Origin of the sequence: Aequorivita sp. 609 (assembly GCF_014212065.1) — a bacterium.
Classification (GTDB): Bacteria; Bacteroidota; Bacteroidia; order Flavobacteriales; family Flavobacteriaceae; genus Aequorivita; species Aequorivita sinensis.
In genome coordinates this window covers 1-57,671 of the sequence record NZ_JACJVM010000012.1, presented here as the reverse complement: position 1 = coordinate 57,671, position 57,671 = coordinate 1, and the positions used below count along the sequence as shown (strand labels likewise).

The window sequence follows — 57,671 nt, the reverse complement described above, 5'->3', positions numbered from 1 at the left end:
CGATGCTATAATTATTGTGGGAACTTCTATGCAAGTATATCCCGCTGCAGGCTTAATACAATATGCTAAAGCTAATGCTCAAGTTTATTTTATAGACCCCAATCCTTCAATAAACCCAACTAAAAGAATCTCAGTTTATGCCGAAAAAGCCTCTACAGGTGTTCCTAAAGTTGTAGAGAAACTTGCGAGTATGTCGTAATATCATAATAAGATTTACTGATTTAATAGATGTTAAATTATTTTTTTTGTATTTTTCAACATAATTCAAACATTCTAACCTTACAGCTTAAACCCCCTAAATATTCAATAAAAACATACCTCAGAATTATTCTATTTTCATAAATTTCAGAATATAAATCTACACCCCTTGAAACAAAATATAATTTCCCCACTCCTCTTGGTATGTAATATAAAAAGCATAACATTTTCTCTGTTAGCCCTAGTATTACTATGCACTTCTAATGAAATATTTGGACAATCCAATTCACGTATTGATAGCTTGAAAACAGCTTTTGAAAATGAAACCAATGATTCTTTAAAAGTTTTGTCGGAAATTAATTTAGCTAAGGGAATTCATAGAATGCAACACGACCTAGAGTCGGAATACTTTCACGCTAAAGAAGCAGTAGACCGAGCATTGCGAATAAATGATACGGTTTTATACGCTAGAGCTTTAGACAATCTTGGATTGTTGTACCGTTATCATCAACGTTACGATCAAGCGCTATCACTTCACACTAGAGCTTTTGAATTAATAAAAGATAAAGATGTAGACCCAATTTTCAAAATGATAATGGGGAATAACGCAGGTGTTGCTGGCCGTTACAATCACAAAAACGACACTGCATTTCTCTATTATATGCAAGCCTTAAAAATTGCCGAAGACGTAGATAACTTAAAAAACATAGCTATTTCTACTAACGGAATTGGCAACACCTTAAGCAATATACCTGGACGAGAAAATGAAGCTTTACCATATTTTGAACGGTCTTTAAAAGCACAACAAGAAATAGGCAATGATTTAGGAGTTGCTATGAACTATCTTTCAATTAGCGATTATTATATTGTAAAAGGTGATTTTAAGACTGCAAATGAATATTTAAAAAAACTTTTAAAATTAAATCAAGATAGAAATGATGAATTTGGAATAGCTATTACTTATGAGTATATGGGGATTTCTAAGTTAAAAGAAGGGGAGGATTTAGATAAAGCTGTGACTTATTTTCAAATTTCAGCCGATGGGTACAAGTCACTTAAAAACATCCACAGACAAGCAGAAATTCTTACCCACTTAGGGAACACTTATTTAAAAAAAGGTGAATTAAATCGCGCCGAAGACTATTATAAAGAATCCTTACAACTCTCTAAAGGCCTAAATGCCTTAGCTATGATAAGTACAAATGTTTTAAAACTTTCTGAAGTTTCTGAACAAAAAGGAGATTACAAATCGGCATTATCAAACTTTAAACTCTCTCAAGTTTATAAGGATAGTATAAATATAAATGAACAAAATGTAAAAATTGAAGCTCTCACACAGGAGTACAATTTAGAAAAAAAGGAAAGTCACATTCAATTTTTAGAAAAGGATAAAGCTTTACAGCAAGTGCTTTTGAATACTCAGAAAGATGAACTTAAGAGAAGGCAGATTATCACCATCCTTTTAGCGATTGCACTAGGTGCGATATTAATTATCTTTTTCATGCAGTATAGAAATTACAGAATAAGAAAAACAGCGAATGAGCGTTTAAATCAAGCTGAAAAAGAAAAAATGGTTACTATTTACGAACGAAACTTAGCACAAGCGGAAATTCTTGTAACTAGACTTCAAATTAATCCTCATTTTATATTCAACAGCCTTAACGCTATTACCTATCTTATACAAAGTGAACAGAACTGTAAAGCAATTGAATACTTAGGAATATTCAGTCATTATACAAGAATGGTACTTGAAACATCAAAACAGCAAGTTATCTCCCTTCAAGAAGAATTAGAATTGGCCGAAAACTATCTTAAGCTCGAAGAGAACAGGTTCTCAAATGACTTTAAATATGTTATTTCAGGCATTGAGAACCCAGACCTTGAAGATGTCTTAATTCCGCCATTATTAATTCAGCCGTTCTTAGAAAATGCAATTTGGCATGGCCTTTTAGCCAGTCCACGTAAAAAGAAACTATTAAGCATTCATATAGAAATCGATGAAAACCAAACACAAATTATTATTGATGATAATGGCGCTGGAAGAGATAATAAAAATAAAATTAACACCATTAAAAGTCATAATAGTATGGGGATGGGAATAATCAAGGAGCGTATTGAACTTTACAATAAAACGAATGAAGGGAAAATTAATTATAAGATTATCGATAAGAAGGACGACGAAGGAAAGCCTTTAGGTACACGTATCATCCTAGAACTTTACAACACTATGGATTATTTTAGAAATCATCCAAGTAAAATGTCTGTAAGTCATGCTTAAGTCTTAAGGTTTAAATAAATTCGCTCGTGCTATCAAATATTTTAAAGCTTAAACTATCAGAAATTGACACTAGTCGAAATAAGAGAGAAGAAATTGCAGATTGGATAATTAATAACCCAAGGTATTTACCACAAACGCTTAATACATGCTTTTCTTCTAATAATTCGCTATTGGTTAAGACGGCTTACGTATTGGAAATTATATGTGAAAGGGAATTAAGCCTTTTCAGTGAATATCAAAATATTTTTTTTAAAGAGTTACCCAAAATAACAAACAGTTCTGCCTTAAGAGCGAGTGCAAAAATATGTGAGATACTCTGTAAAGAGCATTATTTACATCATTCTTCTATTTCTTTAAATATTGATGAGCAAAAAATAATGACCGAATGCTGTTTTAATTGGCTTATTACAGAACAGAAAGTAGCTTGTCAAGTACCTGCCATGACGTGTCTCGCTTTATTAGGAATGGAAAGCAATTGGATACACGAAGAATTGAAACAAATTTTAATAAAAAACATCCCAAATAAAAGCGCAGGGTATAAAGCACGAGCTAGAAAGGTTTTAAAAGAAATTACTTAGATTATTAGCGTTAAAATAAAGCTAAACCCCTCTAAAACATTGATTTCAGCATAATAGTTTCTTATTTTTGAGGAAACCTTAAAACAAAAAAATATGAGCTATTTAAATCTAGATAAAAAGAAAACTGCAACAATTGCAAAAGAACTTAATGTCCTTTTAGCAGACTACCATTTATACTATCAAAAACTACGTAATTTCCATTGGAATATCGTTGGAAGTAATTTTTTCGAACTTCACGTAAAGTTTGAAGAAATGTATGACGATGCTAAGTTAAAAGTAGATGAAATTGCAGAAAGAATTTTAACCCTTCGTTTCCAACCTACAAGTAATCTTTCAGATTATATTAAAATGAGTAACCTAGAAGAATCTTCAGAAAACACTAAAGATGTTGAAATGGTGAAAATTCTACTTGACGATCATGGGAAACTTCTAAAGCAGATGCGTAAGGTGGTTGAGAAAGCTAGCGGCGCTGATGATGAAGGAACAATCGATATGGTTGGAGGTTTTATAGGCCACATAGAAAAAATTAGCTGGATGCTAGATGCTTGGTTGATGAAAGCAACCGATAATCATCCAGAAGCTTAATAAGTACTTAAGTTATAAGTTTAGCAACCGTGTTAGAAAAAAGATATTTTTAACACGGTTTTTTTATTAGATTCATATAAATATGCTTAATAACTTTATTAAATCAATATTTAAATTTGATACCTTTATGTTTTAAAATTAATTAACTTTCTTTTCTAAACCTGAAATTTAATAAGCAAAAATGATGAATGGAATATTAGAGTTTTTGTCGAACATCCCTTGGTGGGCTTGGATACTTATAGTTTTATCAATAATCGCCATACGTGATGTTTTCTTTAATAAACGTCACACTATCAGTCACAACTTTCCTATAGTTGGTCATATTCGTTACATGCTCGAAAGTATTGGCCCTGAATTAAGGCAATATATAGTTGCCAACAACAGAGAAGAACTTCCATTTAATAGAATTGAAAGAGGTTGGATTTATGCTTCGGCAAAAAATCAAAATAACTACGAAGGTTTTGGTACAGACCGTGATATTTACGAGCCAAACTATATTTTTATAAATAATGCATTATTACCTTATAAGGTTGAAAAAGATAATCCGAATTACAAAAACCCATATTTTTTACCTTGTGCTAAGGTTATGGGAGCCTATAATAAACGTCGCAGACCTTACCGCCCTACGTCAATTATAAATGTTTCTGCAATGAGTTTTGGCTCTTTATCGGCACGTGCTGTAGAATCATTAAACAGAGGTTGTGCGCTATCCTATGCGTATCACAATACAGGTGAAGGTGGATTGTCGCCTTATCATAAAACCGGTGCCGATGTAGTGTTTCATTTCGGAACAGGATATTTTGGAGTTCGAGATGATGATGGCAATTTCTCGATGGAGAAAATGGTTAAAATGGTAAATGAAAATCCACAGGTTCGAGCTATAGAAGTAAAACTTTCTCAGGGTGCAAAACCAGGGAAAGGTGGGTTCTTCCGGGAGCTAAAATCACAGAAGAACTTGCTGAAATAAGACACGTTCCTATTGGAAAAGATGTACTGTCTCCTCCTACACATTCAGCTTTTAAAGGTGTAAAAGGTTTAGTTGATTTTGTTGAAGATATTGCTCAAGAAACTGGCTTACCTGTTGGAATTAAATCGGCTGTTGGTAGATTAAACGAATGGGAAGAGTTGGCTAAAATAATGAAGGAAACAGGTAAAGGTCCAGACTTTATTACAATTGATGGTGGTGAAGGTGGAACAGGTGCAGCACCTCCTAGCTTTGCAGACCACGTTTCGCTTCCTTGGCTTTTTGGTTTTGCTGAAGTTTATAAGATTTTTAAAAAACACGACTTATGTGATAGAGTAGTTTTTATTGGCAGCGGTAAACTAGGTTTTCCTGCAAAGGCTGCTATGGCTTTCTCGATGGGTGCAGACCTGATAAACGTTGCTCGTGAAGCTATGATGAGCGTTGGATGTATTCAAGCACAGTTATGCCACACCAATACATGCCCTACAGGGGTTGCAACACAAAATAAATGGTTACAACGCGGTATAAATATTGAAGATAAATCGGTTAGAGCGCATTTCTATTTTAAAAACTTTAGAAAAGAACTTTTAGAAATGACTCACGCCTGTGGATATGAGCATCCTGCACAATTTACAATGGACGATGTAGATCTTACCGTTGGAGATAAGAACCTTATTAAAACCCTAGCTCAATCGTTTATGTATCACAAAGTACCGGTGCCTTTTGAAAGCATGAAAGCGCTTGCACATTGTCCCTACCTAGGAGGAAATTTTCACGAAAAAGAAGCTAAAAAGGAAGTTAAGGAGATGAAGAAACAGAATAAAGTTCGCTACTAAAAATTATGAAAACTCTTGGTTAGCTTAACCCTTGTTTAAAGTCTGTATAACCTCAACTCTCTTAATTTTTGAAGTTTCAGTATAAATAAACTGTGGAACGGTATAAACCTTTTTAGGCTTTTCGTATGCAGAAAGCGATGTAAAAGCTTCTGAAAAGTCCTTAAGTTCTAAAGTGTTTTCTGCTTCAACAATCATAATTACTCGCTCCCCTAATGCCTCATCTTTTTCTGAAGCGATAAAAAATGGGGTGTCTATATGAAGTGATAATTTTTCTTCAACTTCTTCAGGATGAACTTTAACACCTCCCGAATTAATAACGTTGTCTTTTCTTCCTAGGAAAATAAATGATGTTGGTGATATTAAGTTTACTACATCATTGGTTACAACTACTTCTTCTGAAATTTTTGGAGCTGATATTCGCAAACACCCTTCCGAAGTCTGAGAAAACTTTACTGTAGGAAGCGCATTAAAAGCCTTAGACTTATCAATTCCGTTTAAAGCTCGGATTGCAATATGACTGATGGTTTCTGTCATCCCATACGTTGAAAAAGCTAGTGTATCTTGAAGTTGTAATTCTTTTTCTAGTTCTACTGAAACAGCTCCCCCACCTATAATTAACTTCTTCACTTTATACAAATCTTTCAATGAATGAAAAACTTGATAAGGCACCATAGCTGTAAAATCGAAGTCTATTTCTAAATTTTCCAAAGGGCTCTTAACAGGGGCTCTGGTATATAAATCCCAGCCTGCAATCATTCCACGGACAAGCATCATTTTTCCTGCAATATATGCTGCTGGAAGACACAATAACGCTTTACAGTTTTCTTTTAAGTCGAAGTAATTTACAGTTGCAGTGGCACTGTTAAAAACATGGTCTTTCTGAAGTTTAATAACTTTAGGAGTACCTGTAGACCCAGAAGTTTTAACAGTAATAAAATCTTTTTCATCTAGCCATTCTAAAATAAAATTCCCAATTGCTACTTCGTATTCTTCCTTGCTATTGAGTAAAAATTCGGCGTGCTTCTTCAAACCTTCTTCAGCAGAAAAAGCTTCTCCATTTAATCTAAAATTTGGATGTAGCAAACGTTTCACTAATCTATGTAAGTTGAATTAGATTCATTTTCTTCAATTACAACTATTGGCTCTTCAACTCTACCAAATAATTTTCCGCTCCAATCTGTCCATTTATAGCGCCACGCCATTAAAAGCAGGAAAATTGGGTAAATAATCAGTACCGGGGCAACTACATCAAAACCAGCAGAAGGGTCGGAAACATCTTTAAAAATTGAGTTAGTTTGAAATACCGTCCAATCTGCAGTTACTAGTAGCGCTGTAATTAAGTTGTTCCCTGCGTGAAATCCGAGGGCAAGCTCCATTCCTTCATCCATTAAGGTCATAATTCCTAGGAAAAACCCTGTCCCGATATAATATATCATTATAACATTCCCTAGTTTGTCCACCTCTGGATTTGCTAGGTGCAGCGCACCAAATATTACAGATGTTACAACCAAAGGAATCCATTTATTTTTAACAATAACACCGATTCCCTGCATTAAATAACCTCGAAAGAGATATTCTTCAAAACTTGTTTGTAAGGGTATCATTACCACTGCTATTAATGCTAAAATTAAGAATGGCACCAATTCAAATTGAAGTACATAATCTTCTGGATTGCTGTTGTAATCTAACAATGTAACTACCAAAGTCGTTATTGTAATTAGCCCAAAACCAAAGAAAACTCTTCCCCAGTCGGTCTTTTTACGCGAAGTTGTTAAGGTTACAAAAGGTTGTTTATGTAGGTATTTCACCACCAAAATAATTGCCGCTAAGCCTACAGCAAAACTTAACAACATCAGGAAAAAGGTTAAGTTCGAATCTAATACCGTCATCAAAACCCCAGGATCTTGTACCGATTCTATATCTCCACCTTCAGTCATTACCTTCAGCATTACAGCAACCAAAAATGGAATTGAACCTAATTGACTTGCTATAAAAATAATTAGAAATCCTACTAAATAACGCCACCAGTCGTGAAGAAAATTAAAAGCTTGTTTTATGTACATTTTATAAAAGTTTGATTTTTATGAAAGTGATTTGATTGTTAAAACTTAAAATTCCATTCTGCTTCTGCATCGTAATGCAAAGCTCCATCTGCAACGTTAAGAGGGCTGTCTATGTTATTTGTATACAAACTACCTGTACCTAGACCTTGAGGTAATTTACTGTTTTTTGTAAAAGTGTATTGTGAAATTGTATTTAAACCTATATTACTTTCTAAGGCAGAGGTAATCCACCAACCTGCATTGTATTTTTCAGCTAATTTAATCCAAGTATCACTTCCCTGAATCCCACCAATTAATGAAGGTTTTAGGATAATGTATTGCGGTTTTATAGTGTCAAGAAGCTTCTGTTTCTCTTCTTCTAAAAACACCCCTATTAACTCTTCATCTAAAGCAATAGAAAGCGGTGTATCTTCACAAAGACGCGCCATTTCTTGCCATTGTCCTTGTTTGATTGGTTGTTCGATAGAATGTAATTCTAAATCTGATAATACCTTCAACTTTTCTAAAGCTTCCTTAGGGGAAAATGCACCATTTGCATCTACCCTGAGTTCAACTTCTTGTGGTGAAAACTCTTTTCTTATGGATTTTAAAAGTTCTATTTCAGTTTTAAAGTCGATAGCTCCAATTTTCATTTTGATGCAAGTGAAGCCTTGCTTTAGTTTTTCTGAAATTTGTTCTTTCATAAAGCTTTTGTCCCCCATCCAAACCAAGCCATTAATGGGAATAGCTTCTTCTCCACGCGTAAATGCAGAAGGATAGATTTCAAAAGGGTTTTTGGAGTTTAAAGATTGGATAGCAGCTTCAACCCCAAACTGAATAGATGGAAATTCTGTTACAGCTTCGTAGAGATTATCTTTTCCTAAATCAATATTATCGCAAACCCATTGAAGTTTCTCTTCGTAATCTGGGCGGTCGTCAATACTTAAACCTCTTAAGATACCACACTCCCCTACTCCAAAACTGTTTTCAGTTTTCAGGATAATGAAAAAAGTTTCTTTAGTATTTAAAACGCCTCGAGAGGTTCCACTCGGGCGTTTAAAGTTTAGAATATGTTTTTTGAAATGTGCTTTAATCATTAAACAACCCCTTGCCTATGCTTAGGGAAAAGTTAAAATTATAAATCAATAGACTCCCCGATTTCGAATAACATTAAATCTTTATTAGCGTCATAAAACTTACGCTTTGCCTCCTCGTGGTCTATTTCAATATAGCCAAATGTATCGTAATGAACACCAAGAACCTTATCGCATTGAACAAAATCACTAGCAATAATAGCATCGTCTATTCCCATTGTAAAATTATCTCCAATAGGTAAAATTGCTAAGTCTAATTTAGTTCGCAGAGGAATCAATTTCATATCCATAGTTAAGGCTGTATCACCTGCTATGTAAATATTTTTATGTTCGCCCTCAATAACGAATCCGCCAGGTTGTCCACCATAGCTACCATCAGGAAAAGAACTTGTATGAATAGCTGTAACGTATTTTACATTTCCAAAATCGAATTTCCAGCTACCGCCGTGATTCATTGGGTGAACCTCGATACCCTTTTTTTCGTAATGTGTTGCAATTTCAAAATTACTTACAATTATAGCACCCGTTCTTCTAGCAATATTTGCAGCATCGAGGGTGTGATCCTGATGAGCGTGAGTAAGTAAAATGTAATCTGCCTTTAGGGAGTCAACATCTACTTTATCTTTTGCAAGTTGGTTTCCAGATATAAATGGATCTACTAAAATGTGTTTCCCTTTAATTTCAAGGGCTAAGCAATTATGTCCGTAATATGTAATTTTCATGATATGTGTTTTTTCTACATAAATATACTAAACAAGACAGCAAACAAAAAAGTGCCTAGAGCAACCTTTTTTAATTCGGCGTCTAACAATCTTGGAATTTTGTTATTAAACACGGTTTTAATGTTTAATAAAAAAGGAATAAAAGCAATAACATAAACAAATTGCAATGCTTCTCGATAATTCAATGCAGTATAAAGAATAGCGCAAGCAATTCCAAAAATCAATAAAAAGGCGTGATATCTTTTAGCTCTGTCTATACCAAGCTTTACTACTAAAGTGTTTTTTCCAACAGCAGCATCGTTATCAATATCGCGCATATTATTCAAATTTAACACTGCAGTGCTAAAACAACCTACTGCTATGGCTGGCAACAGTAATTCCCATTTTAAATTATGTGTAAACAAGAAGAAACTACCTAAAACACTTAATATTCCGAAGAAAAGAAATACAAAAATATCTCCTAAGCCCGAGTATCCATAAGCTTTTTTACCAACTGTATATTTTACCGCTGCTATAATAGACGCAATTGTGAGATTAAAAAATATAAAAGAAATTATAAAGTTTTCATTTCCGAAGGCTAAGAAAATTAAGAAAGTCGCCAACAAGAAAGTGAATGCTCCCACCACAAACATTCCAATTTTCATTTGCTTTGGTGTAATAATTCCCGAAGCAACCATTCGTTTTTCGCCTTCTCTTTTAGCATCGGTTCCGCGAACACCATCGCCATAATCATTTGCAAAATTGGACAGAACTTGAAAGCCAACAGTAACCATAATCGCTAGCCAAAAAATAGGAGAACTTAATACAGTTGAGTGAGTTAAGTATTCTACCCCTCCAAAATCGAGGTCAGCTTGAGACTGTAATACATGATTTCTCTCAATTATTCCAGCAGTTGCTCCTATGATAATTCCCGATACCGAAAGTGGAAGGGTACGTAATCTAGCGGCAGCAAACCAAGCCTTAATTTTTTTCATTCACTGTTTATTTGGCTCGCAAAAATACATTTAAAAAAGTGCTGCTCCAATTTTTTGAATTAGTGCTTTTTAGATTCAATTATTTATATTAGCATCTATAAAATCAAAAACGAATGAATAAATCTAGTTTTAACAATATTGCTTTACTGCTATTACGCTTAGGTTTTGGTGGTTTGATGCTTACTCACGGATTACCAAAGTTGCAGAAACTACTTGCTGGGGATTTAACTTTTAGAGACCCTATTGGTGTGGGAGAACCAGCTTCTTTAATTTTAGCCGTACTTAGCGAGGCAATATTCCCAATTCTAATTATTATTGGATTTAAAACTCGTCTATCTTCAATTCCCGTAATTATTACAATGGCGGTTGCAGCTTTTATCGTACACGCAAATGACCCTTTTGCAGTAAAAGAAAAAGCTATCTTATTCTTAATTGGATTTATTGCAATTGCTTTACTAGGTCCAGGAAAGTTTTCTATAGATAAGAAATAAGTTGCTCTATTTAGAATTGAACGATAAAAGTTAATTGAAAATCTTTACTAGCAATTCCTTCAGCAAGTCTCCTTGTGGAACGTTTGCTGCACCTACCCCTTTGCTTTGCATATCAACTTCACGAATGGCCGCGATAATTGCACTCACCTTTTTCATTGGGTAATTTGCTGCTGCTGTTTGATAATCTTTTACAAAAAACGGATGTACCCCTAGTACTTTCGCTGCTTCACTTTTGTTTGAAAGCGCGTGGTATTTCAATAATTTTGAGAAAAAACTATACAGTAATGCAATAGTCATTACCAGCGGATTGTTTTTCGGGTTTTGCGAGAAGTATTGAATAATTGCAAATGCCTTCTTTATATCCTTAGATCCTATTGCATTTTGAAGTTCGAAATTATTAAAGTCCTTACTTATTCCTATATTTTCTTCAATTATTTGAGGTGTAATTTGTTCTCCAGGTTTTAGAATCAACTGAAGTTTTTCTAATTCGTTATTTACTTTGCTTAAGTCGTTACCAAGAAATTCGACAAGCATTTGAGCTGCTTTGGGAGTAATGGTATACCCTTTTCCCGCTAAAACTCGTTTAATCCAATCTGGAACTTGATTGTCGTAAAGTTTTTTGCTTTCAAAAATAACTCCGGTTTTAGCGATTGTTTTTGCGAGCTTTTTACGTTTATCTAAGGTTTTATATTTATAACAAAGTACCAATATAGTAGTTGGTTGTGGATTTTCGGCGTAAGGCACAAGGTTTTCAATTGTGCGAAATAGGTCTTGCGCTTCTTTAACAATAATAACTTGTTTTTCTGCCATCATGGGAAATCGTTTGGCATTGCTGATTATTTCATCAACAGAAACATCACGACCATAAAGCACCATTTGGTTGAACCCTTTTTCCTCTTCAGATAAAACATGCTCTTCTATATATTTAGCTATCCCATCAATATAATACGGTTCTTCTCCCATCAAAAAATAGATAGGTTTTGTTTTTCTGTTTTTAATATCAGTTATAATGGACTTTACTTTGTCGAGTGGCATTGGACGATTTACGGTTAACGATTGAAGATTTTAAGTAGAAGAAATCTAATTTTGAAATTTGAATTTTAATTTTTGAATCTTTGCAAATGCAAAAGTTGAATTTTCCACAGTATTCCTTCCGCTTCAAAAGTAGCGAAAATAAAACATTGGTTTTTGATGAAATTAGAAAAAAGTTCGTGGTACTCACTCCCGAAGAATGGGTGCGTTTACACGTAGTTCAATTTCTTTTACAAGAAAAAAACTACCCAAAAAGTCTTATAAATGTTGAAAAGCAATTAAAACTGAACAAAACAACCAAGCGTTATGATATTGTGGTTTTTAACAATGACGGGAGCATTTTTCTGATTGTGGAATGTAAGGCGCCTTCTATACCAATTAGTCAAATCACTTTTGATCAGATTGCTAGATACAATCTGGCTTTAAACGCGAGTTTTTTAATGGTTTCGAATGGGTTAGAGCATTACTACTGCCAGATGGATTATGAAAACGAACGCTATATTTTCCTAAAAGACATTCCGAACTATAAATAAATTCATAATACCCCCTAAAAATCTATCTTTACAACGTGAAAGTAGCCGTAGTCATCTTAAATTGGAATGGAAAGAGTTTATTACAAAAATTTCTTCCATCAGTTGTAGCATTTTCAAAGGAAGCAACCATTTATGTAGCAGATAATGCCTCTTCTGACAACTCGATTAAATACGTTACAGAAAATTTTCCTACGGTTAAAATCATTCAGAACAGTGTAAATGGTGGCTATGCTAAAGGCTATAATGATGCTTTAAAAACACTTTCAGAGGATATTTTTGTTCTTGTTAATAGCGATGTTGAAGTAACGGAGAATTGGTTACAACCTATCGTTTCACAATTTGAAAGCAATCCTTTAGTTGTTGCTGCCCAACCTAAAATTTTAGACTATAAAAATAAAGCGTATTTTGAATATGCTGGTGCTGCCGGCGGCTTTATAGATAAGTATGCATATCCGTATTGTCGCGGACGTATTTTCAATACTTTGGAAAAAGATAACGGTCAATTCAATGATACTGCTACAATTTTTTGGGCTTCTGGGGCTTGTCTTTTTGTTAGGTCTGCTGCTTTTTGGAATGCAGGAGGTCTCGATGAAGATTACTTTGCACATCAAGAAGAAATTGATCTTTGTTGGCGTTTAAATTCTAAAGGAGGAAAGGTAGTGTACATAGGAGCATCGAAAGTATATCACGTAGGTGGTGCAACATTGGATGCTATAAATCCTAAAAAAACCTTTTATAACTTCCGAAATTCACTTTTAAACTTATTAAAGAATGTAAAAGGCACAGAAGTTATTTTAACGATTTTTGTGCGTTTTATATTAGATGGTGTTGCAGGTATACAATTTTTATTGAAAGGAAAACCCAAACATTGTATGGCAATTGTAAAAGCTCACTTTAGCTTTTATGGCTTACTTCCTAAATTTATTAAAAAACGTAGAGAATATGCTTCAAATTTTGAATATTTCGAAACAAAATCTATTGTTTATCAATACTTTATAAAAAATAGACGAAATTTCGAGAAACATTAACCTAAAGTATTGTTAATCGTTTCTTCCTAGAGCGCTATTTTAATATTTTTGTTCTTGATTAAATTTTAAAACAACAATCTAAACATAATACCTACAAACTATGAAGAAACTATTGATTTTAGCAATGTGTTCAGGTTTAGTATTCACTTCTTGTGTTTCAAAAAAGAAGTACACTGAGCTTGAAGCAAAACAAAAAAATACTCAAGATCTTTTAAACACTGCAACAGTTAAACTTAATGACTGTCTTGCTGAAAGAGCAGCTTTAAATGCTCGTGCAAAACAACTTGAAGAAAGATTGGCTGATATGAGACAAACTAATGCTGATCTTATCCAAAGTTCAAAAGAGCTTACAATGTTAACTTCAAAAGGAGCTACCAACCTTGAAAAGTCTTTAGAGAGTTTAAAAGAAAAAGATCTTAAAATTAGCCGTCTTCAAGATGCACTTAACAAGAAAGATAGTGTAACGCTTGCACTTGTTACAAGTCTTAAGAAAGAAGTTGGTATAAACGATCCAGACATTGAAGTAAATGTTGAAAAAGGAGTAGTTTATATTTCACTATCAGACAAAGTAATCTTTAGAAGTGGAAGCTACGATATTTCTGCTAGAGCTACTGAAATTTTAGGTAAAGTTGCAAAAGTAATCAACGGCAAGCCTAATTTTGAAGCTATGGTTGAAGGACATACAGACAACGTGCCTTATAGAAAAAGAGGTGATTTAATAGACAACTGGGATTTAAGTGTGAAGCGTGCTACAGCTATCGTTAGAGAGCTTCAAAAACTTGGAGTTGAACCAGGACGTTTAGTTGCTGCAGGTCGTTCAGAATACGTTCCTTTAGTTCCTAATACAACTGCTGAAAACAGAGCTACAAACAGACGTACTCGTATTTTAGTACTTCCTAAGATCGATCAATTCTACGATATGATTGAAAAAGAAATGAAAAACCTTGAGGCTTCTGGAAGTTAATCTTTCTGAAAACCTTTAAAACTAAACCCAGCCATAACAGGCTGGGTTTTTTGTTTTTTTATAATTGGAAATCCTCCTCGATATTTTGTATCTTGTATAGTGCTAATTAATTAAAGAGTAATGCTATGGAAGATTTTACCACAACTTGGACTCACGAAGAGCTTAAAGGGTATATACTACTCTACTGTGCTCATGCAGATTTTAGTGTTTCTAAAGAAGAAAAGGAATATATAAAATCTAGGGTTGGAGATAAGAAGTTTGAAAAAATTCGAAAAGAATTTGAAAACGATAACGATTACCAGCAAATCCAAAAGATACATACCACTATTGAACGTTTTAATTATTCAAAAGAGGAAATTGATGAAGCCTTTAGAAGTATTAAACAATTATTTTTAGTAGATGGTGAAATGGATATACTAGAACAAAATATTTATCGCGGGTTAAAGCAGTTGTTACAAAAATAACAAGTTTTTCAAGAAAGATAAATTATTTAAAGTTCAAGACTACCCTTCCCTTCACGAATAACTTCTGGCTCGTCACCGGTAAGATCAATTACTGTAGATGCAATATTACCACCATAACCGCCATCAATAACTAAATCGACTAAGTTACCCCATTTCTCTAATATAAGTTCAGGATCGGTTGTGTATTCTATCACCTCATCCTCATCTTTTATAGATGTAGAAATAATAGGGTTACCGAGTTCATGAACTATTGCCTGAGTAATAGCGTTATCCGGCACGCGAATTCCCACTTCCTTTTTCTTTTTAAACACGGTAGGAAGGTTGTTATTACCAGGTAAAATGAAGGTATAAGGACCAGGTAAATTTCTCTTAAGCAACTTAAATGTAGAAGTATCAATCTGTTTTACATAATCACTAAGATTACTCAAATCCTCACATACGAATGAAAAGTTAGCCTTTTCAAGTTTTACCCCTCTTAGCTGAGCCACCCTTTCCATTGCTCTGGTATTTTTTATATCGCAACCAAGCGCGTAAACAGTATCACTAGGATATATAATAACACCACCATCGCGAAGAATTTTTACAACGCGTTTAATTTCCTTAGGATTCGGATTCTCTTCGTAAATTTTAATGAATTCAGCCATAGCGCGGTATTTTAATTTAAATATAATCCAATTTTAAAGAAATAACAACTAATCGAGTGTTGACTTAACATAAAGATAAAATAATTACGTTATAGAAAACAACAAACCTAATTTTATGAATAAGAACTTTTTCTTTTTACTGTTTTCTTTACTTCTACTAGCCATTGTTTCTTGTTCTAAAGACAATGATAACAACCCTGAACTATCACAGGATGAGCAGGTTTTATTAAATGTATCTTATGGTAACAATACACAACAAAAATACGATCTTTATCTACCAGCAAATCGTTCGGAAGATAAAACAAAAGTAATTGTTTTGGTTCACGGTGGCGGTTGGGTTGAAGGAGATAAAGCAGACATGGATTTCTTGATTCCGCAGATAAAGCAACGACATCCAAATCACGCAATAGTAAATATTAATTATGTGTTGGCTGATATCAACACTCCTGCGTTTCCAAATCAGTTTTTAAACATTGATGAAGTAATAAATAAGTTAACATCAGAAAAGGAAGCATTACAAATCTTACCTGAATTTGCACTTATTGGGGCTAGTGCTGGGGCACATATCTCGCTTATGTACGATTATGTTTATGACACAGATAATCAAGTAAAGATGATTGCCGATATCGTTGGACCAACAGATTTTACAGATGAATTTTACAGTTCGAATCCGAATTTCCCATTTCTCTTGGCTGCATTAGTAGATGAAACTGCATACCCTCCTGAAACAAATTACTCAGAAGTATTAAGCCCTGCCTTACAGGTTTCTAACGCCTCTAGTCCTACGCTATTGTTTTATGGAAGTACAGACACACTTGTACCCTTATCAAACGGTGAAACCTTAAACACTGCATTAAATATTGCAGAAATAGACCATAACTTTACCGTCTATAACGGTGGCCATGGCGATTGGGCGCATAGTGACATTGAAAATATGATTGAACAAATAAGCAGCTACATAAATACTTACCTCAAGGTTTCAGAATAATTAATCTAAAACCTTAAGCTTGGCAAAGCGTAAAAGTAGTTTTTTAAGGCCTCCATTATCAAAGTTTATTTCGGCTTTAGTATCGGCACCAACACCTTCAATTTTTAAGATTTTCCCCTTTCCAAAACGAACGTGCTCAACCATAGTTCCAATACTTAGGTTTGCATCTTCTGCGCTAAAATTTTTATTTGTATCACTTGTAACAGGCTTTAGCCTACGCAATTTTCGTAGTTGTTCTTCTGTAGGACCTGTAGGTGGTTTACCTGCAGTAGGCTTTCTAAGTCGAAGTTTACTATGATCTACCTCATCAAAAATATCTGCATTTAATAGAGGTTTGTATCGATTTTCTGTGATTGGAGTTAAGTATTCCAAATAGCTTTCATCAATTTCTTCTATAAATCTACTGGGTTCTGCATCAATCAATTTTCCCCATCGATAGCGAGATTGTGTATAGGTAAGATAAGCTTGTTTTTCGGCTCTTGTTAGCGCTACGTAAAACAAACGTCGTTCTTCTTCTAGTTCGCTACGAGAATTCATATTCATTCCGCTAGGAAATAAATCCTCTTCCATCCCAACGATATAAACATAAGGGAATTCTAGTCCTTTCGCCAAATGCACCGTCATAAGTGCTACTCGGTCGTCGTCGCCCTTGTCGTTATCTAAATCAGTAGCTAGGGCTACATCCTCCATAAATTCTGAAAGCGAACCTGTAGCATCGGCAATTTCTTTTTGCTCCTCCACAAAATCACGCATACCGTTTAGCAATTCCTCAATATTTTCAATGCGAGCAATTCCTTCTGGTGTACCGTCTTTCTTTAATTCTTGGTATAAACCTGTTTTTTTAATTACATGCTCGGTAATAGTGAAAGCATCGTAATTGTGGTTTAAAACTTGGAAGCTCTCAATTAAAGCCACAAAGTCTAACAATTTAGATTTCGTTCCAGAATTAATTTTTAAATCGATTTTATCGATGTTTTTCATCACTTCAAAAATCGAACGATTGTAATGGTTTGAAGCAATAATTAAACGATCCATTGTAGTTCCTCCAATTCCTCTAGCAGGATAATTGATTACTCGTTTAAGCGCTTCTTCATCCTTTGGATTGAGAACCAATCTTAGATACGACAGAACATCTTTGATTTCTTTTCTTTGGTAGAAACTCAATCCGCCATAAATTCTATAAGGAATATCCTTTTTACGTAGAGCATCTTCAATGGCACGGCTCTGAGCGTTTGTTCTATATAAAACTGCAAAATCCCCTTCTTTTAGCTGATGGTTCATTTTGTTTTCGAAAATCGAACTTGCAACAAATCGGCCTTCATCACCATCTGTCATCGTTCGATTTACTAGAATTTTATTTCCTTCTACATTATCTGTCCAAACTTCTTTATCTAGACGAGTTTTGTTTTTTTCAATTACACTATTGGCAGCGTTTACTATATTTTTTGTAGAACGATAGTTTTGCTCTAGTCGATATACTTTTACGTCGTCATAATCTTTCTGGAAATTAAGAATATTGTTGATGTTCGCGCCACGGAATGCATAAATACTCTGTGCGTCATCCCCTACTACGCAAATGTTTTGGAATTTATCTGAAAGCGCTCTAACAATTAAATACTGGCTGTGGTTTGTATCTTGATACTCATCTACAAGTATGTAGCGAAATCGGTTTTGATATTTAGCTAATACATCTGGAAAGCGGGTTAACAGCTCATTTGTTTTAAGCAATAAATCGTCAAAATCCATTGCTCCTGCTTTAAAGCATTTATCAACGTATGATTTATAAATATCTCCCAGTCGAGGCATTTTAGCCATAGCATCAGCCTCCATTAATTCTGGATTATTGAAGTAGGCTTTTACCGTAATCAGACTGTTTTTATAAGAAGAGATGCGTGAGTAAACTTGTTTGTACTTATAGACATCCTTATCCAAACTCATTTCTTTAATCACAGATCGAATCACACTTTGTGAGTCTTGTGTATCATAAATTGTGAAGTTTGAAGGGTAGCCAAGTTTATCAGCTTCAAAACGAAGAATTTTTGCGAATATACTATGGAAAGTCCCCATCCACAGATTTTTAGCTTCACTACTTCCAACAATACTAGAAATACGGCCTTTCATCTCGCGAGCGGCCTTATTGGTAAACGTTAGTGCTAATATATTGAATGGATCAACTCCCTGCGACATCAAATACGCAATTCGAAATGTAAGCACTCGAGTTTTTCCAGATCCAGCACCTGCTATTACAATCATCGCTCCGTCTTTTTGCAGTACTGGCGCACGTTGAGCATCATTAAGTTGTTCTAAATACTTTTCCAAAATTTTGCTTTTTTTCAAAGTGTGAAATTAGCCATTATAAGCTTTTTAAACCCGAAAATGTCAGTCAAATTATAAACAAAAAAAAGTCACCCTTTGAGGAAGGCCCTTAGTTCGTGATTAATATATATTTCTAGAGAAATACTAGTGTAACTTTCAGTATTCCTAATTACCTATTATTTTTTTGGTTTTAAAAGCGGTAAAGCTTTCTCTTGCCAATCTCCGTTTGGCAGTTGCTCAGCATATTGATAGTTGGCAGCTTCAACAAAATAAGGGTTAAATTCGTAGGATAAGAGTTCAACTTTAGTTGTTCCAGATTTAAATTCAGTTATGGTTTGATTTTTACCAAATACTCCTACAAAGTCTAAAGAAGAGTACGGCAGCGATATATCACCTTCTAATTTATTAAATCCATATACCTGATAAAAATTAATGGGAATCATATTCGTGATAAATGTAGACTGCTTCCCTTTCATTTTAGTAAACTCCCATTTATACTCTTCTGAAATAATTTCTTTTCCATCTATTTTAGAGTATTCATTTAGTACTTTTTTCTTTCCTGTAGGAATCAGCTTTACGTATTGGTCTGAAATTGGATAAGTTTCATTTTCATCATAAAATTCAGGATTGGCAACCCATTCAACAAATTGAGCATCAACCATATCATTGCCGTGACCGTCATTTCCAAAGAAGTAATAATTACCATCAGGGTCACTTATAACGAAATCTATCATTTCATCTTCTGGCACATATAGCAATTGTCCATTTTCGGGATTGTGATACAGCCAAAATTCTTTCAATTCATCTTCATCGGTATATTTATAGATGAAAGCGTGACTAAAGTACAATGTTTCAGAGGGGTCGTATTCTAAATGATTTGCTTCTTCAATATATTCTTGAGCTTCAGAATTTGAATTCTGCTCTTCTGCTATTATTTCTTCAGAAGTTACAAATTCAGTTTTACTATTATTTTTCGAATTACAACCTAGCATTAACCCTATGCAAATTGTAAGAGTTATTAATAGATATCTCATAATATTTGTTTTAACAAGTTTAATCAATATTTATAAATTTAAAAAAAGTAAAACCTGAGGCATTTTTATAACATTATATCTCTTGCCAATTTTCATAAAACAATTAAGTTTGTTGTGATTAAAAAAACACTATGAACGAAGCAACACAAATTATAAGTTATTTTGCCTATTTACTCCCTGCTGCTGTAGTAGGTGTTGTGGCATATTATTTTTTTAAAGGACATACTGCCAATGAAGAAGGAAGGCGCAGGTATTTAATTCAAAAGGAAGCTCAAAAGCAGGTGTTACCGCTTCGTTTACAAGCTTACGAACGCCTTACTTTGTTTTTAGAGCGTATAGATTTAAATAAGTTGCTGGTACGTGTAAAACCATTTTCGGATGCTAAGGATGAATATGAGAAGCTATTAGTGCGAAATATTGAGCAGGAATTTGACCATAACTTAACGCAGCAAGTTTACGTAAGTGTTGAATGCTGGAATGTTGTAAAAGCGGCTAAAAACGCTACTATAAACATTATTAGACAAGGAAATATGCACGTGAAGGATGGGGATGTGGATAAAATGAGAGAATATTTATTACAACAATTTATGGAAGAGGTTTCTCCTTCACAAAAAGCAATCGGATACGTTAAAAAAGAAGTGTCTGAACTATTTTAAGGTGTAAATAGATTGTGGTGAATTGCAAAAAGCACAAGACCTATTCTATTCTTAATTCCTAACTTTCTATACAGAGAATCTCGATACCCTTCTACTGTTTTGTAACTGCAACACATAATATCTGCAATTTCTCTATAGTTCATTTCGGTACAAGCTAATTTTATAAACTCCAGTTCTCTATCTTTAATTTCAGTTCTTACGTCATTTTCTAGTGAACCTGTAAGGATTTTAGAAACGTTATTTGTGTAGTAGCTTCCTTCTTCAATTACTTTTGTTAAAGCTTCTTCAAGGATTTCTTTTTTGGTGTCTTTTAGTAGATATCCACGCGCACCAGCACGCAACATTTTTAATATAGTATATTCATTTTCTTCAATAGAAAGCGCTAGAACTCTTAGATTAGGATATTCCTTATTAATAATTTCTGTGGTTTCAATACCATTCAAAATAGGCATTTTAATATCCATCAAAACTATATCTGGGATATTATTCGGCTCTTTTAGTTTATCCAATAATTCCTGCCCATTTTTACATAAGTAAAGCACATCAAACTTCTCAAACCCCTGAACCATTCCTCCTATGGCTTGAGAAAGCAAATAATGATCATCTACTACTACAACCGAATACTTCATAAATTTTGGAATTAAGAATTACACTTACAAACTTAAATTATGTAAAGTTATAATTTAAATGCAAAGTAGTCCCTTGTTCTCTTTCCGAATTAATAGATAAAGTTGAATTAATAAGTTTAGCACGAGTTTTCATGTTTTTTAGACCGATACCTAAAAACACATCGTTATCATCAAACCCAATACCGTCGTCTTTTGCACAAATTGTCAATTGGCTATCTGTATAATCGAGCGTTACTGTTAAGTTAGAAGCTTTAGAATGTTTAATGGTGTTCGAGAAGAATTCTTGTAGTATTCTAAATAAGATAACTTGTATGTTACTTTCTAAAGGAACGACTGCTCCATTTACTTCTAAAGTTGAAGTTATGAATTTCAATCTATTAAATCGTTCTATTTCAAGAGTAATAGCTTCTACTAAACTCAAGCTTTTTAACGCTTCCGGGTTTATCAATTTGGAAAGCGATCTAAGTTCGTCAATTCCTTGGCCAATGGTATCGGAGACCTCTGGCAATAACTCAGGTTTATCTACAGCTAACTGAGATTGTATTTTGGCTAAGGTCATTAGTTGGCCAATGTTGTCGTGTAATTCCCAGCTAATGTTTCTTAATGTTTCTTCTCGCATTTCAATTTGCGACTCAGCTAATTCGCGCTCAAATGACTTTTTTGCTTCTTCTTGTTCTTTAAGTAATTTATTTTTTCTGTTCGAGAACACACTAAAAAGCACAATAACTATGATAACCAAAGTCACAGGTATCGCAATTGCCATTAGTACGATTATCTCTTTTTCATCCATATAAATCCGATAAGAAAAAACAAATACATCACAATAATAAGTGAAAACTGAATGATAAGTAAGATTAAATAAAATTTTGTAAGGTCAAAAAACAATGTTCTCATAATTTTTATAGGAAGATATCCTATATAAAACAAAAACAAGCCGACGCTTACCCAAAATAGCAAATCGTTTTTGATTACTAAAACTAATGAAGATTGTAAAACGCTTATATAGTATAGAATTATACAGAAAATCAATACTCCTGCACCCACTATATAGGAGGCAATAAACGAATAATTGAAAATATCCACTAATAGTATATCTCGAAGATAAGATATCCAAAATAAAACTATCCCCACCTTTATATATTTCTTAAAATGCGCTTCTTCGATAGCTTTTAGAAACACATAATGAAATAAGGTGAAGTAAAAAAAGTAATAAATATTGAAGATTATCAAATTCGATGTACCGATAAAATCTCTGATATACCCCCCTAAAAACTCCGTAATTACTGTAAATAACAAAATTAGCGGAAAATATTTTAGAGGAGAATCTTTATAAAGCGGAAAACGAATTAAAGAGATGACAAATACAACCAAGTATAAAGTCAAGAATATATATTCAAGGGGTTTTACTACTGCCTCCACAAAACTTAAATTATATTAGTTATTGTCTCCAAAGTCGTTGGAACCAAGTATTGGTGGGGGCATTATTGTTCCGTCATTAAGTATTAAACTTGTGGTATTAACTTGAAGTGTAGTAGTATTTGAAGATAAAAAACCAGCTTCATTCACTACTCCATTATTATCATTATTACCGCCGTCCCTTTTTCTGATAGGCACAGCTGAATATTTACCTTCTAATTCTTCTATCGAAAAACCGACGTTTTCTCCATTATGATTCATAGTTGGCACAACGAAAATGCTGTTTTGTCTAGGGTATTTTACAGCATCACCATTTGGATAATTATTGCTATTTGGATAATTAGATAAGTAAAATCGCAAAGTACTTACGTCAACTTTAGCTCTATTAGCTTCGTGTTCTATAAAAGCTATATATTGTTTAATAGTAGCTAGGTCGAATTCTGCATATCGTGTTGCCCCAAATGACTCTGGTGTAGGTTTAATACTGTCTTCGTATTTTTTTATAATTGAAACTCGTCGTTGAGAATAAGAGTCATACATTTCTTGAGCACGTTCTACAGTAATAATATGTCCTTTAGGAGGTCCTTCGTAAGGCGGTTCAGTAGTAGTTGTGCCTTCGTGACAGCTATATAAAGACAAACAAAAAACACAAATTAAGGATAATCGATAATTTAAAATTGATTTCATAATAAATTTGGTTATGGTTATATAAAAAGATGATTTTAATACGATTAGTGAATATAACTCAATTATATTGATTTATAAACAACTAACATTGCATTAACCATAAAAATCGGGGAATACACTTAAAGATTAGGGGGTTTCCCCCCCATTATATTTTGAAATTTGAAAAGGAAGACTAATTAATGCTTAATTGTCTTTAGTACGGAGCTCACTTAATGCTTCATTTTTGTGATGGGCGTACTCATAGCCGTGTTTCCACCAACTAGCCATTTTGTCTTTTTCGAAAATTAAGGAATTAGTTGTTAGCACAGTAGGCGTGTAATAAATATTAATAATCACCCCTTTATTAGCGGCTACAAACTTCCCTATACGGATGTTTTGTTTTTCAATTCTATCGGCCATAAAAGTGTGCATGTTGGTAAGAAGCGAAAAAACATTCTTTGAAGGTAATCGGTTATAGTAGGTCACCTCGGTTTCAAGAATTATAACATCTATAGTTTTAGCACCTCGATTTATAGCTTCTTCAATAGGCACCATACTCCCAAAGCCACCATCTGCATATTCACAGCCATTCTTTTTCACAAGACTCATAAAAGGTGTGAAGTTTGACGAAATCCAAATCCAATCTAAAAAATCTTTGTAATCAAAATCGGATATAGACTTATATTCAACCTGATTAAGTGAAAGGTTGGAAACGGTAACAACCACATCTTTAGATGAAGCTTTCAATATGTCAAACTCATCTTCGGTAAAAGTCTTTTCAATAAGTTTGCGCAGATTTAAACTTTCTCCAAAGGTTTTCTTTCCTTTTATAAAATTTTTTAAAACCGTGTAATGATCTATAGCTATCTGCTTCCCTCCTAGCTTGTCTTTTTTTATAATAAACGGGCAACTATTGAAGATGCTATTTTGATTAACAGAGGTAAAAACATGTCTAATTTTATCTACTTTATTTAATGCTAAATGTGAAATTAGTAGGCTACCGGTAGAGGTACCGACAAAAAGATCGTATTCCTCGTGAAGTTCGTCCATAAGGTATTGAGCAACACCTCCAGCAAATGCTCCTTTACTTCCTCCTCCCGAAATAACTAATGCTCTCATTTTATATCTTTAATGTTTTCAAGTATTCAACAGCTTCTTTGGAAATATTATTTTCTATACTTTTTAATTCGTTCTTAAACGATTTGCTTTCCACTACAGATTTCATCAATATTTTAGAAGATTTTGAAAAGCGCCAAGTGGGATGAACACAAGCTTCAGCCAAATTTTTGAGCGTTGCAATATCCCAAAGTTGTAATTCATTAATATATTCAAACGCTTTTTCGCGAATTTCAAAACTATAGACTGAAGCACTATAGCTCTTCAACTCATTCAAATAATTAACCTTTTTAGAAGTATTATATCCTTCCGTTATTAATGCTAAAGCTAGCCATAATTGCTTTACATTTTTATTCTGAAATCCAACTACGCCTTTCGTTCTATTCAAATATTCTTCTCTTTTTTCTGGAAACTGCATCCATAATTGATATAAAGCAGCTTCTTTGGTTACATAAGAATCATCATTTAAAAGTCCTTCATACTCTTTTTGAAGTTCATTTGGAATTGTTTGTAACGATAGTGCAATTGCTTGTCTTACGTAAATGTTATTGCTTTCAAAAGCTCTCTTATAAAGTTGAACCGTTTCCGAAATTGGTTCATCCATCAGCTGATAGACAGCTTCTTGCCCAATAAAATCGTTTGGAAAAGTAAGTGCGGTTCTCAACTGATTTCTTTTCTCTGAAAAAGGCATCATTCGTAACGCAGAAACTTCAAAGTACTTTTTAATAAAAGGAGACTTAAGTAAAGCTTGGTAAGCATCTTCACTTTGAAAAGCTGTTTGTTGCAGCCAGTCCGCTTCGAATGCCGTAATATCAACATCAGAAACCATTTTCACTTCTTTTAAAAAATCTTCGGTAGCTACATTTTTGAATTTATGCTTTTTGAGATAGTTTTTTACGGCAAGTCTAAATGGTTCATCCCCTATTCGTTCGCGTAAAATATGCAATGCCCACGCACCTTTTTGATAAAAAGTAAGTGTACTTGCCTTAGGGTTTAATAGCGATTCTCCCTTACCTTCATCACTCATTGCTTTTAATTGCTCGGCAGTTTGATACAATTGCCAGTAATAATAATCTTCCCCAAAAACATCTCTTTCTGCTAACAGCGCGTAATAAGTTGCAAAACCTTCCTGCAACCAATGATGCTTATCTGCCGTTGCGGTAACCAAGTTTCCAAACCATTGGTGTGCCAATTCGTGAGCGTTAACGTTTACGTAATTTCTATCGGTAAACCCCATTTCATCAACAATAAATGCTTCTGAAAAAAATGTAGCAGTGGTATTTTCCATGCCCGCATATAAAAAATCACGTACGGGAACTTGCTTGTAATTTTGCCAAGGGTATCGCACCCCTATTTCATTTTCAAGAAAGTCGAATATTTTTTTGCTATATCGATATGTGGGTTCAACTTTTATAGAGTCGGTCGGTTTATAGTACAGTTCAATTGGAACTCCAGAATCTGAAACTAGCTCGATCTTATTGTAATCTCCAATTGCTAAAGCTACTAAATAGCTAGACATTGGCTCTTTCATATCAAACCTCCAGCTATTTAGCTTTTCTGAATTATCAAATTCTATTAATCTCCCATTTGCAATTACAGTTTTGTTTTTAGGAGCTTTAATTTTTAAATCGAATTCAATCTTTTCGTTTACATCGTCTATACTGGGCAACCAATGCGAAGTGTATTTCCCTTGACCTTGTGTCCAAATCTCATTCCCAAAAAAATAAAAAGTTTGTTTTGGTTTCATCTCATAATAAAAATCTGCTATGTAAGTATTTCCTTTTTTGAAATTACCAACAAACCAAACTTTCTTCTCATTAGATGCAATTTTAAATTCTTCAGTTACAACCTCATTAATTTGAATATTTACAGCATCCATAAAAATGGAATCTGTTGCTTTTAAAGCATTAAACGTCGCAGTAAATTTCCCCGATACTTTTTTGGTAACAGCATGGGCTTCAATTAAAGCATCAATCTTCAAAAAATCCACAACATCGGTCTGCTGTGCTTGCAACCTAAAGGTAGCTGCAATCACAAAAAATAGTAAAAACAAAAATCTTTGTGAGAAATTGGTGGTGTTAAGATTCAAAAAATAAAGCATAAAAAAAAGGTTATTCTTGATATTCAAAAATAACCTTTTTAAAAGTCTGAGAATTAAAATTCTATTCTAAAATAATTCTTTTCACTCCTGTTCCGTAACTATTTTCAAGATTTATAAAATAAACTCCACTCGAAAGACTAGTAACATCAAACGTAAAGTTTTTAAGTTCTGCAAGAGTATTAAAGTAATACGCTTTTACTGTTTTCCCTTCTATTGTATTTACCGTTAATCTTGTAGTAGATTCTGGGTAAGAGGTATTAATTTGAAATACACCTTTAGATGGGTTCGGATAAACACTCACATCGTAAATCTGAGTATTATCTACAGCATTGATTCCTAAAGTATTTCCATAAACCATCGGGTGGTTACTCTTATTTATAATATGGGTATCTACGTAGTAATGTGGATTATACCCATCGTTACAATCTGCACAAGTTTGCCCTGAAACACAGTTTGGATTGTTAGGATGGCAGTAATCTTGATATGTAGGATGGAAACGGTAATCCAAATTGAAAGAACTACCAATATAAGAAGTTAAATCATAAATATCTGGTGGTGCAATAGCTCCTGGACACCATCCAGCACGAGGATAACTCCAAGTTCCTTGTTGACCTGTACAGCCATCAGGGTTTGGGTTACAAGCATTCCAAAGGTTTTGTGTAAAAGTTTGTTCTCCGTTTATATCAAAATAGTGCGTAGCATTAAAAAACTCTGCAGCATTGGAAGTATTGTTTCCTCCCCAACCGTGTCCAGTATTAGAAACTCTTAAATGTGAAGATTGAACTCCTGCAGGAATTTCTACATTAAAAGTCTCTACTGGTTGTAAGTTTGCAGGATCACCAAAAGAATAGGCATCGTCCCACACCTCTACTACATTGCTGTAAGCGTATTGAGGCGTACCTGCTGTATATTCAGCATCAAGAGTAAGTTGCCATCCACCTGTTCCCCAAGTATCAATAAACACACGAATTTCTACTTCACCTTGAAGTAACGACATATAATCTGTAACGTTAAGTTCATGGTCGCATGCTACACGATACGGAGTAATATATCGAATAAGTTGAATCCAATTACCGTCTGGTGCTTTAATATCTATGTATGCTAATCTATCCCAATCATCACATCCACCTGGAATATTAGGGCACTCTACTTCTAAAACAGCATTTATATCGTTGTAAGCACCTACAAACTGTGGAAAAGTGTGCGTTCCATAGTACCATCTATCATTTTGTCCTGTAAACTCAATTACTACATCTTCTAAGCTTCTTACCACTTGTGAATTTACTGAATTTGTAACAGTAATATTACGAGTTAAGGTTGTTTCTTCACCTTGAGCAGTTTTTGCCGTCATCACTATTTCGTGATTCCCATAACTACTAGGCTCCCATAAATAGTAATAAAATCCAGTTTCTATTTCAGCAGGAAACTCTTCACCATTTATAGTTAAGGTTACTTCAGTAACGCTATCTGGTTCTTCAACCTCAGCATTCAAATAAACAGGATACGCTCTTAACGTAGGCATCTCCAAAGGATAATCTTCCGTAAGCCTCGTAGAAAGCTCTAATGTGGTTTGTGCAAATGCTGAAACCTGCATTGCAATTGCCAACAGAAATAAAATGTAGAATTTTTTCATTGATTAATTGGTTTTGAGGGAAGATGAAGTACTCAATCATTCTTCCTAGGTTGTTTATGATAATTTCTAGAGTATTTGATTAAATAGATTGTTTAAATTAGCTGAAATATAGCAACAAATATATAATTATAGCTTTCAAAACTTAATTTTAATTTAGTTTTACTCAATAATATCAAGTGAGCTTTATGAATGCAAATTTCTTGCAAACCCCTATAGATTACTTAAAAGGCGTTGGACCTAATCGAGCTACTTTACTTAAAAAGGAGCTAGGGGTTCATACATTTCAGGATTTGCTAAATCTTTTCCCTAATAGATATTTAGACAGAACGCAATACTATAAAATCTCCCAGTTACAACAAACCAATGCTGAAGTACAGATTGTTGGGAAAATTACACATATAAAAACAGTAGAACAAAAACGAGGAAAAAGACTAGTTGCCACTTTTAGAGATGAAACCGGACAAATGGAGTTGGTTTGGTTTAGAGGAGTAAAATGGATTAGAGAGAATATAAAAATCAATGTTCCTTACGTGATCTTTGGTAAAACGAATTTTTTCAATGGGAACTTTTCAATGCCACATCCAGAAATGGAATTGCTCGAAATACACGAAAAAAGTATTCGATCTGCCATGCAACCTGTCTATCCTTCTTCTGAAAAATTAAGTAATAGCGGCATCACAAATAAGGTGATAAACGGACTGATGCAACAGTTGTTTTTAGAGAGTAAAAATGCCTTCTTTGAAACCCTCTCAAAACCCCTTTTAGAACAGTTAAAATTAATGTCAAAAAAGGACGCACTTTTAAACGTGCATTTTCCAAAAAGTCAGGCACATTTAGCACGGGCCCAATATCGATTAAAGTTTGAAGAATTATTCTATATTCAACTTCAATTGGTACGAAAAAATCTTGTACATAAATCTAAAATTAAAGGTTATACTTTTGATAGAATAGGTGAGAATTTCAACACCTTTTTTAACGAACATTTACCCTTCGATTTAACCAATGCTCAGAAGCGAGTTATTAAAGAAATTCGCAACGATTTAGGCAGCAAAGCACAAATGAATCGTCTTTTACAAGGAGATGTAGGTTCTGGGAAGACAATAGTTGCGCTAATGTCAATGTTAATAGCACTTGACAATGGTTTTCAAGCTTGCCTAATGGCTCCAACTGAAATTTTGTCAGTCCAACATTATCAAGGGTTAGTTGAATTATGTAAAGAACTGAACACCAGTATAGAACTACTTACAGGTTCAACTAAAACTTCAAAGAGAAGAGAAATTCACGAAAAACTTGAAAATGGAGAAATAGACATTTTAATTGGCACCCATGCGCTTCTCGAAGATAAGGTAAAATTTAAAAATTTAGGCCTTGCAATTGTGGATGAACAGCACCGTTTTGGAGTTGAACAGCGAAGCAAATTATGGCATAAAAATGAGTACCCTCCACACATACTTGTGATGACCGCCACCCCTATTCCACGCACCCTTGCAATGAGCGTTTATGGCGACCTAGATATTAGTATAATCGATGAGCTTCCACCCGGTAGAAAAGACATAAAAACTGTCCATCGTTTTGACGCAAATAGACTGAAGGTTTTTCACTTTATAAAAGAGGAAATTTCAAAGGGCAGACAGGTATATATTGTATACCCTTTAATACAAGAAAGTGAGAGCATGGATTACAAGGATTTGATGGACGGATACGAAAGTATTTCTCGTGAGTTTCCTATGCCCGAATATCAAATTTCTATTGTACACGGACAAATGAAACCTGCAGATAAAGATTATGAAATGAACCGTTTTGTTACAGGCGAAACTCAAATCATGGTTGCCACCACTGTTATTGAAGTTGGTGTAAACGTTCCAAATGCCAGTGTAATGATTATTGAAAGCGCTGAACGTTTTGGGCTTTCGCAGTTACACCAATTGAGAGGTCGTGTAGGTCGAGGAGCCGAACAGAGTTACTGCATATTAATGACAGGCCACAAACTCTCTTCCGACGCTAAGACAAGACTCGAAACCATGGTTCGCACCAGCGATGGATTTGAAATAGCCGAAGTAGATTTAAAACTTCGCGGTCCAGGAGATATGATGGGAACACAACAAAGTGGCGTATTAAATCTTCGGATCGCAGATATTGTAAAAGACTCCGAAATTTTAAAAATAGCACGCATTTACGCTTTACAAACACTGAAAGCAGATCCAAATCTCACATCAGATGAAAACAGACCAATTAAAAACACCTATGCTCAACTAGTGAAGTATCGAAATATTTGGAATTATATTTCTTAGCTAAAACTAACCCTTAGTCTTAAATAGATTTAGCTATTTCCGATAAAATCACGAGTAAAAAAGGATTTAAAATAAGAAGTAAAACCCTCTCAATTATACCCTAACAATTATAATGGCGTTTCTTTATATTCTTTAATTAACATTATTATTACTCAAATTAGGCCTCTTAAAAACAAATATTGATACAACATCTCTATCAATATCAAGCAGATTTTACACGATTTTCATCATATTCTTACCCAATCCAGATTCGTTTATCCAATTTCTTTACCTAAACCCTATAACAATAACCTATTATACAGCAAGATGTAAATCACGAAAAATTATTTTAAAAAAACGTAATTTTTTGATAGTCAGCCATATAACCCCTTATACGAGTTATTATTCAAGAAATACAATAGAAATAAAACATCTCTAAATAATATCTTAAAAATTTACACATTTACTATTTGTTTATGTATTAATTATGAATACATTTAGTACGATTAAACTAAATTTTAAATAACCCTTTAACAAATCCTTATTATGAAGAAAATTACTTTTTTAGCACTTTTTTCATTTTGTGCAATCGGTTTGAGCCAAGCACAAACTGTAGAATTACCTGCTGCCTATTACAACAATAGCGCAACCACAGTTGGTGAAAACGCAGGTATTGTAAACAATGGCCCGAGAAACACTAATGTTTCGATACCATTTACGGGAACCTATTATAACAATATGGCTCCTAACGGCTTATTATACGATAACGGTCCTTATTGGAATACCGCTGGTAATCCAAACGTGAGTCTTTTAGAATCTGTTACCTTAGGCATGAACACTTTAGGGTCGGGTGCACAATTCGGAAGTGGAAATAGCGTAGCCGATGACGTAATCTTTCCAGAACCAGTAGAAATTACCTCTATAGAAGTATTTGCTTACCAAACAGGCTCTAGCGCTCCATCAATAACTGCTGTTTACTTACAAGTATACGATGGCGATCCAAGTGCTGGAGGAAGTGTAATCTGGGGTGACTTAACCACAAATATTATTGATGAAGCCATTTACGCTGAAGCTAATAGATATTCAGAAACCAATATCGGGGATACATCTAGACAAATTCAAACAGTAATTGCACTTACACCAGGACTTTCTCTTGCAGCTGGAACTTACTGGATAGAATACTCTTTTGAAGGTTCTGGTTCGTCTGGACCTTGGGCTCCACCAATTGCAATTTTAGGAGAAACAACTACTGGAAACGCAATACAATACCAAGCATCAATTAGCAGCTGGGTAGCTCTTGAAGATAGCGGAACATTTACTCCACAAGGATTACCATTTTTAATTTATGGCGATGTTGTTGCAGGCGTAAACGACAATAAGTTAGCTGGATTTAATTTTTCTCCTAACCCAACTTCCGGTTCTCTATCATTAAAATCTTTAAACAATATAGAGTCTGTTTCTATTTTTAACCTTTTAGGTCAAAAAGTAAAAGACGTTAAAATAGGCGCTACTACTTCTGATATTAATATCTCAGATTTAAACTCTGGAACTTACATAATGCAAGTAACTGTAGCAGGTCAAATAGGGACATACAAGGTTATTAAGAACTAAGAAGTTACAACACCTTAAATTTAGAGCCACTCAACATTGAGTGGCTCTTTGTTTTTAATATTGTTATGTTTAATTTAAAGGGTAATTTTGAGGAGAATTACAATTCAATTTTACGAATTTTATTGACACTAATCCTCAAATTATAATCATCACAAACCCCTATTTTTTTTGCCCGTTTAAATACTTTTCAATACTTTTAGATGTATGACAGAAGCAGACTTAGAAGAAGAAAAAAAAGAAATTGCAAAGCAGTATAAAGAGTTGCTAAAAATTAGTTATCGCACCTTAACCAAGGAAGATAAAAAACTGATTCGCAGCGCTTTCGACCTTGCTGTAGATGCACATAAAGAGCAACGCCGTAAAAGTGGTGAGGCTTATATTTTTCATCCTATTGCAGTTGCAAAAATTGTTGCCTCGGAGATTGGTTTAGACGCCACCTCTATCGCAGCAGCACTTTTGCACGATGTTGTGGAAGACACAAAGTACACTGTAGAGGATATCGAAAAAATGTTTGGCAAAGTGGTTGCTCGCATTGTAGATGGACTTACAAAAATTGCCCACATATCACTTTCGGAAGATGTTTCTATGCAAGCAGAAAACTTCCGTAAAATGTTGCTTACTCTAAATGAAGACATTAGGGTAATCATCATTAAAATCGCGGATAGGCTTCATAATATGCAAACCATGGATAGCATGCCGCCGCATAAACAGCGTAAAATTGCTTCCGAAACACTTTATATATACGCGCCTCTTGCACATCGTATCGGACTCTATAACATTAAGACAGAACTTGAAGATTTAGGTCTTAAGTTTACTGAACCCGATGTTTACGCCGATATTTTAAGCCGAATTAAAGAAAGCAAAGAAGAGCAAGATGCTTATATCAATGCTTTTAACAATGTTATAAAAAATTCTTTAGATGCCGAAGAATTAGAATACGATATTAAAGGGCGTCCGAAATCTATTTTCTCTATTCGCAGGAAAATGCTGGCTCAAAACGTAACTTTTGATGAGGTTTACGATAAGTTTGCCGTTCGTATTATCTACAAGAGTAAACCTGAAAACGAAAAGTTTTTAGCCTGGAAAATATATTCTATAGTTACTGATCATTTCCGTCCTAACCCAATACGTTTGCGCGATTGGATTTCCTCACCTAAATCAACAGGATACGAAGCCCTTCATATTACCGTAATGGGGCCTAAAGGGCGTTGGGTAGAAGTACAAATTAGAAGTGAGCGTATGAATGAAATTGCTGAAAAAGGTTTCGCAGCGCACTACAAATACAAAAACAAAGAGAAAGACGATGGTGGTTTAGAGAATTGGCTCAATAAATTACAAGATACTTTAGAAAATTCAGAAATAAGCGCTGTAGATTTTGTTGAAGAATTCAAACTGAACCTGTACGCAAAAGAGATTTTCGTTTTCACACCAAAAGGAGACTTATACTCCCTTCCAAAGGGCGCAACTGCTTTAGATTTTTCTTTTCATATTCACACCGAAATCGGGATGCATACTCGTGGAACAAAAGTGAATGGAAAACTAGTTCCCCTAAGTCATCAATTGAAAAGCGGGGATCAAGTTGAAATAATTACATCTGATAATGCAAAGCCAACTGCCAACTGGTTAAACTATGCAACCACTGGTCGTGCGCGATCAAAGATTAAATCTTCTTTAAAAGACGAAAAGAAACAAATTGCCGCTGAAGGAAAAGAAATTTTAACGAGGAAGTTAAAATCATTAAAAATAAATCTTGACGAAAACACCATCAATCAAATGGTTGTATTCTTTAAGGTAAAAACCAGCCTCGATCTGTATTACCGTGTAGGAGCTGGAATTATCGACAACCAAAAGTTGAAAGATTTTGCTTCATCCAGAAGTAATGCCTTTATCAGTTTCTTTAAAAATAAAATCAGAAAGCCAGACAAGCCAGAAGATGTCCACAAAGAAGAAATTACTGAAAAGTTCGATCAGCTAGTATTCGGAAAAAACGAAGACAAGTTAGATTACAAAATAGCAAATTGTTGTAATCCAATTCCTGGGGATGATGTTTTTGGATTCGTTACAGTAACCGACGGAATAAAGGTACATAAAACCACCTGCCCTAACGCTTTACAATTACAAAGTAATTATAGCTACAGAATTATGCCTGCTAAATGGGTAGATTCTACTCAACGTGAATTCAAGGCAATTCTTAACATTAGTGGTATAGATACAATTGGACTTGTAAATGAAGTTACCAAGGTAATTTCAAACAACCTTAATATCGACATGAAGAGTGTTCATTTTGATAGTGACGATGGAGTTTTCACAGGGAAAATTATTGTTATTGTTAAAAACAGAACCATCCTTAACAACTTGATGGATAACCTTAAAAAGATTAATGGAATTGACAAAGTTTCCAGAGAATAAGTAAAATAGATGAAGATTAAGGTGTTCCAAGAATTGAAAACCACAGTATACATCACGTATTTAGGCCTAAAAAGCTGAATTCTATAGTTCCAAATACCTGAAGTTTCTTTTTCTTCAATTTCCATAATAGAACATCTAAATTTTGAGTAACTTTGCATCCTTATTATGAGCATTAATACAGACTTAAATAATCAGGCTATTGTAAAGAACGTTTTCACGGGTTTCTTAGAGGAAAAAGGACACCGTAAAACGCCAGAGCGCTTTGCTATACTTCAAGAAATTTATGACCACGACGACCATTTTGATATTGAATCGTTGTATATAAATATGAAGAATAAAAATTATCGCGTAAGTCGCGCAACGCTTTACAACACTATTGAATTACTTTTAGAGTGTGGTTTGGTTCGCAAACATCAGTTTGGACAAAACCAAGCGCATTACGAAAAGTCATATTTCGACCGCAACCACGATCACGTTATCCTTTCGGATGGCGAAGTGATTGAGTTTTGCGATCCTAGAATACAAAGCATTAAAAAAACTATTGAAGAAGTTTTCAATATTGAAATAACCAACCATTCACTATATTTCTACGGAAATAAAAAACCCGCAACAAATTCTGACGCGGACAATTCTTGATAAATTATGGCAGTAGACTTACTACTTGGACTACAATGGGGCGACGAAGGCAAAGGAAAAATTGTCGACGTACTTACAAAAAACTATGATATAATCGCACGCTTTCAAGGCGGGCCAAATGCAGGTCACACCTTAGAATTCGACGGTATTAAACACGTTTTAAGAACAATTCCATCTGGAATTTTCCACACAAACGCAATGAACGTAATTGGTAACGGTGTTGTTATCGATCCAGTTGTTTTTGTAAAAGAACTTGAAGGACTTGACAAATACAATATCGATTACAAGAAAAACTTAATTCTGTCAAGAAAAGCACATATCATTTTACCAACACACCGTTTGCTTGACGCAGCTTCTGAAGCTTCTAAAGGAAAGGCGAAAATTGGTTCTACTTTAAAAGGTATCGGACCAACTTATATGGATAAAACCGGAAGAAACGGAATTCGTATTGGTGATTTAGAATTAGACAACTGGAAAGATAAATATCGCGCATTAGCAGATAAGCATGAAGCGTTGATTGCTTTTCACAATGTTGATGTTCAGTACGATTTAGCAGATCTTGAAGCAGAATTTTTCGCTTCAGTAGAAACGCTAAAAACACTAACATTTATTGATAGTGAAGAATACTTACACCAAGCACAAAAATCTGGAAAGACAATTTTAGCTGAAGGAGCTCAAGGTTCATTATTAGACATCGACTTTGGAACTTATCCTTTTGTAACGTCTTCAAATACAACTGCTGCTGGTGCTTGTACTGGTTTGGGAGTACCGCCTAACAAAGTAAAAGACGTATTCGGAATATTTAAAGCATACACAACCCGCGTTGGTAGTGGTCCTTTCCCTACCGAACTTTTTGATGAAGTAGGCGCAAAAATGGCAAAGATTGGTAACGAATTTGGAGCTGTTACAGGGCGTGCAAGACGTTGTGGATGGTTAGATTTAGTTGCGTTAAAATACGCTGTTCAAGTGAATGGTGTAACACAATTAATAATGATGAAAGCCGACGTTTTAAGCGGATTTGATACATTAAAAATTTGTACTGCATACAATTATAAAGGCGAAACTATTCAGCATCTACCATACAACGTAGAAGCCGAAAACGTTACTCCTATCTATACAGAAATGAAAGGTTGGAAAGCCGATTTAACTAAGATGAGTGAAGCATCTCAGTTACCTCAAGCGCTAAAAGACTACATAGATTTCCTTGAAAAAGAATTGGAAATTCCTATCAAGATAGTATCTGTAGGTCCAGATAGAAAACAAACAATTCTTAGAGACTAAGAATTAGTTTTTAAACATCATAACTTTCAAATACATAATCCTACAAGGTTTTAAAAACCTTGTAGGTATTTGAGTTTAAAGCGGAGAACAAATAAAAGAGAAGCAGCATTTGAAAGCAATAACGGCATATATTTTACTTTTTCTTTTCTTCGGAATACATCTTTCCGCACAGGAAAAACAGAAAGTTGATATACAATCTGGTTATCTAGAAATACGACCAGAGTTTCCGAATGCAGCAATATACACTAAAGACGAATCGGGACAAGTTTATATCGTTCATGAAGGTGTAGAAATGTGGTGCGACCAAGCTTTTGTTTATTTAAAAAGCAACTTCGTTAAAGCTTACGGTCAAGTACGAATTACGCAAGGCGATACTATTTCAATGAATAGTAAATACGCTGAGTATAACGGAAATACTCAATTTGCCTTTGCAAGTGGTGATGTAGTACTTACTGAACCAAAAACTACACTGAAAACAGATACTCTTTACTTCGATAGGGTTAAACAACAAGCTTTTTACAGATCTGGAGGCACTGTACAAGACACCTCGAGTGTATTGACAAGTAGAATTGGAAGATATTTTGCAGAAAGTCAGAAGTATCAGTTTTTATCAGACGTAAAGATTGTAAATCCAAAATACACGGTAAAGAGCAATCAATTAGACTTTTATTCCGAATCTGGTGATGCTTACCTCTACGGTCCTTCAACTATAGAAAGTGAAACTAGCACTGTATATTGCGAGCGTGGATATTACGACACTCGCGGAGATACAGGTTATTTTGTGAAAAATTCTAGAGTAGATTACGAAAACAGAACCCTTTATGGCGATAGTATTTATTTCGACCGTAATAAAAGTTTTGCTTCGGCCACCAATAACATTAGAGTAATAGACACTATTAACAAAAGCTTTATCCGCGGGCATTACGCTGAAGTTTTTCGCGCTAAAGATTCTGTTTTTATAACCAAAAGAGCTGTTGCAATTACAGTTCGTGACAACGACTCTATTTACGTTCATGCCGATACATTACAGGTAACAGGTAAGCCTGAAAATAGAATTCTAAAAGGTTTTTACCAAGCAAGAATGTTTAAACCTGGCAAAGAAGGCGATGAACCTACTAGCGGTAAATGCGATTCTATCTACGTAAATGAAAAGCGAGGCATCACAAAGTTATTGCGAAACCCTGTGATGTGGAGTGGTGAAAATCAAATGACTGGTGACACCATTCATATTTTATCAGACACTTTAACAAATAAACTAGACACATTAAAAGTTTTTAATAATGCGTTCTTAGTTCAGAAAGATAGTTTGGGGTACAATCAAGTAAAGGGAGAAAGTCTCATTGGGCTTTTTACAAACAATGAGTTAGATACCGTAAACATCAACAAAAACACTCAAGTAATTTATTATTCTCGAGACGATAAGGAGCAATTAGTTGGGATAAACAATACTGTTTCGAGTTCGATACAAATGTATTTGGAGCAACAGCAAATTACAGGAATTAGATTTATTAAAAAAGCAACGGGTAAGGTATATCCACCATCAATGCTTCCTGAAAACGCTCGGATTTTACCCGGTTTTATATGGAGAGGTGACGAACGTTTATTAAAAGTAGAAGATTTATTTAAAGATAAACCAGCCCCTGTTCTACCTAAAATTCAAGGCATTCCGTTGCCTTACGACGAAGGTGAGTTTTTTGAAGATATACCTGAAGATAAAATTCAACTCCCAAAAGAGTCCAAGTTAAGTCCGAAGGATCTTCAAAACCGCCCAGACGACCCTAAAGCGGAAACGGAAGAAGACGAGTAGTTGGAGATTAGAGGTTGAAAGTTAGAGGTTAGAAGTTGGAAGTTAGAAAGTGGAAGTTGGAAAATAAATCTCTTTTTCTTTAAAGCTCTCAAATTCTTTTGGTCTTACTTTCAATTTCTACAAAACCAAAAGCAGTTCTATAGATTTAAATCGCGCATATAATTATTCATAATACAATGAAAAACGATTTCTTCAAATATCAGGCACAAACCACTCCTCACCCATTGGCGATGGAAATTTCTCGTGCAGAAGGGAGTTATATTTACGACAAATCTGGTGGAAAACACCTCGATTTTGTCGCTGGAGTTTCAGCTTGTACACTTGGACATTGTCATCCACGAGTGGTTTCGGCTATAAAAAATCAGACTGAAAAATATCTTCACGTTATGGTTTATGGAGAATACATTCAAGATCCAGCCGTAGCGCTTACAAAATTACTCGCTGAAAATTTACCTGAAAACCTAAACACCACTTATTTAGTAAATAGCGGTACAGAAGCCATAGAAGGGGCTTTAAAACTAGCACGACGCGCAACAGGTAGAACACAAATTCTATACGCAAATAACGCCTATCACGGCAACACTATGGGGTCTATGAGTGTTATGGGCTTCGAAGAGCGCAAAAAAGCATTTAAACCTTTAATACCTAATTGTTTTCCTGTTACTTTTAATAACGAAGCAGACCTTGAAAAAATAACTTCAGAGACCGCTGCTATTATTTTAGAAACTATTCAAGGTGGAGCAGGCTTTATTCAGCCAGACAATAACTATCTGAAAAAAGTACGTGAAAAGTGTGACGAAACCGGCACTATGTTAATCCTAGATGAAATTCAACCAGGCTTTGGCCGCACAGGAAAGCTTTTCGCATTTCAACATTTTGGGATAGCCCCAGACATATTAGTTATGGGAAAAGGAATGGGTGGAGGAATGCCAATTGGTGCGTTTACGACTTCACACGAAGTGATGACATTACTTCAAGACAATCCAAAATTAGGGCATATCACTACTTTTGGTGGTAATCCAGTAATTGCTTCGGCTGCCTTGGCGACACTTCAGGAATTAATTGAAACCGATATTATAAAGCAAACCCTTAAAAAGGAAAAACTGTTTAGAAAACTACTAAATCACCCGTTAATTACAGAAGTTCGCGGACGAGGTTTAATGCTTGCAGCAATGGTGGAAATCCCAGAAATTGCAAACGAAGTTATCCTTACTTGTAAGGACCGAGGATTAATTCTTTTTTGGCTACTTTTCGAAGGAAGAGCCATACGTATTACACCTCCCCTAACAATTAGCAATGACGAAATTACAGAGGGTTGTAATATAATTTTAGAAGTTTTAGATTCAATTCAAAAGAAAGCAAACTAAATCATACTATTGATTTTCAAATGTTTATACACTTATTTTCTTGTTGATAAGTTCGTTAACAAGAAACTCGGCATAACAATTGAACTTAAATTATCATTACTATCTTTAAAATAGTTACAACCGTTAAAACGAGCGTATGCAATTAAGTTCAAACGAGCATAACAACTTTGCCCTTGAGAAATTCGAATCTATGCTGAAAACCAACAGCGTACTGTTTTTCGATTCCGAGGAATTTGAAGAAATAGTGCATCATTACCTTGCAAACGGAAAAATGGCACTAGCTAAAAAAGCGACTAAATTAGGTTTAGAGCAACACCCTACTTCTACCAACCTAAAGCTTTTTAAAATTGAAATTTACATTTTCGAAAATCAATTAGATATTGCTGAAGAGCTTTTAAATGAACTTTATTTATTAGAGCAAAGCAACGAGGAAATTTACATTCAAAAAGCAAATATCTTCTCTCGTAGAGATCAACACAGGGAAGCAATTTCGCTATTAGAGCAGGCTTTAGACATCACAACAGATGAAAGTGATGTGCTTTCATTGCTAGGTATGGAATATCTTTTTATGGAAGATTACCAAAACGCCAAGCGATATTTTATGAAGTGTTTAGAGAAAGACGAACAGGATTATTCTGCACTGTACAACATTATTTACTGCTTCGAATATCTTGAAGAATACGAGCAAGCAATAAATTATCTAAATGATTTTTTAAACAAAAATCCTTATTGCGAAGTAGCTTGGCATCAAGTGGGGAAACAATATTTCGCTTTAAAAGATTATAAAAAAGCACTTGCGGCTTTCGACTTCGCTATTATTAGCGACGATAGATTTATTGGCGCATACCTTGAAAAAGGGAGAGTACTTGAAAAGCTCCAAAGATATAGAGAAGCAATAGAAAGTTATTCTATTACATTAGGATTAGACGACCCTACATCATACGCCCTACTTCGCATTGGAAAATGTTATGAGAAATTAGGTAATGATGAAATGGCGCTACAGTTTTTTACTAAATGTGTAGAAGAAGATTCTTTACTAGATAAAGGTTGGATAGCTATTACTGATTATTACTACAAAAACAAGCAGTATCAAAAAGCATTGTACTATATCGAGAAAGCTATTAATATTGATAGTGAAAATGTGCTCTATTGGAAACGTTACGCCAAAATCAACAACAAACTAAGTCTTTTTGAAGAAGCTGAAGTTGGATTTCGTAAAACCTTAGAATTAGGTAATTATGAATTAGAATCTTGGTTAACACGTAGTGATATTTTAACCAAGTTAGGCGAATTTGAAGCAGCTGTAAACAATCTAAATCAGGCTCTTGAATTTTATTCAGAAAACGCTGAGTTAGAATACCGACTTTCTGGATTGTATTTCATCTTAAACGAACATGATAAAGGTGCGTTTCACTTGAAAAATGCACTAAAATCTGAACCTGAATTCTTTATGATACTTGAAGAATTATTTCCTTCAGTTTTAGAAATTAAAAGGGTTCAAGAAATAATCAAACAACACAAAAATCCTTCTCTTTAATTTGTGTATTTTTGAGGCTTTAGCAATTTAAAATTATGCCTCAAAGAAATTTCATTCAATACTTATTAATTACTGCGAAAGGTTTAGCGATGGGCGCTGCCGATGTTGTTCCCGGCGTTTCGGGAGGTACTATTGCCTTTATCTCAGGTATCTATGAAGAGTTGATAACAACCATTCACAATTTAGACCTAGGATTCTTTAAAATTTGGAAAAAAGAAGGCTTTTCTAAAGCTTGGAAACACTATAATCTTTCGTTTTTACTAGCTCTTTTTTCAGGGGTACTTATAAGCATTTTATCGCTTGCAAAATTAATTACTTGGCTGTTGGAGTTTTACCCAATTGCTGTGTGGTCTTTTTTCTTCGGATTGGTAATCGCAAGTATATTATACGTAGGGAAACAGATTTCAAAATGGCGACTTGTAGTAGTTTTGGCATTAATAATTGCCACAGTCCTTTCCTATTTGGTTACTATTGCAGAGCCAATAGGATCACCAGATAGTATTTGGTTTCTTTTCTTAGCTGGTTTTATTGCTATTATCGCGATGATTCTCCCAGGAATCTCAGGAGCTTTTATCCTTTTACTAATGGGCGCTTACACCACAGTTATAGGGATTATCACACAACTTACTGAAGGTATTTCTACATTAGACACAAATCTTATTTTAAATTCCTTAGGAAAAATCTTAATCTTCGGACTTGGTGCTATAGTTGGGTTAAAATTATTTTCTAAAGTGTTAAACTGGTTGTTTAAACACCATAAAAACCTAATATTAGCAGTACTAACTGGATTTATGATTGGCGCTTTAAATAAAATTTGGCCTTGGAAAGAAGTGCTTCAATACAGGCTAAATCACGCTGGAGAAGAAGTTCCGTTTTTAGAGAGGAGTATTCTTCCACAAAATTTTGATGGAAACCCTCAAATAATAATAGCAGTAGCTTTTGCTATCATAGGCTTTTTAACCATATTTTTACTTGAACGTGTAGCCGTAAAAAAGCAAAATCCTACTGAGAGTTAAAACTTAAAAACACATATCCCGATAATGTACGAAAACCGCTCCCTTTCTGATAAAGTTTGGTTAGTCCTAAAAGGGCTAGGAATGGGTGCTGCCAATAAGGTTCCAGGGGTTTCGGGAGGTGTTGTTGCTTTTGTAGCTGGCTTTTACGAAGAGTTTATCTACTCGCTACAAAAAATAAACAAAAAAGCTTTTAAACTCTTAATCGGTGGACGGTTTAAGAGTTTATATCGCTATACAAATGGTCAGTTTTTAACATTGCTAATTACTGGGATGGTAATCAGCTATTTTAGTATTTCTAAATTATTAGACTACCTCATCGTTCACTACGAGCTCTACGTCTGGAGTGCTTTTTTTGGAATGATAATCGGTTCTATTTACTTTATTGCCAAAGATTTTGGTGAGTGGAACAAAAAGTACATAGCCTATCTTATGGCTGGAGTGATTGCTGGTGTGGCCATAAGCTTTTTAGAACCTGCTAAGGAAAACAGCAACCTAATTTTCGTTTTTTTCTGTGGAATCATCAGTGTTTCAGGAATGACTTTGCCAGGGCTTTCGGGATCGTTTATACTAATACTCCTCGGGAATTATGTACTGCTTCTAGTAGATTCTGTAAATGCGCTTTTCGACTCAATTACCAATGTATTTCAAGGAGATTTTAGTTGGCTTTACGATCCGCACCGCATTGAATTACTTAAAGTTTTAGCTGTTTTTTCTATTGGCTCATTAGTAGGGTTAGTTTCACTTTCGCACTTATTGGCTTATGTATTAAAACGATTTAAAAAAGCTACTTACGCAGTAATTATAGGGTTTATTGCTGGGTCTTTAGGCGTTGTTTGGCCTTGGAAGGAAGAAAAATACGTTTATGATAATCTAGGGAATATTGTTGTTGACGCCAACGGAAGAGATATTATTACAGGATATACTCGATATTTCCCAGAATCTTTTGGAACGGAAACCATACTCGCAATAGTGTTTATGGTAGTTGGCGTTTTTATTGTGTTAAGCTTAGATTGGTACGACAATTATAAAAAACAGCAAAATGTCTAAATACGGATTGGTTGGCAAAAATATTAGTTATTCATTTTCAAGGACTTATTTTACCGAAAAGTTTGAAAAAGAAAACCTGAATCACACTTATGAAAACTTTGATATTCCTTCAATAAATGACTTTCCTAAGGTTATTTCTGAAACTTCAAATTTAATTGGGTTAAGTGTTACAATACCTTATAAAGAGGAGGTGATACCTTTTTTAGATGATTTAGATGAAGAGGCTAAAAAAATAGGAGCTGTAAACACCATAAAAGTGTCAGAATCTAAAATGATTAAAGGATTTAATACCGATCATTATGGATTTCAGAAGTCTTTAGAAGCGTTTCTTCCTATACATAAGAAAACTGCGCTAATCCTAGGAACTGGCGGGGCTTCAAAAGCAATTGCCTACGCCCTTGAAAAACTGGGATTCGACTTCAAATTTGTAAGTAGAAATAAAACATCGAGTAATTTAAGCTATGATGAACTTGATGAAAACATCATTCAAAATCACTGTTTGATTATTAATTGCACGCCTTTAGGCACTTTTCCTAATATAACTGACTGTCCTAGCATCCCATACGAGTTTCTTTCAGAAAAACACTTGCTTTTCGACTTGATATACAACCCTGCAGAAACTGAATTTCTAAAACGCGGAAAACATCAAGAAGCAAGAATCTCTAACGGATTAAAAATGTTAGAGTTTCAGGCTGAAAAAGCTTGGGAGATCTGGAATTCATAAAATTTGAGGAAAAACTTCCAAAAAAGCCTCGTGTGCTTTGCTAGTTGCAGAGTTGTTAGTATATTGAACCTCTAAGATAAATGAACCTAAACATTGAAAGAAATGTCTGACGAAAAAATGCCAAAGGATACATCTACTCCATTGAGTAATCAAGAAAATGAAAAAGTAACTCCAGATAACGAAACTACATCTGAAAAAGAATCTGTTGCACCTGTAGAAACTGAAAAGGTTGAAACAGAAGAAAAGGTAGCTTCTGATACAGTTGCAGAGGAAACTACTCCTACTACTGCTGATCTGGACGAAATTGAAATTGAAGATGAAGAGGAAGTAGCTTCTTCAGAAGATGAGGAAGAAGACGAAACTAAAGAAGAAGAGGCACAAAAAGATTACAGTACGCTAACTAAAAAAGAGTTAATTGCCGAGTTTGAAACTTTATTAAACACGAAGAAAATTCAAGATTTAAAACACGATGTTGAAGAAATTCGCTCGGAGTTTAACAATCAGTTTAATGAGGAATTAGAGCATAAGAAAGAAGATTTTCTTGCTGAGGGCGGAAACATTATTGACTTCCACTACACTACTCCGTTAAAGAAAAAGTTTAATTCACTTTATTTCGATTATAAGGAGAAGCGTAACAACTATTATAAATCTCTTAAAAAGGATCTTCAAGCAAACTTAGATAAGCGCTGGGAGTTGATTGAAGAATTAAAAAGCCTTTTAGGTGCTGAAGAAAACATCAATACAACTTACAAGCACTTTAAAGAAATACAAGAAAAGTGGCACGTTGCAGGTCCAATACCGAGAGACAAGTATAATACGGTTTGGAATACTTACCATCACCACGTTGAAAATTTCTACGATTATCTACACCTGAATCGTGAATTTCGAGATATGGATTTCAAACACAACTTAGATGCTAAGTTAAAGTTGATTACCCGAGCTGAGGAACTTGCACAAGAAGCAAATGTAAACAAGGCATTCCGTGAGTTACAGATGCTTCACAAAATGTGGAAAGAAGATATAGGTCCAGTTGCTAAGGAATATCGCGATGAAGTTTGGGATAAGTTTAGTGAAGCTACAAAAGTTATTCACGATAAACGCCAAGCGTATTTAGCCGAGGCTGAAAAAGAGTTTGAAAACAACCTCGAAAAGAAAAAACAACTTATCGAGGAAATAAAAAAGACAACCGAAGAGACGAAACCAAGTCACCAAGGATGGCAAAACTCAATTAAAAAGGTGCAAGAGTTAAGAGATACTTTCTTTAATACGGGTCGTGTACCTAGAGCAAACAACAAGGAGGTTTGGAAATCTTTTAAAGATGCCACAAGTAGCTTTAATTATCAGAAAAACTCTTTCTACAAAAATCAAAAGAAAGAACAGTTTGCAAATCTTGAAATGAAGCGCGAGCTTATTAAAATTGCTGAAGACAATAAAGACAGCGAAGATTTTGAAACTACAACTCAGTTGATGAAGAAAATTCAGAACGACTGGAAGAATATTGGTCATGTGCCAAGAAAATACAGCGACAAGATTTGGAAGCAGTTTAAAAAAGCTTGTAACCACTACTTCGACCGACTTCACGCTCAGAAAAATGAAGCAAATAAAGAAGAGGTTGCTCACTATGAAGCAAAAGAAGCAATGCTTTCAAAACTTGCTACTTTTGAATTAAGTGGTGATCATAAAACCGATATCAAAGCTATAAAAGACAACATTACTGCTTGGAAAGAAATTGGTCGCGTACCATATAACAAGCGTAATATTGAACAAAAGTTTAATAAAATACTAGATGCACTTTTCAAAAAGCTTGATTTAGGTAAAAAAGAAGCGGAGCTTATCAAGTTCGATAACAAACTGAATACGCTTGTAAACAGAGATGACGAGCGTAAACTTAAAAACGAACACTTCTTCATTTCTAAAAAGATTGAAGAAACGAAAGATGAAATCCGTCAGTTAGAAAACAACTTAGGTTTCTTCCGCCATGTAGACGACGACAATCCTATGGTTGTAGAAGTTCACAAAAACATCGAACGTCATAAAGAACAATTAGAAGTTTGGAAGGCTAAGCTTTCAAAAATTAAAGAAGTTAGAGAAGACTAAAATTGAACTTTTAAGCATAAAAAAAGATTTAATCATTTCAATTGAGAAAGATTAAATCTTTTTTTATTTCTAAGCTATGCTATTGTGGTTATTGAAGTTTTGCTTCATTCCAAAAAACATCCATTTCTGCAAGCGTCATATCCTTTAAAGATTTGTTCAACTCTTTAGCTTTTCCTTCTAGGTATTGAAAGCGTTTAATAAACTTTTTATTTGTGCGCTCCAATGCATTTTCAGGGTTTACATTTAGGAATCGAGCATAGTTAACCATAGAGAAAAGTACATCGCCAAATTCGGCTTCAATTTTATCTTGATTGTTTTCGTTTATTTCGTGTTGTAATTCACCTAATTCTTCTTGTAATTTTTCAAAAACCTGTTGTGGTTCTTCCCAGTCAAAACCTACACCAGCTACTTTTTCTTGAATTCGACTCGCTTTAACTACTGCCGGTAGAGATTTAGGAACACCTTCCAAAACACTTGTTTTTCCTTCTTTTAATTTCAGGTTTTCCCAATTGCGCTTTACTTCAGCTTCATCTGCAACTTTTACATCGCCATAAATGTGTGGGTGACGTGCAATAAGTTTATCGCATATACTATTACATACATCTGCAATGTCAAAATCGTTTGTTTCGCTTCCTATCTTTGCGTAAAACACTATGTGCAAAAGAACATCCCCCAACTCTTTTTTTACCTCATCTAGGTCGTTATCTAGAATTGCATCTCCAAGTTCGTAGGTTTCCTCTATGGTTAAATGACGAAGCGACTCCATAGTTTGTTTTTTGTCCCAAAGGCATTGCTCTCGCAATTCGTCCATAATGGTTAACAATCTATCGAAAGCTTTAAGTTGGTCTTGACGCGTATTTTTCATTGTAAATGAGGTGTAATTAAGTTTTAATGTATTTAATAAATGAAGCAAATTTATAGCGATGCCTAAAGACTATATAACACAGAGGCTATAAAGTTATAGTTTATTATAAAATACCGGGTGATAAATTTTTACTAAAAGAAAAAGTCTTAAAACCCAATTGGATTTTAAGACTTTCGTTATAAAATACCATAACCTTTTTAAGTAATAACAAAATATTATTTCTTACGAGCGGCTGTACTTTTAGCTGTTCCTCCTTTTTTTGCTGAAGACGCTTTTGCACTCGCAACTTTAGGAGATGCAGCTTTAGCAGCTGTTTCTTTTTTAGGCTTTGCTGCTACTGTTTCTTTTTCTTTGTCTTCTTCTTTATTTTCAGCTTTTGTTTCAGAAAAATTTGTAATACCATTTTTAACTAAAAGGTTGTACCACTGTAGTACTTTTTTAATATCACTAGCATACACCCTATCTTCATCGTAGTCTGGTAATACACTAAAAAAGTATTCTTCCAATTCAATTTTAGAAGACTTATGACTAATAGCTTCTTTTCCTTCTTCTTTTGTTGCAATCTTATTAAAGACTTCGCGTAGTGGAACCTCTGCTGATAGTGTGTATATAGCAATTTCTGAAAGCAAGCTCACATTGTGACGGCCACTTACGTTAATTGTTTTACCATCTAAAAGCGACTCTGCCAAAAAGCCTGCTCTTGTTTGGGATTTCAATTTATATAATCCAGGTTTACCGGAGATTGATAACACTTTTTCTAAGCTCATAAAATTCCTTTATTTTTTAATGGTTACAAATATCTTTGGTTTGGTTTAGATACGCAAGTGAGTTAGCGTTTCTTTTTTGCATTTGGAAATTTCATTCGGTAATCGATGTTAATCTTCCCTTTTGAAATATTCGCAAGCTTACTTTTTATTAATCTTCTCTTTAACGGAGATAGTTTATCGGTAAATAAAACTCCTTCGATATGGTCGTATTCGTGTTGAATAATTCTCGCTACCATTCCTTTAAAAGACTCCTTGTGTTTTTTGAAGTTTTCATCGTAATATTCCATTACAATTTCAGGTTGGCGGAATACATCTTCGCGAACATCTGGTATACTTAAACATCCTTCATTAAAGGCCCATTCATCTCCAGATTCTTCTAAAATTCTAGCGTTGATAAATACCTTCTTAAATGTTGAAACATATTTCTGCTCATCTTCAGTAAGATCTTCGTCATCTTCAAAAGGGGTAGCATCAACAATAAAAAGACGAATCGGTAAATTTACCTGTGGTGCAGCAAGACCGATACCACGTGCCTCATACATTGTTTCGAACATATTTTCGATTACCTCATTAAGGTTTGGGTAATCTTTTGTTATTTCTTCGGTTTCCTTTCTTAAAACTGGATCGCCGTAAGCTACTATTGGTAAAATCATTCTCTATTATCTATTATAATTTTTATTCATTATTATATTGGGCGTGCGATAAATTGCGAGCTCACAAAGTTATTTATTATATAAATACTCCTGTAAAATTATTGTTGCACTAATTTCATCAACTAGCGCCTTATTTCTACGTTGCTTCTTTTTAAGACCGCTATCAATCATAGTTTGAAACGCCATTTTGCTAGTATAACGTTCGTCAACACGTTTAACTTGTAAGTCGGGGAAGATATTTGAAAATTTCTTTAAAAACTTCTGAATTTCCTCTTCTATACTGGAATGTGTTCCATCTTTCTGTTTAGGTTCACCTACCAAAACCAATTCAACTTTTTCTGAAGCTATATATTTCTTCAAGAAATCGATTAATTCCGGAGTAGAAACCGTGGTTAACCCTGAAGCAATTAGCTGCAACTCGTCTGTAATGGCGATGCCTGTTCGTTTACTACCGTAATCTAATGCTAAAATTCTTCCCATAACTTCGGCAAAAATAAGCCTTTGTGAATTACTATACTATTATGAGCCGTTTTTTTGATTTATGAAGAGTATATTTGTGGGATTAGGGGCTAGATGGTAGAAGTTGGAAGTTGGAAGTTGGAGGTTGGAGGTTGGAAGTTGGAAGTTGGAGGTTGGAGGTTAGAAGTTGGATGTGAGTTAAAGTTAACTACTATAGAATTAACAAAGAGAAAAGTAAATTAAAATTATTAACGATTATATATAATGACCGAACTAAAGACGATTATAGAAAAAGCTTGGGACGATCGATCCTTACTAACCGAATCTGAAACACTTGTAGCTATCCGTCAAGTTGTAAATTTATGCGACCAAGGGAAATTGCGTTGTGCAGAACCTATAGCCGATGGGTGGCAAGTTAACGAATGGGTAAAAAAAGCCATTGTGCTCTATTTCCCTACACAGAAAATGCGCACTATGGAGGCTGGAATTTTTGAGTATCACGATAAAATTCCGTTGAAATCTGGTTATGAAGCCAAAGGAGTTCGCGTTGTACCTCATGCTGTGGCGCGCCACGGAGCTTATATTTCAAAAGGGGTAATCCTAATGCCTAGTTATGTAAACATTGGAGCTTATGTTGACGAAGGTACAATGGTAGACACGTGGGCTACAGTTGGTAGTTGTGCTCAAATTGGTAAAAACGTTCACCTTAGTGGTGGTGTAGGTATTGGAGGGGTTTTAGAGCCTTTACAAGCTTCCCCAGTAATTATTGAAGACGATGCTTTTATAGGCTCCCGCTGTATCGTTGTTGAAGGTGTACGCGTAGGGAAAGAAGCTGTTTTAGGAGCAAACGTAGTGCTTACTGCTTCAACCAAAATTATAGATGTTACAGGAGAATCTCCTGTTGAAACGAAAGGCTATATTCCTGAGCGTTCGGTAGTAATACCTGGTAGTTATACCAAAAAATTCCCAGCAGGTGAATATCAAGTTCCTTGTGCGCTAATAATTGGGAAGCGCAAAGAAAGTACAAACTTAAAAACATCGCTTAACGACGCTTTACGCGAGTACGGTGTTGCGGTATAATCCAGAAAAACCTTGGTTTTGAATTAAAACCATTCCAATTCTTAAAAACAATATCGAGTTGTTATAATTAAATATAGCAACTCGTTTTTATTGTATAAATACAGCAGACTACCTAGGTATGTTAATTAAAACCAAAATGAATAGGTATTTATCTCTTTAAGGTTTTAAACCTGTATTTTTGCCAAAAATTAAAATAGATTAATATTATGAGATTTATATTTGCTTTATTATTTGCAATTTCACTGGTTTCTTGTAACGATTCAGCTAGCAATGGCTACAAGTTTGAAGGTGATGCTATTGGGTTTGAAAATGGAGACAAGATTTATGTATTCACCTTAGAAAATAAACAACCTAAAGCTGTGGACACATTAACAGTAACCGATGGAAAGTTTTCGGCTACTTATAATAAGAGTGAAGGTTACAACCTAAACTTCTTACGTATAGATGGTGTGAACGGCTCTGTTTTATATTTCCCTGAAAACGTAGATATGAAAGCTGTAGTTTACAAGGATAGCCTACAAGCTTCAAGAGTGAGCGGTGGAAAAGAAAACGAAGCTTATAGTAAGTTTGTTGACAAGATGGTTTCTTTAAACAAAGTTAAGCAACAACAAATGGAGCGTTATCGTGCTGCACAACAAGAAAATGATACTGCTGCCATTACACAGGTGCAAAGTGAAAACTTAAACTTGATGAATGAGGAAATTGAATTCAAAAAAGATTTCTTAAGTAAAAACAACAATTCTATTTTCGCTGTAATGCTAATTTCTGAAATGGTTAGCAAAAAGGAATTAAACCCAAATGAGGCTTCAACATTTATTGACAATCTGAACCCAAAACTAGCCGAGAACGAGTTGGTTATTGACCTTAAAAACAACGTATCGTCTTTAAAGAAAGCGAGTATTGGTAGTAAAGCCCCAAATTTTAGCGCTCCTACTCCTACTGGCGAAATGATGTCGTTGGAAGATGCATTAGGAAAATATACTATAATTGATTTTTGGGCTTCTTGGTGTAAGCCATGCCGTGTAGAAAACCCTAACGTAGTAAAGGTTTATAATAAATATCACGAAAAAGGATTAAACATCATTAGCGTTTCCTTAGATAAAGACACTCAGAAAGACAAATGGCTTCAAGCTATTGAAGATGATAAAATGGATTGGTATCACGTTTCTAACTTAAAGTGGTGGCAAGATCCTATTGCGCAGCAATACAATATACGTGCTATTCCAGCAACTTTTTTACTAGATGAAAATGGAGTTATTATAGATAAAGACCTTAGAGGTGCAGCTTTAGAAGCTAAAATTTCAACCTTGTTAGGTGGAGAATAATTTCTAAAAATTTAAAAACTAAAAAAGCCTCAAAAACACATTGTTTTCGAGGCTTTTTTATTGAGGTACTTGCCCTCTACCCTATTCTTTTTAGTTTAAAAGAAAACTAACATTTACTGAGGTTTTAATCTCCATTTCGCCAGGAGCTATTGTCTCTTGACCTCCTCCACTTTGATCACTCATCATTGCAGATTTGTACATTATAGGCCCAGGTCCAGCATTGGTCTGTTCACTAATTGAAACTGCTTTCCCTACAGTTTGATTTAAAACACCTGCGTATTCTTTCGCTTTCATCAACGCATTTTCGATTGCATTTTTACGCGCTTGACTTTCCAAAGCTTCCTTTTTTGAAGACGAAAACATAACACCATCTATACGATTAACGCCCGTATCTAGAAGGCCACTAATTATAGCTTCGTATTGAGATAAGTCGTATAACTTTATCGAGATAGCTTGGTTTGCAGCAAACGTATATGTTTTTGTATTGTAATCGTAATTCTTATTTAAATTCATGTACTGGGTTTGAACATCTTTATTTTCGATGTTCATTTTCTTCAGAAATTTAATAACATCGTTTACAATAGCATCGTTTTGCTTTTTTAACGATTTAACGTTTTCACCTGTATTTTCTACACGAATATTTATTGTTACCCCATCGGGAACAACACGTACAATACCTTCGCCTGTAACATCTATAGTTGGAGGTGGAAGAGTGTTTTGAGCCATAACTGCGGTTGTTGTTAATGCTAAAATTAAAATGGTTTGGAGTGCTTTCATATTTTGTTGAATTAGTTTAATAACTGTTGAGATTTTAAATCTTCCCAAGTTTATGCATAATGAATAAAATAATTAAGGGAACAGCAAGTAACACAACAATCCACAAACTTGTAGTAAATAAGCTAGGTACAAACATTAGTGTTAGTGCATAACCTCCTAAAGCTCCACCTATATGTGCATCGTGACCTACATTTCCTAGTCTTTTTTTCATTCCGAAGATAGAATACAACAAATATGCCACACCAAATAACCAAGCTGGAATAGCAATAGGTATAAAAAATAAATAGAGCCCCATATTTGGATGAAATAATATAGCAGAATACAAGATTCCCATAACTGCACCACTTGCTCCTATTGCGCTGTAATGAGGTTCATCCTTATGAAAGTAAAACGAAAGTAAATTCCCTGCTAATAAGCTTACAACATAAATAATTACGAAGGAAGTTACACCAATACTATTAATTACAACGGGGGCAAAAAAGTATAGGGTAAGCATATTGAAAAGTAAATGCGAAAAATCTGCGTGCAAAAATGCCGAGCTAAACATTCTTATTTGCTCTCCGTGGCGTATCCCAGAAATATTGAATTTATACTTATTAAAAAAGGCTATGTCGTTAAAACCTTTCATTGATATAATTACGTTTGCAGCGATAATTACAATTGTTGCGATGTCTATGTTTAACATATAAATAGTTGAAAATTTTGAAATCAAAAATACGAAAACCAAGGGTGAAATTAGGAGTATTTAAGCCGAATTGTGAATTTATTGGCAGCTATTTGCAAACCTTCTTTACCTTCAACAATTACCGACAAAACTATAGATTCTCTAAGATAGCGTTTATTTGAAGCGAGAATTCAGCTAGTGATGAAGTTACAATACTTTAGGAAATGATAAAAGGAGTGAGAATAATTAAAAAATCACTTTTAATTTCCTATTTCCAATCTACACTTTCAAGAAATAAATTGAGTAGTTTTGCGGTTTCATTACCTATGCAAAGAATTCTATATATATTGGTTTACCCTATTCTGTGGCTTATTTCAAAGTTGCCAATGCGTATTTTATATATAAAATCAACTGCGTTATTTATATTGGTTTACTACATTGTCGGGTATCGTAAGAAAGTAGTAAAAGAGAATTTGGCCTTAGCTTTTCCCGAAAAAACCCAAGAAGAACGCAATAAAATCACTAAAGCCTTTTTCAAGCATTTATGCGATCTTATTTTTGAAACCGTAAAAGCTTTTACCATTTCAGAAAAAGAAATCCGCAAGCGCTTTCTAGTTACCAATGTTGAAATTCTAGACAGCTATTACAACAGTGATAAAAGTATTTTATTGATGGCTGGGCATTATGGAAATTGGGAATGGAGTGGTATTCTAAACAAACTCATGAAACATCAAGCTCACGCTGTTTACAAGCCGTTAGACAATAAACAATTTGACGATTTGGTTAAAAAAACTCGGGAGCATTTTGGAGGTATAATTGTAAGTAATAGAAAAATTGTTCCGGTTCTTTTCCGAAAATGGAAAAAGGGAATAAAAACGCTCACCTACATTCTTTCCGATCAATCTCCTAAACTGAATGCCTTTAAATATCGCGATACATTTATGGGTATAGATGTACCTATGTTTACTGGAACCGAGGAATTGGCTAAAAAGTTAGACTTTGCAGTGCTTTATTTAAAAGTTGAAAAAGTAAAGCGCGGGTATTACACCGCCACATTTGTTCCTATTGCAGATCACCCAAAGACGTATGAAGACTTTCAAATTACAAGAATGTTTTTTGATATGTTAGAAACGCAAATTCGTGAAAACCCAGCGCATTATCTATGGTCGCACAAACGTTGGAAACACAGAAAACAATAACAAATCCAAATTTTTTTTAGCGTCTTTTAAAAGACACCCTTTGAAGTAATAAGGAAGTTAATAATTTAAACTATCTAATGGACTTTTAATTTTATTTAGTTGTTTTTGAGTTACATTGGTATAAATCATAGTTGTTTTAATACTGTAGTGTCCCAATAAATCTTGAATCAACCTAATATCTGTCCCGGTTTGTAATAAATGCGAAGCGTAACTATGCCGCAAGCCGTGTAGGCCTACATTTTTATTAATTCCTGCATTTTTTAAAGCTTCTCTAAAAATTGTTTGTACAGTTCCTTTAGAATATTGTCCGCCAAACCTACCTTCTAGTAAGTATTTTTTTGGTTTATACTGAAAATAATATCTCCTTAATAAAGGCAAAATCGAATTTGGTAACGGGACGTATCTGTCTTTTTTGCCTTTTGCTTGAGCTATCAGTACTATTCCGTCTTTAGAATTAATGTGTTCTAGTTTAAGGTTAACCACCTCACTTACTCGCAAGCCCATACCGTAGCATAATTGTAATGCTAAGAGGTGTTTGATGTTTGTAACTTGTTTAAAAAGTAAAGAAATTTCTCGTTGGGTTAATGTTTTTGGTAGCGTTGCCGGCTTTTTAGGTCTTGGGATATCAAAAAACATCTTCTCCCGGTGTAAGACTTGCTCGAAATAAAATTTAATTGCATTTATTTTCCCATTTAATTTTCGCTCTTTCATTCTTTCATTTTTTAAACAATAGAGGAAATAGGACTTAAGTTTCTCTGGAGTAAGCTTTTCTACAGGATAATTATTTAGCAATAACAATAAATGCTTTAGTTCTGTGCAATAAACCCGAATTGTATTTTCGCTATAAGCTTTAAGATTTAATTGGTTTACAAAGTTTAACATAGCTTGCTGATTTACTGGATGAATATTATACAGCAATTTATCTTCATTGTTTTTTTTAGGTAGGTATAGCACTTCTCTTGCGGCAGGTGTGTCTAATAAATACCAAGATTTATTGGATTGGCTCCATTTAGCTGATGGAAATCTTTTTTTTAAGGCATTTTTTAGATGGAAATGATATGGAAATCTAACCCAAATAACGGGTTTATTCTGATGAGCTCCAGGTTCAAATTTATAGTTTTTCAGGTCCATAGCATATCGTCATTTTGTATATCAAACCATCTGAAAATTCGTGATATACGCCTAAAGATATACAAAATAACGCATAGAAAAAACTGTATAAAGGCTTATGTATTGGTAGCTGAGTAAAAATTTTGGTTTTTTTGAAAGTGAATAATTTAATATATTTACGTTGTGCTTAGTAAAAGAATACTAGAAAAAAAAGAAAAATCATGAAAACAAAGGACAAAAAAAGTAATATTATAATAAGAGCAAAATTAATCTTACTGACAATAATGACACCTTTGTCTGTAGTTGCCCAGAATAATCTGGAAATAAAAGACTTTAATAAATCATTTACTTTCAACAATTCTTATAATATAAACTTGGAAACAAATACAAATTCAGAAACTATTACTGACTTCACAGCAATAGCAAAGTTTGATATTGATGAGAATGGTAAAGGAACTGTTGAATTTAAAACTTTCAAATCAACATTGGTAAATGTGAATTATTCGCAAATTAAAACAACAAATGGAATGACATATTGGAATTTTGGGTGTACCCACAGTGAAAAACCTGTAAAAATCCAAATGACATTAGAGATTAACCCAAAATCAAATGCAGTCCAAAGCTTTGTCGTATATAACGAAGGAAATGAAAAAGCTTATGTATTTTACTGATTTTTAGTTATAGATTTTAATACTAATGCAGCGTGAAATTTAGCAGTAAATTTTATAGATACCGAATATGATTGTTATAAATCATTACTAAGCACAACACTGTATAAAAAAAATAGAGCAAGTCAGTGCTAAACCCAATGTTTTAGAAGAATTTGCGAGGTCGCCAAATCTTTTGATTTACGACTACTTTTTATTGTATATTTAGGTAGTCGTAGTCCTTCGATAGGCTTTTAGAGCAAAAATATAAAACAAAATGCAAAGGATTAAACTTGTGGATAATCCGAAAGGTAATTGCTTATTTACAGCTCTACTTTTCTTAAACTTGAAAGTTATATGGCATTTTAAACCAACTAAATGGCAATTTTAGAACCGAAATTAGAAATTATCAAAAGACAGAAAGTCCAACCTACTGAAGGGGAATGGAAACTTTTGAATTTCTTGCTCGAAAAACTTGACAACAATTATGAAATATACTTTCAACCATTTCTGAATGGAGACAACCCTGATTTTGCCATTATGCAAAAAGGGAGTGGTGTTCTTTTAATTGAAGTCAAGGATTGGAATTTAGACCATTATTACATTGACGAACGAACTAAATGGCATTTAATAAAAGACGATACATTTATTAAGTCGCCTTTAAATCAAGTAGAAACATACAAAGACAATCTTTTTCAATTACACAGTGAAGAACTTTTTTTAAGAAGCGTTAAGAATAAGAATAATTGGGCAACTGTAAATTGTGCCGTTTACTTCCACAATGCTACACAACAAAGACTAAATAATTTTTTGCTAAAAGACTTTCAAGGAGAAAACTATAATGGTTACCGAAAATTCGTTAACTACTTTGGCCTTTTAGGCAATAATTCATTAAATGAAAATTCGCTAAATCAATTATTGTCTAAATTTTGGCTTAATAGAAAGTCCTACTATTTTGATGAGACTTTGTACAAAAGTATTCGTAGATATTTAAAATCACCACTTCACCAAATAGAAGAAGGAATTAAAATTAATTATACAAAAGAACAACAAGAACTAATAAGAAGTGAAATAAGACCTCGTAGAAAAATCAAAGGAGTTGCTGGAAGTGGTAAAACTTTGGTTTTGGCAAAACGAGCTGTAAATGCTCACATAAGAACAGGTCAAAAGGTTTTAGTTTTAACTTACAACCTATCTTTAAAAAACTACATACATGACAGAATATCTGATGTAAGAGAAGAATTTTATTGGACAAGCTTTTACATAACTAATTACCACCAATTTTTTAAAACACAAGCTAATAATTACAATCTTGAAATAAATAGTATTGGGAATTGGCAAGATGTGAACTTCTTTGAAAAGGTAAAAGATAGTATCCAAAAATTTGACGTTGTCCTAATTGATGAAGTACAAGACTATCTGCAATCTTGGATAGATATTATAACAAAATACTTTATGCACAATGAAACAGAATTTGTTGTGTTCGGAGACGAGAAACAAAACATTTATAATCGACAATTGGATGAAAACAATGAACCAATTGTAAGGACAATCCCAAGTGTTTGGAATAAAACTCTAAATACCTCACACAGATTCTCAAGTAATATTGGGAATATTGCTATTAAATTTCAGAAAACTGTTTTCAACCAGAAGTACAACCTTGACGAAATTAATGTCTTGTCCCAACTCGACTTTGAGAAAAGGATAATTGAATACCATACATTTGATACCTACACAGCCCACGATTTGTATGACGTAGTTTTTGACGTTTTAAATAGAAATGAAATTCATTCTTCGGATGCAGGAATTTTATGTTCAAAAGTTGAATTGTTAAGGGAATTAGACTTTTTAATAAGAACAAAAAGGAAAGAAAAAACCGCAACAACTTTTGAGAGTCAAGAAGAATTTGAGAGAATAAAAGGTAACGTTATAGCAATCGAAAAATTAAGGAGAACAAAGAAAAACCACTTTTGGATGAAAACAGGAACTTTGAAACTTTCAACAACTCATAGCTTTAAGGGTTGGGAAATAGATACGTTGTTCTTGTTCATAGAAAAGGAAGAAGATGATAAAGAGTTTACTAACGCTGAATTAGTATATACAGGTTTGACCAGAGCAAAAAGAAATTTAATTATGTTCAATTTAGGAAATCCGAAATACGACAATTTCTTTAAGTCGGAAATCCAAAATTGCTTTGAACATAGAGTGAAAAACACCATATAACAAAGAACTGAGATAAAAAACAACTAATTTCTTTATTAATTTTTGACAATATAATTCTAGGCTTACAGATAGAAAGAATAGATCCGTAAGCTCTTTTTTATTTCAGGCACAATTATTT

General features: G+C 34.2%; 50 protein-coding genes and 2 pseudogenes (1 of these 52 running past the window's edge). 30 read left to right on the top strand and 22 right to left on the bottom strand.

What is annotated here, in order from left to right; genetic code table 11:
* The 5 genes and pseudogenes from H4O20_RS05845 to H4O20_RS05825 all read left to right on the top strand — a co-directional run.
* Positions 1 to 199: the 3' portion of an NAD-dependent deacylase gene (locus H4O20_RS05845; protein ID WP_185098695.1), read on the top strand. The gene continues 485 nt to the left of window position 1, outside the view; only the last 199 of its 684 coding nucleotides appear in the window; the start codon falls outside the window, past its left edge; it ends in the stop codon at positions 197 to 199.
* Between the two features lie 300 nt (positions 200 to 499).
* Positions 500 to 2,476, top strand: a complete 1,977-nt coding sequence (locus H4O20_RS05840; RefSeq protein ID WP_185098576.1) for a histidine kinase — start codon at positions 500 to 502, stop codon at positions 2,474 to 2,476.
* Between the two features lie 26 nt (positions 2,477 to 2,502).
* Positions 2,503 to 3,054 carry a hypothetical protein gene (locus tag H4O20_RS05835; RefSeq protein ID WP_185098575.1) on the top strand — a complete coding sequence of 184 codons (552 nt, stop codon included), beginning with the start codon at positions 2,503 to 2,505 and terminating at the stop codon, positions 3,052 to 3,054.
* Positions 3,055 to 3,147: 93 nt separating this feature from the next.
* The gene (locus H4O20_RS05830; RefSeq protein WP_139854971.1) at positions 3,148 to 3,639 is read left to right on the top strand and encodes a Dps family protein; all 492 of its coding nucleotides are present in this window, start codon (positions 3,148 to 3,150) and stop codon (positions 3,637 to 3,639) included.
* A gap of 184 nt (positions 3,640 to 3,823) precedes the next feature.
* Positions 3,824 to 5,439 (top strand): annotated as a pseudogene (locus H4O20_RS05825) (FMN-binding glutamate synthase family protein).
* A 24-nt stretch (positions 5,440 to 5,463) separates the two neighbouring features.
* Here H4O20_RS05825 and H4O20_RS05820 read toward each other — a convergent pair.
* Genes H4O20_RS05820 through menA form a run of 5 tightly spaced genes read right to left on the bottom strand, consistent with a single transcriptional unit; the run spans position 5,464 to position 10,271 of the window.
* The gene (locus tag H4O20_RS05820; RefSeq protein ID WP_185098574.1) at positions 5,464 to 6,531 is read right to left on the bottom strand and encodes an AMP-binding protein; all 1,068 of its coding nucleotides are present in this window, start codon (positions 6,529 to 6,531) and stop codon (positions 5,464 to 5,466) included.
* The gene (locus H4O20_RS05815; protein ID WP_139854973.1) at positions 6,531 to 7,502 is read right to left on the bottom strand and encodes a CPBP family intramembrane glutamic endopeptidase; all 972 of its coding nucleotides are present in this window, start codon (positions 7,500 to 7,502) and stop codon (positions 6,531 to 6,533) included. Before H4O20_RS05815 ends, H4O20_RS05820 begins: the two co-directional genes overlap by 1 nt.
* 38 nt (positions 7,503 to 7,540) lie before the next feature.
* Positions 7,541 to 8,575, bottom strand: coding sequence for an o-succinylbenzoate synthase (locus tag H4O20_RS05810; protein ID WP_185098694.1), 1,035 nt, complete (start codon positions 8,573 to 8,575; stop codon positions 7,541 to 7,543).
* 41 nt (positions 8,576 to 8,616) lie between these two features.
* A complete protein-coding gene (locus H4O20_RS05805) occupies positions 8,617 to 9,297 on the bottom strand; it encodes a metal-dependent hydrolase (RefSeq protein ID WP_185098573.1) in 681 nt (226 codons plus the stop codon).
* A gap of 14 nt (positions 9,298 to 9,311) precedes the next feature.
* Positions 9,312 to 10,271 (bottom strand): 1,4-dihydroxy-2-naphthoate octaprenyltransferase, encoded by a 960-nt coding sequence (menA, locus tag H4O20_RS05800; protein ID WP_185098572.1) that lies wholly within the window; start codon positions 10,269 to 10,271, stop codon positions 9,312 to 9,314.
* A gap of 113 nt (positions 10,272 to 10,384) precedes the next feature.
* Here menA and H4O20_RS05795 point away from each other — a divergent pair, with 113 nt between their 5' ends.
* The gene (locus H4O20_RS05795) at positions 10,385 to 10,762 is read left to right on the top strand and encodes a DoxX family protein (protein WP_139854976.1); all 378 of its coding nucleotides are present in this window, start codon (positions 10,385 to 10,387) and stop codon (positions 10,760 to 10,762) included.
* Between the two features lie 30 nt (positions 10,763 to 10,792).
* Here the strand turns inward: H4O20_RS05795 and holA are convergent, their stop codons facing one another.
* The gene (gene holA, locus H4O20_RS05790; protein WP_185098571.1) at positions 10,793 to 11,797 is read right to left on the bottom strand and encodes a DNA polymerase III subunit delta; all 1,005 of its coding nucleotides are present in this window, start codon (positions 11,795 to 11,797) and stop codon (positions 10,793 to 10,795) included.
* Between the two features lie 86 nt (positions 11,798 to 11,883).
* On the opposite strand from holA, the gene H4O20_RS05785 reads away from it, so the two are divergent.
* The 4 genes from H4O20_RS05785 (at position 11,884) to H4O20_RS05770 (ending at position 14,783) form a co-directional block, all read left to right on the top strand.
* On the top strand, positions 11,884 to 12,327 hold the full coding sequence (locus tag H4O20_RS05785; protein WP_139854978.1) for a type I restriction enzyme HsdR N-terminal domain-containing protein: 444 nt from the start codon (positions 11,884 to 11,886) through the stop codon (positions 12,325 to 12,327).
* A gap of 35 nt (positions 12,328 to 12,362) precedes the next feature.
* Positions 12,363 to 13,355: a glycosyltransferase family 2 protein gene (locus H4O20_RS05780; RefSeq protein ID WP_185098570.1), complete on the top strand. Its 993-nt coding sequence runs from the start codon at positions 12,363 to 12,365 to the stop codon at positions 13,353 to 13,355.
* A 100-nt stretch (positions 13,356 to 13,455) separates the two neighbouring features.
* Complete coding sequence (locus H4O20_RS05775) at positions 13,456 to 14,319, top strand: OmpA family protein (protein ID WP_139854980.1); 864 nt, start codon at positions 13,456 to 13,458, stop codon at positions 14,317 to 14,319.
* 125 nt (positions 14,320 to 14,444) lie between these two features.
* Entirely contained in the window at positions 14,445 to 14,783 is a 339-nt protein-coding gene (locus H4O20_RS05770) for a TerB family tellurite resistance protein (protein ID WP_139854981.1), read from the top strand.
* Positions 14,784 to 14,809: 26 nt separating this feature from the next.
* Here the strand turns inward: H4O20_RS05770 and H4O20_RS05765 are convergent, their stop codons facing one another.
* Complete coding sequence (locus H4O20_RS05765; protein ID WP_139854982.1) at positions 14,810 to 15,427, bottom strand: L-threonylcarbamoyladenylate synthase; 618 nt, start codon at positions 15,425 to 15,427, stop codon at positions 14,810 to 14,812.
* Positions 15,428 to 15,542: 115 nt separating this feature from the next.
* Between H4O20_RS05765 and H4O20_RS05760 the strand changes: the two genes are divergently transcribed.
* Complete coding sequence (locus H4O20_RS05760; protein ID WP_185098569.1) at positions 15,543 to 16,415, top strand: alpha/beta hydrolase; 873 nt, start codon at positions 15,543 to 15,545, stop codon at positions 16,413 to 16,415.
* Here the strand turns inward: H4O20_RS05760 and H4O20_RS05755 are convergent, their stop codons facing one another.
* Positions 16,416 to 18,734: an ATP-dependent helicase gene (locus H4O20_RS05755; RefSeq protein WP_165148935.1), complete on the bottom strand. Its 2,319-nt coding sequence runs from the start codon at positions 18,732 to 18,734 to the stop codon at positions 16,416 to 16,418.
* A 173-nt stretch (positions 18,735 to 18,907) separates the two neighbouring features.
* A complete protein-coding gene (locus tag H4O20_RS05750) occupies positions 18,908 to 19,765 on the bottom strand; it encodes a hypothetical protein (RefSeq protein ID WP_185098568.1) in 858 nt (285 codons plus the stop codon).
* Between the two features lie 131 nt (positions 19,766 to 19,896).
* On the opposite strand from H4O20_RS05750, the gene H4O20_RS05745 reads away from it, so the two are divergent.
* Entirely contained in the window at positions 19,897 to 20,421 is a 525-nt protein-coding gene (locus H4O20_RS05745) for a hypothetical protein (protein WP_185098567.1), read from the top strand.
* Here H4O20_RS05745 and H4O20_RS05740 read toward each other — a convergent pair.
* From H4O20_RS05740 to H4O20_RS05715, 6 genes are all read right to left on the bottom strand, one after another.
* Positions 20,418 to 21,050 (bottom strand): response regulator transcription factor, encoded by a 633-nt coding sequence (locus H4O20_RS05740; protein ID WP_185098566.1) that lies wholly within the window; start codon positions 21,048 to 21,050, stop codon positions 20,418 to 20,420. The genes H4O20_RS05745 and H4O20_RS05740 overlap by 4 nt on opposite strands.
* Before the next feature lie 37 nt (positions 21,051 to 21,087).
* Complete coding sequence (locus H4O20_RS05735) at positions 21,088 to 21,840, bottom strand: sensor histidine kinase (protein ID WP_246051392.1); 753 nt, start codon at positions 21,838 to 21,840, stop codon at positions 21,088 to 21,090.
* Positions 21,841 to 22,484: 644 nt separating this feature from the next.
* Positions 22,485 to 23,153: a hypothetical protein gene (locus H4O20_RS05730; protein WP_185098565.1), complete on the bottom strand. Its 669-nt coding sequence runs from the start codon at positions 23,151 to 23,153 to the stop codon at positions 22,485 to 22,487.
* Between the two features lie 183 nt (positions 23,154 to 23,336).
* Positions 23,337 to 24,251: a patatin family protein gene (locus H4O20_RS05725; protein ID WP_185098564.1), complete on the bottom strand. Its 915-nt coding sequence runs from the start codon at positions 24,249 to 24,251 to the stop codon at positions 23,337 to 23,339.
* A gap of 1 nt (position 24,252) precedes the next feature.
* The gene (locus H4O20_RS05720) at positions 24,253 to 26,301 is read right to left on the bottom strand and encodes a M1 family metallopeptidase (protein WP_260402641.1); all 2,049 of its coding nucleotides are present in this window, start codon (positions 26,299 to 26,301) and stop codon (positions 24,253 to 24,255) included.
* A 109-nt stretch (positions 26,302 to 26,410) separates the two neighbouring features.
* Entirely contained in the window at positions 26,411 to 27,982 is a 1,572-nt protein-coding gene (locus H4O20_RS05715) for a peptide-N-glycosidase F-related protein (RefSeq protein ID WP_139854990.1), read from the bottom strand.
* A gap of 185 nt (positions 27,983 to 28,167) precedes the next feature.
* On the opposite strand from H4O20_RS05715, the gene recG reads away from it, so the two are divergent.
* The 12 genes from recG (at position 28,168) to H4O20_RS05655 (ending at position 45,784) form a co-directional block, all read left to right on the top strand.
* Positions 28,168 to 30,273: an ATP-dependent DNA helicase RecG gene (gene recG, locus H4O20_RS05710; protein WP_185098562.1), complete on the top strand. Its 2,106-nt coding sequence runs from the start codon at positions 28,168 to 28,170 to the stop codon at positions 30,271 to 30,273.
* Positions 30,274 to 30,798: 525 nt separating this feature from the next.
* Positions 30,799 to 31,863: a T9SS type A sorting domain-containing protein gene (locus H4O20_RS05705; RefSeq protein ID WP_139854992.1), complete on the top strand. Its 1,065-nt coding sequence runs from the start codon at positions 30,799 to 30,801 to the stop codon at positions 31,861 to 31,863.
* A 204-nt stretch (positions 31,864 to 32,067) separates the two neighbouring features.
* A complete protein-coding gene (locus tag H4O20_RS05700) occupies positions 32,068 to 34,272 on the top strand; it encodes a bifunctional (p)ppGpp synthetase/guanosine-3',5'-bis(diphosphate) 3'-pyrophosphohydrolase (protein WP_185098561.1) in 2,205 nt (734 codons plus the stop codon).
* Between the two features lie 165 nt (positions 34,273 to 34,437).
* The gene (locus H4O20_RS05695) at positions 34,438 to 34,908 is read left to right on the top strand and encodes a Fur family transcriptional regulator (protein WP_185098560.1); all 471 of its coding nucleotides are present in this window, start codon (positions 34,438 to 34,440) and stop codon (positions 34,906 to 34,908) included.
* A gap of 6 nt (positions 34,909 to 34,914) precedes the next feature.
* Entirely contained in the window at positions 34,915 to 36,189 is a 1,275-nt protein-coding gene (locus H4O20_RS05690; protein WP_139854995.1) for an adenylosuccinate synthase, read from the top strand.
* A 109-nt stretch (positions 36,190 to 36,298) separates the two neighbouring features.
* Positions 36,299 to 37,996, top strand: a complete 1,698-nt coding sequence (locus H4O20_RS05685) for an OstA-like protein (RefSeq protein ID WP_185098559.1) — start codon at positions 36,299 to 36,301, stop codon at positions 37,994 to 37,996.
* Positions 37,997 to 38,172: 176 nt separating this feature from the next.
* Entirely contained in the window at positions 38,173 to 39,363 is a 1,191-nt protein-coding gene (locus H4O20_RS05680; RefSeq protein ID WP_185098558.1) for an aspartate aminotransferase family protein, read from the top strand.
* A 136-nt stretch (positions 39,364 to 39,499) separates the two neighbouring features.
* The gene (locus H4O20_RS05675) at positions 39,500 to 40,900 is read left to right on the top strand and encodes a tetratricopeptide repeat protein (protein WP_185098557.1); all 1,401 of its coding nucleotides are present in this window, start codon (positions 39,500 to 39,502) and stop codon (positions 40,898 to 40,900) included.
* Positions 40,901 to 40,935: 35 nt separating this feature from the next.
* Positions 40,936 to 41,916, top strand: coding sequence for a DUF368 domain-containing protein (locus H4O20_RS05670; RefSeq protein WP_185098556.1), 981 nt, complete (start codon positions 40,936 to 40,938; stop codon positions 41,914 to 41,916).
* A 24-nt stretch (positions 41,917 to 41,940) separates the two neighbouring features.
* Positions 41,941 to 42,963 carry a DUF368 domain-containing protein gene (locus H4O20_RS05665; RefSeq protein WP_185098555.1) on the top strand — a complete coding sequence of 341 codons (1,023 nt, stop codon included), beginning with the start codon at positions 41,941 to 41,943 and terminating at the stop codon, positions 42,961 to 42,963.
* Positions 42,956 to 43,687, top strand: a complete 732-nt coding sequence (locus tag H4O20_RS05660; protein ID WP_185098554.1) for a shikimate dehydrogenase — start codon at positions 42,956 to 42,958, stop codon at positions 43,685 to 43,687. The genes H4O20_RS05665 and H4O20_RS05660 overlap by 8 nt, the downstream gene beginning before the upstream one ends.
* Before the next feature lie 102 nt (positions 43,688 to 43,789).
* Positions 43,790 to 45,784 carry a DUF349 domain-containing protein gene (locus H4O20_RS05655; protein WP_185098553.1) on the top strand — a complete coding sequence of 665 codons (1,995 nt, stop codon included), beginning with the start codon at positions 43,790 to 43,792 and terminating at the stop codon, positions 45,782 to 45,784.
* Positions 45,785 to 45,872: 88 nt separating this feature from the next.
* Here the strand turns inward: H4O20_RS05655 and mazG are convergent, their stop codons facing one another.
* From mazG to ruvX, 4 genes and pseudogenes are all read right to left on the bottom strand, one after another.
* Positions 45,873 to 46,649 carry a nucleoside triphosphate pyrophosphohydrolase gene (mazG, locus tag H4O20_RS05650; RefSeq protein WP_185098552.1) on the bottom strand — a complete coding sequence of 259 codons (777 nt, stop codon included), beginning with the start codon at positions 46,647 to 46,649 and terminating at the stop codon, positions 45,873 to 45,875.
* 341 nt (positions 46,650 to 46,990) lie between these two features.
* Positions 46,991 to 47,416 (bottom strand): annotated as a pseudogene (locus H4O20_RS05645) (DUF5606 domain-containing protein); the annotation flags it as partial.
* Positions 47,417 to 47,478: 62 nt separating this feature from the next.
* The gene (gene def / locus H4O20_RS05640; RefSeq protein WP_139855005.1) at positions 47,479 to 48,069 is read right to left on the bottom strand and encodes a peptide deformylase; all 591 of its coding nucleotides are present in this window, start codon (positions 48,067 to 48,069) and stop codon (positions 47,479 to 47,481) included.
* Between the two features lie 69 nt (positions 48,070 to 48,138).
* A complete protein-coding gene (ruvX, locus tag H4O20_RS05635) occupies positions 48,139 to 48,549 on the bottom strand; it encodes a Holliday junction resolvase RuvX (protein WP_185098550.1) in 411 nt (136 codons plus the stop codon).
* A gap of 93 nt (positions 48,550 to 48,642) precedes the next feature.
* On the opposite strand from ruvX, the gene H4O20_RS15130 reads away from it, so the two are divergent.
* The 3 genes from H4O20_RS15130 to H4O20_RS05625 all read left to right on the top strand — a co-directional run bounded on the left by H4O20_RS15130 (position 48,643) and on the right by H4O20_RS05625 (position 50,933).
* The gene (locus H4O20_RS15130; protein WP_260402640.1) at positions 48,643 to 48,771 is read left to right on the top strand and encodes a hypothetical protein; all 129 of its coding nucleotides are present in this window, start codon (positions 48,643 to 48,645) and stop codon (positions 48,769 to 48,771) included.
* Between the two features lie 21 nt (positions 48,772 to 48,792).
* Positions 48,793 to 49,608: a 2,3,4,5-tetrahydropyridine-2,6-dicarboxylate N-succinyltransferase gene (locus H4O20_RS05630; RefSeq protein WP_185098549.1), complete on the top strand. Its 816-nt coding sequence runs from the start codon at positions 48,793 to 48,795 to the stop codon at positions 49,606 to 49,608.
* Positions 49,609 to 49,814: 206 nt separating this feature from the next.
* On the top strand, positions 49,815 to 50,933 hold the full coding sequence (locus tag H4O20_RS05625; protein WP_185098548.1) for a TlpA disulfide reductase family protein: 1,119 nt from the start codon (positions 49,815 to 49,817) through the stop codon (positions 50,931 to 50,933).
* Positions 50,934 to 51,023: 90 nt separating this feature from the next.
* Here H4O20_RS05625 and H4O20_RS05620 read toward each other — a convergent pair whose 3' ends face one another.
* Positions 51,024 to 51,710, bottom strand: a complete 687-nt coding sequence (locus tag H4O20_RS05620; RefSeq protein ID WP_185098547.1) for an SIMPL domain-containing protein — start codon at positions 51,708 to 51,710, stop codon at positions 51,024 to 51,026.
* Between the two features lie 34 nt (positions 51,711 to 51,744).
* The gene (locus H4O20_RS05615) at positions 51,745 to 52,395 is read right to left on the bottom strand and encodes a rhomboid family intramembrane serine protease (protein ID WP_139855010.1); all 651 of its coding nucleotides are present in this window, start codon (positions 52,393 to 52,395) and stop codon (positions 51,745 to 51,747) included.
* 203 nt (positions 52,396 to 52,598) lie between these two features.
* Between H4O20_RS05615 and H4O20_RS05610 the strand changes: the two genes are divergently transcribed.
* Positions 52,599 to 53,573, top strand: coding sequence for a lysophospholipid acyltransferase family protein (locus tag H4O20_RS05610; protein WP_260402639.1), 975 nt, complete (start codon positions 52,599 to 52,601; stop codon positions 53,571 to 53,573).
* Positions 53,574 to 53,630: 57 nt separating this feature from the next.
* Here the strand turns inward: H4O20_RS05610 and H4O20_RS05605 are convergent, their stop codons facing one another.
* Positions 53,631 to 54,704 (bottom strand): tyrosine-type recombinase/integrase, encoded by a 1,074-nt coding sequence (locus tag H4O20_RS05605; protein ID WP_185098546.1) that lies wholly within the window; start codon positions 54,702 to 54,704, stop codon positions 53,631 to 53,633.
* A 200-nt stretch (positions 54,705 to 54,904) separates the two neighbouring features.
* Between H4O20_RS05605 and H4O20_RS05600 the strand changes: the two genes are divergently transcribed.
* Both H4O20_RS05600 and H4O20_RS05595 read left to right on the top strand, forming a co-directional pair.
* Entirely contained in the window at positions 54,905 to 55,354 is a 450-nt protein-coding gene (locus H4O20_RS05600) for a hypothetical protein (RefSeq protein ID WP_185098545.1), read from the top strand.
* Between the two features lie 354 nt (positions 55,355 to 55,708).
* Positions 55,709 to 57,553 (top strand): NERD domain-containing protein/DEAD/DEAH box helicase, encoded by a 1,845-nt coding sequence (locus tag H4O20_RS05595; RefSeq protein ID WP_185098544.1) that lies wholly within the window; start codon positions 55,709 to 55,711, stop codon positions 57,551 to 57,553.
* Positions 57,554 to 57,671 lie beyond the last annotated feature (118 nt).

What these genes read in the sequence shown, in the direction of transcription:
- H4O20_RS05660 (WP_185098554.1), top strand. Translation starts at nt 42,956, where the DNA reads ATGTCTAAATACGGATTGGTTGGCAAAAATATTAGTTATTCATTTTCA.
- H4O20_RS05760 (WP_185098569.1), top strand. Translation starts at nt 15,543, where the DNA reads ATGAATAAGAACTTTTTCTTTTTACTGTTTTCTTTACTTCTACTAGCC.
- H4O20_RS05805 (WP_185098573.1), bottom strand. Translation starts at nt 9,297, where the DNA reads ATGAAAATTACATATTACGGACATAATTGCTTAGCCCTTGAAATTAAA.
- H4O20_RS05625 (WP_185098548.1), top strand. Translation starts at nt 49,815, where the DNA reads ATGAGATTTATATTTGCTTTATTATTTGCAATTTCACTGGTTTCTTGT.
- H4O20_RS05785 (WP_139854978.1), top strand. Translation starts at nt 11,884, where the DNA reads ATGCAAAAGTTGAATTTTCCACAGTATTCCTTCCGCTTCAAAAGTAGC.
- def (WP_139855005.1), bottom strand. Translation starts at nt 48,069, where the DNA reads ATGATTTTACCAATAGTAGCTTACGGCGATCCAGTTTTAAGAAAGGAA.
- H4O20_RS05620 (WP_185098547.1), bottom strand. Translation starts at nt 51,710, where the DNA reads ATGAAAGCACTCCAAACCATTTTAATTTTAGCATTAACAACAACCGCA.
- H4O20_RS05815 (WP_139854973.1), bottom strand. Translation starts at nt 7,502, where the DNA reads ATGTACATAAAACAAGCTTTTAATTTTCTTCACGACTGGTGGCGTTAT.
- H4O20_RS05655 (WP_185098553.1), top strand. Translation starts at nt 43,790, where the DNA reads ATGTCTGACGAAAAAATGCCAAAGGATACATCTACTCCATTGAGTAAT.
- H4O20_RS05610 (WP_260402639.1), top strand. Translation starts at nt 52,599, where the DNA reads ATGATAAAAGGAGTGAGAATAATTAAAAAATCACTTTTAATTTCCTAT.
- H4O20_RS05740 (WP_185098566.1), bottom strand. Translation starts at nt 21,050, where the DNA reads ATGAAGTATTCGGTTGTAGTAGTAGATGATCATTATTTGCTTTCTCAA.
- recG (WP_185098562.1), top strand. Translation starts at nt 28,168, where the DNA reads ATGAATGCAAATTTCTTGCAAACCCCTATAGATTACTTAAAAGGCGTT.
- H4O20_RS05705 (WP_139854992.1), top strand. Translation starts at nt 30,799, where the DNA reads ATGAAGAAAATTACTTTTTTAGCACTTTTTTCATTTTGTGCAATCGGT.
- menA (WP_185098572.1), bottom strand. Translation starts at nt 10,271, where the DNA reads ATGAAAAAAATTAAGGCTTGGTTTGCTGCCGCTAGATTACGTACCCTT.
- H4O20_RS05745 (WP_185098567.1), top strand. Translation starts at nt 19,897, where the DNA reads ATGAACGAAGCAACACAAATTATAAGTTATTTTGCCTATTTACTCCCT.
- H4O20_RS05765 (WP_139854982.1), bottom strand. Translation starts at nt 15,427, where the DNA reads ATGGCTGAATTCATTAAAATTTACGAAGAGAATCCGAATCCTAAGGAA.
- H4O20_RS05700 (WP_185098561.1), top strand. Translation starts at nt 32,068, where the DNA reads ATGACAGAAGCAGACTTAGAAGAAGAAAAAAAAGAAATTGCAAAGCAG.
- holA (WP_185098571.1), bottom strand. Translation starts at nt 11,797, where the DNA reads ATGCCACTCGACAAAGTAAAGTCCATTATAACTGATATTAAAAACAGA.
- H4O20_RS05670 (WP_185098556.1), top strand. Translation starts at nt 40,936, where the DNA reads ATGCCTCAAAGAAATTTCATTCAATACTTATTAATTACTGCGAAAGGT.
- H4O20_RS05725 (WP_185098564.1), bottom strand. Translation starts at nt 24,251, where the DNA reads ATGAGAGCATTAGTTATTTCGGGAGGAGGAAGTAAAGGAGCATTTGCT.
- ruvX (WP_185098550.1), bottom strand. Translation starts at nt 48,549, where the DNA reads ATGGGAAGAATTTTAGCATTAGATTACGGTAGTAAACGAACAGGCATC.
- H4O20_RS05735 (WP_246051392.1), bottom strand. Translation starts at nt 21,840, where the DNA reads ATGGATGAAAAAGAGATAATCGTACTAATGGCAATTGCGATACCTGTG.
- H4O20_RS15130 (WP_260402640.1), top strand. Translation starts at nt 48,643, where the DNA reads ATGGTAGAAGTTGGAAGTTGGAAGTTGGAGGTTGGAGGTTGGAAGTTG.
- H4O20_RS05675 (WP_185098557.1), top strand. Translation starts at nt 39,500, where the DNA reads ATGCAATTAAGTTCAAACGAGCATAACAACTTTGCCCTTGAGAAATTC.
- H4O20_RS05830 (WP_139854971.1), top strand. Translation starts at nt 3,148, where the DNA reads ATGAGCTATTTAAATCTAGATAAAAAGAAAACTGCAACAATTGCAAAA.
- H4O20_RS05775 (WP_139854980.1), top strand. Translation starts at nt 13,456, where the DNA reads ATGAAGAAACTATTGATTTTAGCAATGTGTTCAGGTTTAGTATTCACT.
- H4O20_RS05630 (WP_185098549.1), top strand. Translation starts at nt 48,793, where the DNA reads ATGACCGAACTAAAGACGATTATAGAAAAAGCTTGGGACGATCGATCC.
- H4O20_RS05615 (WP_139855010.1), bottom strand. Translation starts at nt 52,395, where the DNA reads ATGTTAAACATAGACATCGCAACAATTGTAATTATCGCTGCAAACGTA.
- H4O20_RS05770 (WP_139854981.1), top strand. Translation starts at nt 14,445, where the DNA reads ATGGAAGATTTTACCACAACTTGGACTCACGAAGAGCTTAAAGGGTAT.
- H4O20_RS05695 (WP_185098560.1), top strand. Translation starts at nt 34,438, where the DNA reads ATGAGCATTAATACAGACTTAAATAATCAGGCTATTGTAAAGAACGTT.
- H4O20_RS05605 (WP_185098546.1), bottom strand. Translation starts at nt 54,704, where the DNA reads ATGGACCTGAAAAACTATAAATTTGAACCTGGAGCTCATCAGAATAAA.
- H4O20_RS05750 (WP_185098568.1), bottom strand. Translation starts at nt 19,765, where the DNA reads ATGAGATATCTATTAATAACTCTTACAATTTGCATAGGGTTAATGCTA.
- H4O20_RS05665 (WP_185098555.1), top strand. Translation starts at nt 41,941, where the DNA reads ATGTACGAAAACCGCTCCCTTTCTGATAAAGTTTGGTTAGTCCTAAAA.
- H4O20_RS05690 (WP_139854995.1), top strand. Translation starts at nt 34,915, where the DNA reads ATGGCAGTAGACTTACTACTTGGACTACAATGGGGCGACGAAGGCAAA.
- H4O20_RS05795 (WP_139854976.1), top strand. Translation starts at nt 10,385, where the DNA reads ATGAATAAATCTAGTTTTAACAATATTGCTTTACTGCTATTACGCTTA.
- H4O20_RS05600 (WP_185098545.1), top strand. Translation starts at nt 54,905, where the DNA reads ATGAAAACAAAGGACAAAAAAAGTAATATTATAATAAGAGCAAAATTA.
- H4O20_RS05730 (WP_185098565.1), bottom strand. Translation starts at nt 23,153, where the DNA reads ATGAAATCAATTTTAAATTATCGATTATCCTTAATTTGTGTTTTTTGT.
- H4O20_RS05595 (WP_185098544.1), top strand. Translation starts at nt 55,709, where the DNA reads ATGGCAATTTTAGAACCGAAATTAGAAATTATCAAAAGACAGAAAGTC.
- H4O20_RS05715 (WP_139854990.1), bottom strand. Translation starts at nt 27,982, where the DNA reads ATGAAAAAATTCTACATTTTATTTCTGTTGGCAATTGCAATGCAGGTT.
- mazG (WP_185098552.1), bottom strand. Translation starts at nt 46,649, where the DNA reads ATGAAAAATACGCGTCAAGACCAACTTAAAGCTTTCGATAGATTGTTA.
- H4O20_RS05680 (WP_185098558.1), top strand. Translation starts at nt 38,173, where the DNA reads ATGAAAAACGATTTCTTCAAATATCAGGCACAAACCACTCCTCACCCA.